Source organism: Acinetobacter sp. ANC 3781 (assembly GCF_004331285.1).
GTDB lineage: Bacteria > Pseudomonadota > Gammaproteobacteria > Pseudomonadales > Moraxellaceae > Acinetobacter.
This window is the reverse complement of the sequence record NZ_SJOH01000002.1, coordinates 57,672-115,342: the sequence shown is the minus strand read 5'-3', so window position 1 is coordinate 115,342 and position 57,671 is coordinate 57,672. Positions and strand designations below refer to the sequence as shown.

Here is a 57,671-nt window from a genome sequence, read left to right as displayed (position 1 = left end):
GCTTATGCCTTGATGCTTTGTATGTTCATTGGTTTCGCTGTAAAACTTCCAGTATTCCCATTGCATGGCTGGTTACCAGATGCGCACGCCCAAGCTCCGACAGCAGGTTCTGTCGATTTGGCGGGTATCTTGATTAAGACAGCTGCATACGGTCTACTTCGTTTCGTTATTCCATTCTTCCCGGCGGCTTCTGCACAGTTTGCAGACATCGCGATCATTTTTGGTTTAATTGGTGTGTTCTACGGCGCTTGGTGTGCTTTCCAGCAAACCGATATGAAACGTCTGCTTGCTTACACCTCTATTTCGCACATGGGCTTTGTGTTACTTGCACTTTACGCAGGTAATATCTTAACGTTCCAAGGCTTAATGATCATGATGCTGGCACATGGTATTTCATCTGCTGCATTGTTCATTATGTGTGGTCAGGTGTATGAGCGTTTACATACCCGTGACTTGCGTAAAATGGGCGGTATTCGTGGTCAGTTCCAATACCTGCCATTTTTCTTGATGTTCTTTGTTGCAGCCCTTGTGGGTATTCCAGGTTTAGGTAACTTCATTGGTGAATTCCTGATTTTGATGGGTTCATTCGAGAAATTCCCAACCTTTACCATTTTGGCAGCAATCAGCTTGGTACTGGCAGGTCTTTATGGCTTAATCCTTATCCACAAAGCAATGTTTGGTACACCAAACGAAGAGCAAAAACAACATTATACTAATCCGCTGAAAGACTTAAATGCGCGTGAGATTGTTATTCTGTTGATTTGTGCCGTTGCTCTACTATGGCTTGGTATCTACCCACAAAGCTTCCTTGATATTTCAAATTCAAGTATGGCGTGGTTAGCAAACAGCTATATTCCAGTTCAAGACGTTGTCGATGCGACTCAACAGGTCGTATCTCAACAAAATGTGGAGATCCAATAAGCCATGAACTTCACAATGTCATTTTCTGAGCTCATGCCATTAGCTCCTGTGATGATCGTGGCTTTAACTGCGATCGTTGTGATGCTTCTTGTTGCAATTAAACGTAACCATAATTTAATTGCAACAGCATCTGTAGTGGGCCTAAACCTTGCTGGGCTATATATTCTATTCGCTATGTTCGGTGGTGCTTTTGCACCTTCGAACGTGATGGGCATGTTTATGGTTGATCCATTTAGCATGCTTTATCAATTGGTGATTATTATTGCAGCTCTTGCTTGCTGTACCTTGTCTCACGCTTATATTGAAAACTACAAAGATAACCGTGAAGAACTGTATATCTTGATGTTGTGCTCGGTCGCGGGTGCAATGCTCATGGTGGCAAGCTCGCATTATGCATCTTTCTTCATCAGCCTTGAGTTGATGTCGATTCCTGTATACGGTCTGTTGGCATATACGCATCAACGTTCACGCTCTTTAGAAGCGGGTATTAAATATCTGGTTCTTTCAGCAACTGCGTCTGCAATGTTGTTGATGGGTATGGCTTATATCTACGCGTATACCGGTTCATTGTCGTTCTATGACAATGTGCAAGCATTAATGCAAGCAATCCAGCAACCGATGGTGATTTTAGGTCTAGGCCTAATTATCTGTGCCGTTGCATTTAAATTATCTCTTGCTCCGTTCCACAAATGGACACCAGACGTTTATGCAGGTGCGCCAGCGCCAATCGCAACCTTCCTTGCGACTGTTGCAAAAGTTGCAACCATTGGTTTGTTTGTACGTTATTTGCTGACTTCAGGTGCAATCCTGATTGACTCTATCGTAACCATCATCACGATTGTTGCGGTGCTTTCAATCTTGGTGGGTAACTTCCTTGCGGTACGTCAAGTCAACTTGAAACGTATCCTGGGTTACTCTTCAATTGCCCACTTTGGTTATTTGCTGATTGGTTTAATCAGCATGACTTATGCAAGCCTGGGTAACGTAACGGTTTACGTGATCACTTATGTGTTAACCACAATTGGTGCGTTCGGTGTAGTCGCGTTAATGTCGAGCCCGTACAACAACGACAATGAAGCAGAAAGTTTGGCGGATTACCGTGGTTTGTTCTGGCGTCGTCCAGTACTGACAGCAACTTTAACTGTAATGATGTTGTCTCTTGCCGGTATTCCGTTAACTGCAGGCTTCATTGGTAAGTTCTTGGTGGTGATGGCTGCGGTAACTACGCAACATTGGTTCCTTGCTGCAATGATTATCGTGGGTTCGGGTATCGGTTTGTATTACTACCTCCGTGTGATGGTGGTGATGTACATGACACCTCCAGATACCCCACGTATTGATGCTGATAAACATTGGGGTCAAAAAGTCGGTGGTCTTATGGTACTTGCTGCGGCATTAGCGGTATTGATGATTGGTGTCTATCCAGACCCGATCATTAAGATGGCGCTTCAAGCAGAGATTTTATCTCCACTGCATTTCATGCTTTCTCAGCAGTAATCTAAAAAAACGATTAGTTTTAAGCAAAAAGCCTCCTTACTTAGGGGGCTTTTTGGTTTATAAGAAGTATAAAAAACATTTATAATGGGAGTAATTTTATCTCATCTTTTAGGTGTTCTCCTGTGGCTATTCATGAAATCCGTCATCCACTCATTCGACATAAACTTGGTTTGCTACGCCGTGCGGACATTAGTACAAAAAACTTCCGTGAGTTAGCACAAGAAGTCACCATGCTGCTAACTTATGAAGCAACCAAAGATTTACCGGTATGTGATCACGAAATTGATGGCTGGAATGGCAAGGTGACTGTAGATCGCATTGTCGGTAAAAAAATTACCGTTGTGCCAATTTTACGTGCCGGCATTGGCATGTTGGATGGTTTCCTAAATCTTATTCCAAGTGCAAAGGTATCGGTTCTGGGTTTAGAGCGTGATGAAAAAACTTTAGAAGCACGTACTTACTATAAAAAATTAGTACCCGACGTTCAAAACCGTCTTGCGATGATTATCGATCCAATGTTAGCGACAGGTTCATCACTTGTTGCAGCGATTGATGTATTGAAAGCAAGTGGCTGTAAAGATATCCGTGTCATGGTTCTGGTTGCTGCCCCTGAAGGGATTAAACGTGTTGAAGCGGCTCATCCTGATGTGATTATTTTTACTGCTTCGATTGATGATGGTTTAAATGAAAATGGTTATATCGTTCCGGGTCTTGGCGATGCGGGTGATAAAATTTTTGGTTCAGTTCAAAAAGACTAATTTTTCAATTTGATCAGAAAGGAGGCTTTTAAAGCCTCTTTTTTATATACTGTGCTAATAGCGTTTACAGATTAGAGTAAAGTTCATGAAATTAGAATATAGATTCGGCAAAGTACTCAAATACAATCCTGAAAAAGGATTCGGTTTTATTTCAATGGCAGGCGAAGATATATTTTTCCATATCTCAGATTTTGCCACAGCCACAGAGGTTGAGCCAAAACGCAATGAAAAAGTAAAATTTGTGCTTGAAGAAAATGGCGAGAAGCTGAAAGCAACACGTATTGAGCGTGTTGATCCAAATCCAGCTAAAACCAAACAGAAAAAAATATTGGAACACAATGAAGCCATTTCAACAGTGTTGTTATCAAACTTCAAACGTTGATTGAATAAATTTTCGTCATCTAAGTATTTTATTTAGATGATTAAAATACTCATTAAAAAGCGCCATTAAGGTGCTTTTTTTATTACAATTCCCGGCATAAGATTTAAACAATAAGAGCGACTTATGTTTGTTGAGGGGAAAGTTAAAAGCTATATCGTAGAGCGTGGCTTTGGATTTATTAGCATGGACGGGGAGTCGAAAGATCTTTTTTTTCATATCAAGGATTTTCCCAATAAAAGTGTCGAACCTAAAATAGGGGAAAACTTGAAGTTTCGAATTGTCGAAGATAATGGCAAATTCAAAGCCGATCAGATTGTTCGCTTGGATTTAAAGCAGAACACAGCAGCTTTAGAGTCGCAGCCCCAACGAAACTCTTATACGAGTAACAATGTTTCCTCTCGATTTAATGAGCGTAGCGGTAAAGGGCGCATTTTCACAATTATTGGGCTGATTATTATCGCTGTGCTCGCAGTGTTGGTTTATAACAAATATCAAGATTATAAACAGGCCAAGCAATTGAAAACCCAACAGTTGATACAAGAACAGGCGCAGATTGTGGAACAGCAGCGTAAAGCTTTGGGTGATTTGCCAGATCAAGTTCTTTCAGAACAAGGAAAAAGACATCTAGATAACCCATCAAGCCAATCATTGAGAACCGAAGTAATAAATGTTGCAGCACCGACTCAAGCTCCTGTGACAACATCACAATTTAAATGTGATGGGCGTATACATTGTTCACAAATGGGCTCCTATGAAGAAGCAATCTTCTTTATTAAAAATTGCCCAAATACCAAAATGGATGGAGATCATGATGGTATTCCTTGTGAGGATCAATTTGGTCGACACTAATAATCTATAGCAATAAAAAAGCGCCATCTAGGCGCTTTTTTTATGATTTTAAATTATTTTTCGCAGAACTTCATAAAGGCTTTTAGTCCCGGACCTTGGTACTTCTGACGATGTACCAGCATGAACAATGGACGGGTAAGTTGCCAGAACGGAGTTTCTAAAATGACCAGCTTACCTTTTTCAAGCAAAGGCTCAATCGCGAGTTTAGAAATACAGGACATTCCAATACCGCCAGCTACAATTTTAAGAATCGCTTCATTATGGCCGAGGGTCAGACGGATATTGGCATCCGGTAAATCTTTGAGAATCGCATTATCAAAGACTTCACGCGTACCTGAACCTTCTTCACGTAAAATCCATTCTACGCCTGCCGCCTCAAAGTCAGTAGGAGTCAATGCACGGTCAAGCTGCGCCAGTGGATGATTTGGTGAACAACACACTGCAAGTTCGTCATCACGCCAATGAATACATTGCAACTGCGGTAGGTGACATGAGCCTTCAATTAAAGCTAAATCCAGCTGAAACTGGTTCACAGCTTCAATCATTTGGCGGGTATTGCCGACTTGAAGTTGTAAATGTGCTTGTGGCTGAATTTGAAGGAAATCTGCCATTAAATCGGGCATTAAGTAATCCGAAATCGTGAGCGTTGCACCTAAGCGTAGGTCAATACTTTGTAGCTCACCTTTGGCTGCCTGCTCGAATGCATCACAACGACCTAAAATTTCTAATGCTTGCGGCAATAGATAACGACCTAAATCATTGAGTTGTAGACGTTTACCTAAGCGATCGAACAGCGGAGCACCTAAGCCATCTTCCAAATCGGCTAAAGCCATACTTGCAGCACTTTGGGTGAGTTTTACGGCATCACTGGCTTTGGTTACTGTGCCTTCTTGGGCGACTGCTACAAAAACAGCCAACTGGCGTAAAGTCATGCGCATGAATAGAGCCTTAACATTTAAAAAATATTAATAAATTATGTGGTCATGCTACCATGAGCATAGTCTTTCATGCCACGTTGAAATCATGTCAATTGAAAAATTTAGCCTAGAAAAAGTCTTATCTGTACACCGTTGGACCAATAATTTATTCAGTTTTACCCTGACACGACCTGCACATTTCAAATTTACTGCAGGACAGTTTGCGCGTATTGGACTGAAATTGGGAGATGAGATCGTAGTTCGAGCTTATTCCGTGGTGTCATCACCTTTTGATGAAACTTTGGAATTCTTTTCAATTGTGGTGCCAGACGGGGCATTTACCTCTAATTTACAACATCTCAAAGTGGGCGATGAACTGTATTTGGAAAAAACACCTTATGGTTTCTTAACACTTGCCCGTTATCAGCTTCCTTTACCGCAAGATTTATGGCTGTTGGGAACAGGGACAGGCTTGGCGCCATTTTTATCCATGCTGCAAGACTTTGAAACCTGGACTAAATATAAAAATATTCATTTGGTCTATAGCGTAAGAACTGCCGCCGAACTGGCTTATGTAGAGCGTATTCAAGAAATTGCAGCAAGTTTTGGTGAAGGACATAGCGGATTTAAATTTGTGCCCATTATCACCCGTGATCCTAATGCAGTATTACATGACCGCTTACCGGTGCTGATTGAGAATGGTGAATTAGAAAAAGCAGTTGGTCTAAAATTAAATATTGAAACCAGTCACGTAATGTTGTGTGGTAATCCGCAAATGGTGGAAGACACCAAAGAAGCCTTAAAGGCACGTGGTTTGATCATGAACCGTCGTGGTGAAGGAAATATTGCAGTTGAGAATTATTGGTAAAAGCTACGAAAATTATTTTGCTCTCTCCCTGAGCAAGATTTAAAGCATTGCTTTTAAATCGAAGTATAAGAGAGGGCTGGGGTGAGAATCTATTGAAATAGTACCTCTCTGCCTTGCGTAATAGTACTGCTCAACTCCTAAAAGAAGAGGGAACTAGAAACTCTCTCTAAACTTTTCCTTCAAGCCATAAAATATCCCTCTTTAATGAGGGATTTTTAAATCAAATCATTCTAATTAATGTACAAACATATCAATATATTCGCGAATTTCTTGAATCGCGGTTTCAACGTCCGCGGTAAGCCAAGTCGGTTCAAACAGGCCTGAATAATGTTCAAGACGATCTTGTGGAACTACCAAACGAATTGGGCACTCTTCTTCAAGTAAACGCCAAGGAATAATCGGCACTTCATTGTCTAAAAAGGGTGCGATATTACGAATATCAATCACCATCGCATTGATACATTCAGGAAAAGGCATCACTGAAAACTCTTCGGTACGACGACGGAAATATTCCAGATCACCCCATTTAAGCACGTAACTGGGTTTATTAAATTCAATAATCCCAATGAGATGTTCATCACGAGTGTAATGCAAGCAACATTGATGAGTGACATCAGTGTCCAAATCAAGCGTTACAGATTTCTGTCGATACGCCATAAAGTTAAGCAGCATGAAAAACAAGGTGCACAATTATAGCTCATTTTAAGCCTTTCAGCACCTACACCCCAATTCATCTTTATTTAAGATTAAAGATAAAAATACTCGGTATTTATTTTACTATAACAGTTGATTAAACAGCTTTTTATCACATTTTAAAATTGGTATGGCGTATAGGTAAATCTTTTTATTTCAAAAAATAGAATAACAGTTAGGTATGTCAGACATTAGAACTGTAATAAAAAATACCTCTCCCGAATAAGTGGAAACATAACAGAAAAATATTTTGTCATAGATCAATTAAAGAAGCGCAATCAGATGGCTGCGGTGAACAAGATTATGTGCAATCAGGATTTAATTTAGTCGCCAAAAATGCAGGCTGATCACTTAATTTTTTAACACCAGTTTGTAACACCAGAGATTTGGAAGAGTGATTATCAACCCGATTACAACCGCAGATTTAATCTATATTTCCCTCCAGTATTTTAGATGGTTTGATGTATGGCAATGGTGATGCCAAACATTATTGTATTCAATGTACCTCCTGCCAATTGATCTGAAGGGGTGGTGACTCAGCGTTGAATGGTGTTAATGAAACATTCTCGCCAACTCCAACTTTCAGGTATGCATCTTAAAGATGAGCATGAAATGGTGGTTGAGACTACTACTTACTTTCAGCTAAAAATTTATTTTCTAATGTGACAGTATTTAAGCCAAGTTACATGTATTCACCATGTCACTATGCTTTTACACATAACTAAACTGTGGATATTGCTAGTATAAAAATATGAAAACAAGATAAAGCAGAGAAATATATGCCACATGATTTTAATAAACCGCCTCATGTAACCACCCCGGAAGAAAAGAATCAGAAAAAGCGTCTGCCTGTTTATATTTTAATTCTTGTGGGGGTGTTTTTTATTGCTTTACTGGCTTATATGTTTGCCGATAGCAAGCCGGATGCGCAAGATGCGCCTCCTGGACATCCTAATCCTTCAGCTGTACCAGCTACACCGAATAATACAACCCCAGATACTGCAACGGCGACTGCAACCGATGAGGCAGTAGCCACTGATGTCGATACGGCAACGGAAGCGGGTGAAAGTGATGCAATTAAGAATGCTGCTGATAATGTGGGGACTGGACGCAGCAATGGTAATTAAAACGAAAACTTTATTGTAATAATTTAAAGCCCTGATCTGCAAAGATTAGGGCTTTTTTGCAATGTAATGTGCGCTTTTGTTGTATTTATGCTGATTTGTATTGAATAAAAAACACGCTAAATCTAAGGTTATTTTCAACCTCATAATATTAGGTATAAGTCACTCAAATAACAGTGCAATTCCTACGCCTTCGACTTCAATAAGTAATAACAAGAGGAAATCACAATATGAATGAATATTTTTCTGGAGGCCCTAGAGGGGGAGAATTTGATGCCATGTATTATTGGAATCAATTTCATCCTATTCTAGCTGCTGTCGCTATTTTATTGATTGGTTGGATTCTTGCTCTTATTATTGCAGCAGGAATTAAAAAACTTTTAGAAAAACTAGGAACAAATCAAAGGCTTTCAAGTACCACTGGACATCGCGCAAATATTGAAAGTATTGTATCTCGCGTCGTGTTCTGGATCGTGATGATCATGGCCATCATCGGTGCATTAAATGTGCTCAATCTCACTAGTGTGAGTGGACCATTTAGCAATATGATTCAACAATTCCTGTTGTTTATTCCACAGCTTCTAGCTGCCGTGGCTGTTGGCTTTATTGGCTGGATTGTAGCCACCTTGGTTAGAGCTGGCATGCAAAAACTGTTGGATCGTACTCAGCTAGATGAAAAACTGAGTGCAGATGTCGGCGTGAGCCCAATCAGTAAAAATATTAGTGATATTGTCTATTGGCTAATTTTATTGTTATTCCTTCCAATTGTATTGTCTATTTTAGGTCTGAACGGTCTGTTATTCCCAATACAAAATATGGTCAGTGAAGTTGTTTCTTACTTGCCTAATATCTTTATTGCCGTTGTTATTGTGTTTGTCGGTTATGTTCTGGCAAAAATTGTACGCGGTATTATTGAAGGTTTGGTCGGTAGTTTAAACTTACAGCATGAAACACAAAAAATTGGGTTCTTAAAAAATTCCAATTTGCCAAGAGTATTAGGTTCTTTTGTTTTCGCTGTCATTATTATTACTTCACTCATTATTGCATTTGAAGCCTTAGGTATTACTGCAATTTCACAGCCCGCAACTGCGATGCTGTATGAAATTATGAATGCCATCCCGCATATTATTGCTGCCGGTCTAATTCTGATTTTGGCTTATGTAGTTTCGCGCTTCGTAGCTAATTTGGTGGTTGATGTATTGGCTGGAACAGGGGTTGATGAATTACCTGCCAAAATAGATGCACAACGTTTTTTAGGGACAACTAAAGTATCTACTATTGTCGGATACATGATTGTCTTCTTTACCATGCTATTTGCAGTATCGGAAGCCGCAAACCGACTTGGCTTTGAACAGGTGAGTGGATTGATTTCGATGTTTATCCAGTTCGGTGCCAATATTTTACTTGGTGCTGTCATCTTGATGATCGGTTTCTGGTTAGCCAACATTGTTGCAAAAGTAATCGGACGTGGTGAATACAACAGTTCACGCTGGTTAGCAAACTTGGTTCGTATTCTGATTATGGGCTTAGTGATTGCCATGGGTTTACGCGCAATGGGTATTGCCGATTCTATTGTCAACCTTGCCTTTGGTTTAACTTTGGGCGCAGTTGCAGTGGCATTTGCACTCGCCTTTGGTTTAGGCGGCCGTCAGCCAGCCGAACGCGTATTAACGGATTTAATTGACAAATGTAAGAAAGATGCGAAGGAACCTAATCCTTTACATCAAGATAATTCCGATCTCATGACTTCCACCTCAATCTCTGCCCATGCTGCGCAAGCATTTACTCAACATGGCGCCGTAGCTAAAGGAATTGATCCTTCAGTGGATAAATCTTCTGAATTTGGAATAAATGGAGGCACGTCTCCGGCAAGCTCTGATCTGACAAAACCTGCAACAGAGAGTCGATTCCCATTATCCAATCAGGAAGGGGATGGTTCTCAAGTGCAAAACAATTTGTCCAATCCGACCCCTGCGTCACTTACGACCGCACCTCAGGACGATATAACGAGTACAGATCAGGCAGTTCCAGATTCTGTACGCATTGACCCTCAACAGCCGCCAAAAAATAATCCATTTGGATCAACGGGTGAATCAGAGTCAAAAGTTGATATTCATACTGACAAAAAACCTAACCCGAACGATGACAATACGTAATCGGTTCAATTGACACAAAATCGGCTACAGTGATGTGGCCGATTTTAATTTAACCATTAAAAGGAAAGAAGAATGTCGAAAAAACGTCCGAATAACCTTATCGCACCAATTGTGATTGCAGGAATTACTGCAGGATTCTTTTTCAGTACCTATAGGTTCGTTTTTGCTAAACTAAAGCAAACAGGTGAACCGGTAAAACTTGCTTATTCAGTAGATCAGTCACAAGAAGAGGGTAATAAAAATAGCTAAAAAATAATCGTTTTTCTTGGCTTTTTATGCTATTTATAAATTAACTATTTTATATAATATAAGTATTTAAATAAATGTGTATGAAATGGTTAGCATCATATTAGGATATATGAATAGTAATAATAAAGGAGAGGAAACCATGCTAAAAAATAATCGTTTTTCTTGGCTTTTTATGCTATTTATAAATTAACTATTTTATATAATATAAGTATTTAAATAAATGTGTATGAAATGGTTAGCATCATATTAGGATATATGAATAGTAATAATAAAGGAGAGGAAACCATGCTATTAAATAATTTTTTTAAGTCATTTAAAACTATATTAAATAGTGCTGACACTTCATCTGAAGCACAAGCAATCGCGAACATGGATATCGCAATTGCTCGCTTACAGCAGGCTAAATCTGTTCGTTTACTATCTACAGATTATTTAGAATAATCGGCTGAGAATGTCTATCTAGTTAAACATATTGTGATGCGGCATGTGCAGACGCCCATGCCCATTGAAAATTGTAACCACCTAAATGACCGGATACATCCAGCACTTCACCGACAAAGTAAATGCCTTTTTGCTTTTTACTTTCCATGGTTTTGGAAGAAACTTCTGTAGTATCTACACCGCCCAAAGTCACTTCAGCTGTACGATAACCTTCGGTTCCTGAAGGTTTAACTTCAAAAGCATGCAAGCGCGTTGCAATCTGTTCCAGCTTTTCATCACTCAAATTGCCAATTGCGGTATCTGCCAATTCAGCCCAGATGAGTGTTTGTAATTCCAGTACCACACTTTTAGGCATATGCTCATTTAACAAAGTCCGCAGTAAGACTTTGGGTTGACTGGCTTTTTTCGATTTAAAGAAATCAACCAGGTCGACATAAGGCAGAAAGTTAATCTTGAAGCTTTGCCCGACATCCCAATAGTTAGAAAGTTGCAAAGAACTTGGCCCGCTTAAACCACGATGAGTAAACAGCAAGGCTTCGGTAAAACTGTTCAAATTATTGGAGAGGGTCGCATCTACCGCATTACCGCTTAAACGGGTCGTGACTTCTTTGAATTGATCAGAAAAGGTAAAGGGCACCAAGCCTGCACGGGTGGGATGGATATGATGCCCAAACTGTTTGGCTATCTCATACCCAATGCCTGAGCCGCCGAGGGTGGGAACGGATAAACCACCCGTTGCGACGACTACTGATTCAGCTTCAAAATAGCCAACAGAAGTTGCCACTTGAAAACCTTGATCATCAATATGTGTCACAGCTTTCACTTCACAGTTGGTTTTAATATCGACTAAAGCTGTTTTATCGCATTCAGCCAACAGCATAGCTAAAATTTCTTTAGCGCCGTTTAAGGTAAACAGTTGACCGTGTTTGCGCTCTTCGTATTCAATGCCGTGTTCGCAAACCAAGCCAATAAAGTCCCAATTGGTATAACGGGTCAAAGCTGAAATCACGAAGTGCGGATTATGTGAAATGAAGTTTTCAGGTTCGACATAGAGGTTGGTAAAGTTACATTTACCACCGCCTGACATCAGAATTTTTTTACCCACTTTGTTGGCTTTTTCCATCACCAAAACTTTACGACCACGTTGTGCCGCCATATATGCCAACATCAGACCTGATGCACCTGCACCTAAAACAATGACATCGTACTGATTTGTAGACATGGAACAACTCGCGGGAGATAAAAGCAGGGCATTATAGACAATTTTAGCCGCAATTTCAGGATTGATCTTAGCCCGTGTGACGACCTTGTAAGCCGCCACTATGAATCACCAAAATTCGTGTATCTTGGGAAAAGTAATTTTGTTCAATTAAATCAAATAAGCCCATCATCATTTTAGCGGTATAAATCTGCTCTAAAGGAATATGGTGCTCGACTTCAAAAGACTGCATAAATTGTAAAAGTTCAGGCGTGGTTTTGGCATAGCCTCCACAGCAATAAACATCAGTAATTTTCCAGTTTTTCTTGGTCGTCCATTGTTGTACATCAGATTGCAGAAAATCGCCTTTGAGTGCTGAAAAACCAAGAACACTTTGATGTTCTGAACTTGCTTCAATGATTCCTGAAATGGTTCCTCCTGTACCGACGGCACAGCAGATTACATCGTAATTTTGCAGTTCTTGGGCATTCAGAATTTCTTTGCAGCCTTGAATGGCAAGCGGATTGGTTCCACCCTCGGGAATAATAAAATGTTCAGGAAATTGCTGGTTCAATTTACCCAGATAGTCAGGCTGATCTTTTTGCCGATACTGTTCACGCGAAACAAAGTGCAGCTGCATACCAAACTTTTGCGCCGTGGCTAAAGTCGGATTCAATGGTTTAGTTGCCAGTTCTTCACCACGAATGATACCCACGCTTTTAAAACCGAATAAATAAGATGCGTACGCTGTTGCATCAATATGGTTGGAATATGCCCCGCCAAAGGTCAGAACCTTATTTAAGCCTTGTTGTTGCGCCTCAAGAAAATTGTATTTTAGTTTAAAAAACTTATTGCCCGAAATTTGCGGATGAATTTGATCTAAACGCTTAATGGTCACAGTTACAGGGGCTTTAATATTAAGCTTTTGGTAGGCTACTGCCTGCGCAATCTGATCAAACATTTCATCATGATCCCTGAATATTCAAATGTATTGTACGCAAAATATTTTTATCTATAGTCATATTATTTGCTTAAAAGGGTGGATCTACGGTGATTGCTACAGACATGTCAGGGTAAAGGCGTTCAATTTTATAAAGTAAGATGATTGAAATAAATTTTACGCTCTGTACTGATTTGTAAAAATATCTTAAATAATTGAATTAAAAACCCAAATAAGTGATCAAAAAATAATCATTGGTGCTAAGCTAGAAAATATAACAACTATGAAAAAGAGGATATGTAATGAAAAAGCTATCCGTGGGTTTATCTGTTTGCTTGCTGTTATTGCTGACAGCTTGTGATGCAAAAGATGATTATAACAAGCCAAAAACTGAAGTTCGTACCATGATTATTGGCGGTATGCCAGTTCATGAGCATGATTATCGTCTCTTACAGCTCAACGCCCGTGAAATCAAACCGGTGGTGCAACAGTAAAAGATTGGAAAGAAATTGAGGTGTCTAGGCCAGATTTAAGAAAATTTGAAGTAGATACCTGACTCCTTGCAAATTGTTTGTCTTATTTAAAGATGTAATCACTATGAAAAATGGTTTGTACTCATCTAATCTTCAAAATGAAATAGGAGGGGCCTAAAATTTTAAATTCAATTGAATGGTGAGTTAAAATATCAGAATCTACAATTTTTGCCGGTAATTAGCGATTGATATGGTCGGTTCATTTTGCAGCTCATCTTTAGTTTTTGGTTTTTACCTTTATTTAGCTGCATGTTGTTATCGATTTATTCGGGTTACAAGTCGGTTTTGTAGATCACTTTCAGCAGCAATGCTCTTAATTGGTTCATCTGCTTTTAAATAAATAAATGTTTTATTCGGCTTATAGAATACTTTAATTCTTGATTGAATAAAATTTTAGTGAATTATTCGGTGAAATTGCAAAAAGTCTGAGAAAAATAGCGAGATATTCAATTTTTTAAACTGTAGAATTAGCACGAAATTAATTTATAAAGGCATTTCAGGTGGAATCATTTTGGATTTTGGGCTCAATTGCCTTTGCTCTTATGTTAGGCGCGATGAGTCCTGGACCGACATCAATTTATGTCGCTAAAAATTCAATAGCCATTTCACGAAAACACGGCCTGTTTACCGCTTTAGGTACAGGGACTGGAGCGGCCATTTTTGGTTTGTTGGCGGTGCTTGGATTACAGGCATTTTTGTTGGCGGTGCCATCAGCCTATTTAGCTTTAAAAATATGTGGCGGTTTATATTTGCTGTGGTTGGCTGCCAAAATTATTAAACATGCCAAAGACCCCATCGAAAGCAATAATGATACAAACTCTCAAATGTCACTGCGCCGGGCTTTTAGTACTGGACTTATTACCCAGCTTTCAAATCCGAAAATTGCGATTGTGCTGGCCAGTATTTTTACTGCGCTATTGCCTAAAGAAATTCCTGCTTATTATTATTTTGTATTGCCAATTCTATGTTTCTTTATTGATGCCGGTTGGTGTTCATTGGTCGCGGTTGCCTTGTCAGCAGAGAAACCACGCCGTGTATATTTAAAATTTAAAGCTATTTTCGACCGTATTGCCGGTGGGGTGATGACATTGCTGGGTTTGAAATTAATCTTTGGAATGAAATAATTTTATTTAAATTATAAAAAATCCTCGATTAATGAGGGTTTTTTATAAAGACATATATATTTTTATTTTTTGCAATTTGGTTGTGACATATCAAGAATTTGAGTTCCTTCAACACGATAGCCAATTTGACCGAAAATAAATGCCTGATTCAGCTGAGTAATAACTACATCCGATAATGCAACTGAACAAGGATTTTTCTCGATAGCTCTGTCCACTGCTGTTTTAAAGTTAGGAATACCAAGTGGAAAGAGCACTACAGGTACTTTGTCCTCAGCTCGAACACGTTCACCTTTTACAAATTGATTTGAATTGATATTGTAGTTTTTAGTAGAAGCTACTGTCATATCTGCCATACGGATTGAACAGCCAGCGAAGGTAACTGCTGTAGTTGCTAAAGCAACTGCTAGTAATTTTTTCATAAGTACCCCGATAATTAATATAAAACTTAAAAACATTGGTATTCTAGTTATTTTTTCAATAATTTCAAAATAATAAATTTATTTTTATGGATAAATAAGTTCTAAGTTAGTTTAAAAATTAGATCCAGAATAATAGTTTTACTATTCTTGTGATTTTCACCTCATCGAAATTTTCTTACTCGATAAAAGAATCTAAGTATCGATTAGTGAGCTGATCTAACAAGAATAATTTTATAAAAAATTGATAGATAGTAAATAAATAATAATTTAAAAATGAATTTTTTTATTAGATAAAGATAAGGTAATTTTAAAATTGAAATCTAAGAAAAAATAGACTCTAGAAAATAAAAGACCGACGATTCGAGTGATGGTGAAATCGTCGGTCAAAAAATTTGTTGCAAGTTTTAGCTTGGGCTGCTGTTCCGTACTAAAATTTGAAACTAAGTTTATTGCTTTAGTAAAAGTTCACCGAAAATATTGTGGATGCCGGTACAAATTAACGGGTTTATGAACTTCTTACCCTATATAACGCAGGGGATTACAGATTGGTTGACAATAAAATGAAAAAAAATTCATTTTTTTTTATAATAGGCGTCCTTATCGTAAATTTGGTCGTCAAATTAATCTAATGAGTAAATATTTCTTAAGGTTTTTTATATATTTAATTTTATTTACTCTGCTTGCAGGGATTATTGCCGGTTTTTTACCAAATGTAGTGGGTCAAGTATTAACCGCATTTCCTTATTTAATTGCGATGATTTTGGTATTGTTTAAATTTATTCGTGACGAACAGCATGCACCGACCAAAATCGAACGTAACAGATTCAGTTTAATTTTTGTTTTGATTTTCTTTTTATATAACTATGTTTTTGCAATTTTTGGTCAGCTGATCTTCAATTTTAACCAGCCCAATATTTTTAAATTATGGTGGGATTTTGTCTCACAAAGTGAGTTTCAATTGCTGCTTATCTCGCGCTTACTCATTTTTATGATTCCATTTTATCTGATCAGCTTTTGGTTTTACGGTAAACAAGCCCAACGTATGGCAAAAAAAATGCTTGGCTAAGATAAATTGAGATACGTTTGAACTAAAAATAAGCCTATTTTATAGATAGGAATACAGTGAGGTAGTCGAATGCTAAAAGAAAACGTACTGGTAACGGGTGCAAGTGGTTTTATTGGTTCGCATCTATTGCCTTATTTATTGTCGCGTGATTACGCAGTGATTGGTCTGACACGTCAGAAAAACAAGATTTCCAATCATCCTGATCTGAGCTGGGTTCAAAGTCTGGAGGAACTTAAAACGGACCGGATTGATTATGTGATTAACCTAGCGGGTGAAAATATTGGCCAGTCACGCTGGACCGCAAAAAGAAAGCAGCAACTCATTCAGAGTCGGGTTGAAGTTACCCACCAGCTTTACAGATACTTAGAAAAAAGACAGATTTTTCCGAAACGTATTATCTCCGGTTCTGCAGTGGGCTATTACGGTATTGACCCGAGTGAACAATGGTCAACCATGTGTACCGAACAGTCTGCCCCACAATCTATTTTTATGTCGGAACTGTGTCAGTTATGGGAACAGGCGGCATTAAGTTTTCAGCAACAAAATACCAAAATTGTGCGCTTCGGAATTGTGTTTGCAAAGAAGGGGGGCATTCTTCCACGTATGCTGTTGCCGATTAAACTGAATATGGTGGGGCGTATCGGACATGGTCGGCAACCGGTGGTATGGGTGCATGTTCAAGATGTATTGCGCGTGATTGAGTTCCTCCTGACAAAAGAAACCAGCTCACAAATTTTTAATGTGGTCTGCCCAGAAAAAATGACCCAAACACAATTTGCTCAAACCGCTGCACAGCAGCTGCATCGTAAACCTTTATGCTGTTTACCGGCTTTTGTTTTGAAGGGGATGCTGGGCGAACAATCACAACTGGTTTTAAACGGTCAATATGTACAACCGAAAGCACTGCAGGAGCTAGGATTCGAGTTTAAATATCCTACGTTAAAACTGGCTCTGGCCGATATTCTAGCGAGCTGCTAAAGCTTCAGGTCTTAGTCTCTGCGTACTAAAAGCGGCAGGATCTACAAAGGTGGGCTGTTCAAGTATCAGCTGTCGTAATAAACGTGCCGAGGCAGGCCCCATACACAGACCATTACGGAAATGTCCGAAGTTGGCCCATAGATTATCAAACTCTGGCATTTTCCCAATATAGGGCACACCAGTAGGTGAACTTGGTCTGAGTCCTGCCCATTGTTTCGCAATTGGAAAACTCTCAAGTTCCGGCACCATTTCCAGACAGGCTTTGTAAATAGTCTGTTGGGTGTGAATATTCGGTCGATGTTCAAAACCCAGTTCATCCATACTGGAGCCACAGACTACATGCCCGTCCTGACGTGGAATCAGGTACATCACCTTATTCATGCAAATGGTCGGCAACCACTTTTCAGGGGTTTTAAACAGCAGCATTTGTCCCTGAACGGGGTTGACCGGAATGCTCATATTCAATTGCTGCGACCAGTGCGCGGACCATGCACCTGTGGCAATGACGATTTGGTCGGCCTGAATCTGTTGGCCAGATTGGGTCTGAATGGAAGTCACGCGCTGCTGTTGAATATGAAAATGATCCACCCAGGTATTTTCATAGAATTGTACCTGCGGGTGCTGTTTTAAATAACTGATTATGGATTTGAGCAGACGTGGATTACGGACATTAGACAGCTGCGAAAAATACAGCGCTTGGCTAAATTGCCCTGAAAGATGCGGATTGATCTGCTGAAGTCGCGGCTGTTGTAAAAGTTGGCATTGCTGCATCGGTTCATCAAACTGCTCGGCATAACGCTGTCCGATATCAAAATCGCTTTCATCTAGAATCAGCATACCGGTATTATGAATTTCAAAATCAATGCCCGTGATCGGTTCTAATTTCTTATTCCATTCTAAATATAGCGATTTACCGTGTTGCGCCAATTGATTTACCGCACGTGGATAGCGCCAAGGATACATAGGCGAGAGAATACCGCCACCGGCCCAAGAGGCTGCTTTTCCCGCTTGTTGCTGATCGAAAATAATCACGGAGCATCCCTGTTCCACAAGCTCTAAAGCAGACAATAGACCGCTAATGCCTGCTCCAATAATAGCAACTTTCATCGCTTAAACCACTATTCCTTATTTCATGTTTTTCAGTTTAAGCGCAGCTTCTTCAGCGAAGTAAGTCCAGATGCCATCGGCACCGGCACGGCGGCAACTCATCAGCGATTCAATAATCACATCTTCTGATAACCAGCCATTTTGAATGGCACCGGCCAGCATCGCGTATTCACCGCTGACTTGATAAACAAAAGTGGGTATACCAAAAGTATCTTTTGCTTCACGCACGATATCGAGATAAGGCATACCCGGTTTCACAATCACCATGTCTGCACCTTCCTGAATATCCAATGCAATTTCATGCAAGGCTTCAGCGCGGTTGCCGATATCCATCTGGTAATTGTATTTGTTGCCACCTTTCAGGTTGCTGGATGAACCCACCGCATCACGGAAAGGCCCATAGAAGCTAGACGCATATTTAGCCGAGTACGCCATGATACTGGTGTAGATATGACCATGCGCTTCAAGCGCATTACGAATCGAACCAATACGGCCATCCATCATATCACTGGGTGCAACCACATCTGCACCAGCTTCAGCATGACTTAAAGCCTGTTTAATCAGACAATCAACCGTTTCTTCATTTAAAACATAACCCGTGTCATCAATAATGCCGTCTTGACCGTGCGTGGTATAAGGGTCGAGTGCGCCGTCAGTGATCAGCACCATTTCAGGCAATTCTTTTTTCAGCAGGCGAATGGTGTTTTGAACCAAGCCATCTTCATGCCAGGCAGCTTCAGCAGTGAGGCTTTTATCTTCCTGCGGCGTTACCGGGAATAAAGCGAGTTTAGAAACTCCCAATTCCAGCAGGCGTTCTGATTTTTTTAACAGCAGGTCAGCAGAAAGTCGCTGAACCTTCGGCATACTTGGAATATCTTGGGTCTGGTTTTGGCCCGGAAGTACGAATACTGGGTAAATGAGATGATCGGTCGTCAACTGGGTTTCACTTACCATAGACCGTAATTTGTCATTTTTTCGAATTCGGCGCATACGGGTGGCAGGAAATGCAGGGCGATTGAACGTATAAGTCATAACAATCTCAATGATCAGTATTAAACTATGGCTATTGTAGCCCTAGAATCAAATTTTGGGGCAAAAGTTAATAGCTATTTCTCAAATTAAGGTATTCGGGCAGACTATGACACAAGTAGAGAAAAATTGGACCGGTAACATACATTTAGGCACGAAAGTGGATATTGATGTGGTCCTGAAACAGTTGTGTCATGCATTCAATAGTTCTCCTTACTTCAAACATAACGAGATGGTCATGCGTGTTGTGGATGGACAAATTGAAGCCTATATTGAAATGCAGCCTTTTATGATTGGCAATGTTGCCTTTCAAATTTTACACGGCGGTGTGGCTGCAACTATTCTGGATAGTATTGGCGGCATTGTTGCGATGGGCGAGTTATATAAAAAAGCAGAAGCGAATGACCTGCCGGATACCATTAAAAAAGTGACTCGTTTGGCAACTGTTGATATGCGGGTCGATTATTTAGCTCCAGGTCGTGGAAAATATTTTATTGCCCGTGCTGAAACCTTACGTTTAGGACGTAAGGGCTGCACTATGCGCATGACTTTGATCAATGATGAAGACAAGCCGATTGCCACTGCGATTGCTTCTTATGCTTATTAAGTTCAGTTTAAGCTTGGTCATTTAAACTCAAAAGAAGTGAATTAAATATTCGGCATTGAATGAAAATTCAGTGCCGAAATCATTTTTAAAAACTGGTGAGTTACATTTTTATTATCACATCATGATTTTTTGTCATTAAAATGTGTCGTCAATATTAAACAAGAAATGACTTTCTCATCGACACCATCTCATGACATTCATTTGTCTTGCATAGCTGTTCGTTTCAGATCAATCAGAACGACATATATGATGGGTAATGACCAAGTCTGCTGGATTTAGGAATAATCGATGACAGATGCTCAAAATACCCTGCCAGAAACACAGCCAGACAAAGAAATTTCGGACACTGCTGCAAAAGCAAAACGCAAGAAAGCCTTAAGTATTGTCGCGATGATCTTTATTATTGCAGTGATCTTATATGCAATCTGGGCATTATTTTTAAATCATTCAGTCACTACCGACAATGCCTATGTCGGTGCAGAAACCGCTTCGATCACCTCAATGGTGAATGGTCAGGTTGGGCAAGTTCTGGTCAGTGACACGCAACAGGTCAAACAGGGCGATGTCTTGGTCCGGGTCGACAATCGTGATGCAGAAATTGCGGTTGCACAGGCGCAAGCAGAATTGATGAAAGCAAAACGTCAATACAAGCAGACGCAAGCCAATAGCAGTGCATTAAATTCACAAGTGTTTGTCAGTGATGACGGTATTCATAGTGCAGAGGCGCAGGTGGCTAAAGCACAAGCTGAATTTAATAAGGCGCAGGATGATTTGGCGCGTCGTAGTAAATTAAGTGCATCAGGTGCGATTTCGAAAGAAGAACTCAGCACTGCACAAAGTGCCGTGAATAATGCTCAAGCCGGTCTGGATTTGGCTAAAGCCGGCTTGGCTCAGGCACAATCCAGTCAAAAAGCGGCACAAAGTACTTTAGCTGCAAATGAAGCGCTGATTCGCGGCAGTAATGAAACCTCAACTCCGGATGTGCTAATTGCTCAGGCAAAACTGAAACAGGCTTTGCTTGATTTGGAACGTACTGAAATTAAAGCACCGTTTGACGGCGTAATCACCCGCCGTAATATTCAGGTGGGGCAGCGTGTTGCCGCAGGTACCGTGTTAATGATGCTGGTACCGATTCATAAACTGTATGTCGATGCCAACTTTAAAGAAAGTCAGCTGACAAAAGTGCAACCCGGGCAGAAAGCCACTCTAACTTCTGATTTATATGGTGATGATGTTGAGTTTCATGGCACAGTGGTTGGCTTTTCAGGTGGTACAGGGTCAGCATTTGCCTTAATTCCTGCGCAAAATGCGACGGGTAACTGGATTAAAGTGGTTCAGCGTTTACCGGTACGTATTGCCCTTGATCCTAAAGAGCTGGCTGAACATCCATTACGTGTAGGCTTGTCGATGGAAGCGAAAATCAACCTCGCTTCGAAGTAGTCGCTTATGAATAATAATAACTACGTACCATTTGGCGACCTGAAAGGGGGGCGCCTGATCCTTGCTGCCTTTGTATTGGCTCTGGCCAATTTTATGGTGGTTCTGGACATGACCATTGCCAATGTCTCCGTGCCGCATATTACCGGCAGTCTGGCGGTTTCCAGTTCCCAGGGGACTTGGGTTATTACCTCCTATGCGGTTGCGGAAGCGATTTGTGTCCCGCTGACCGGATGGCTGGCCGGGCGTTTTGGTGCGGTGCGACTGTTTGTGATCAGTCTGATTGGCTTTACAGTTTTTTCCATTCTGTGTGGATTATCTACCAGTTTGGAAATGCTGGTCTTTTGCCGAATTGGACAAGGCCTGTTTGGTGGGCCCATCATGCCGCTCAGTCAGACCTTGTTAATGCGCATTTTCCCTCCGGAAAAGCAATCACAAGCCATGGGCATGTGGGCGATGACCACTGTGGTTGGACCGATTTTGGGTCCAATTTTGGGTGGTGCGATTAGTGATAATCTGTCTTGGCACTGGATTTTCTTTATTAATATTCCAGTCGGAATTTTCTGTGCGATTGCCGCATTGCGCTTGTTAAAACCTGCGGAAACGTTAATTTCAAAAATCAGAATTGATACCATTGGACTGTTTTTACTGATTTTGTGGATTGGTGCATTACAGTTGATGCTCGATCTTGGACATGAAAATGACTGGTTTAACAGTACCTTCATTTGTGTCTTGGCTGTGATAACCGTAGTCGGATTAGTTCTGTTTATCATCTGGGAAATGACTGAGCAGCATCCTGTCGTCAATATCCAGATTTTTAGATATCGTGGTTTTACCTTCTCAGTCTTGTCTTTAGCCTTTGCCTTTGGGGCATTCTTCTCCAGTATTGTATTGATTCCACAATGGGTACAGATTAACTTGGGCTATACCGCAACATGGGCAGGTTATCTCACTGCGACCATGGGCTTTGGTAGTTTGCTCATGTCCCCGATTGTGGCAAAAATGGCGACCAAGTACGACCAAAGGATTTTAGCCAGTTTTGGTTTAAGTCTTCTGGCGGTAGTGACCTTGATGCGTGCTTTCTGGACAACTGATGCTGATTTTATGGCATTGGCATGGCCACAAATTCTACAAGGTTTTGCGGTACCGTTTTTCTTTATTCCTTTATCCAATATGGCACTGGCTTCGGTACAGCCACATGAAATGGCATCTGCTGCCGGCTTAATGAATTTCTTGCGTACCATGGCCGGGGCAATCGGTGCTTCCATTGCCGTAACGCTTTGGGATGACCATGCCAAAGTTGCACGTAGTGAAATGGTTTCCAACTTACATGTGGATGAAGTACAAAATACCCTGACACAAGCTGGGGTGAGTTCACAAGGGGCATTGGGCTATATATCAAGTCTGGTCGATAAGGAAGCTCTAACTTTATCAGCCAACCATGTATTTTTGATTTTAGCGATGGTTTTTGTTTTTGCGGCTTTAATCGTCTGGCTCGCACCACGCCCCAAATTGGGTACGGGGGGCGGTAGTCACGTGCATTAATGCTCATCATTCATGACATAAAAAAAGCCGCTGAATTCAGCGGCTTTTAAGATAAAGAATATTGCCGTTAACCTTATATATCCGATCGTGACCGCTTTAAAGCCGTTTGCCACTGAGTTAAACGACTTTGACGCTGATCCGCATTCATATTTGGCTCAAATGCCCGGTCTAGCTGCCAAGATTTGGAAATCTCTGACAAATTAGAAAATACGCCTGCCTTTAAACCGGCCATTGCTGCCGCACCCCATGCAGTTGATTCCAGCATTTTTGGACGCAGTACCGGAACATTAAGAATATTTGCCTGAAATTGCATCAGCATATCATTGCGACTGGCACCCCCATCTACGCGTAATTCTTTTAAAGGATGGCTAATGTCTGCCTGCATGGCCATCAGCACATCGGACACCTGAAAAGCAATCGATTCTAAGGCTGCACGCGCGATATGGGCTTTGTTGGTTCCGCGAGACATCCCGCAAAGCAGGGCACGAGCATCACTGTCCCAATGTGGCGCGCCGAGTCCGGTAAAAGCAGGTACCAGAACTACGCCGTCAGTATCGTCCACTTGGCAAGCCAGTTTTTCAACCTCGCTGCTGTTTTGAATAATCCCTAAACCATCACGTAGCCATTGCACAATGGCTCCTGCCATAAACACGCTGCCTTCCAGTGCATAGCAGGTTTGATTTTGGCATTGCCATGCAAGTGTACTGAGTAATTTATTTTGGCTAAATTGAACTTGATGACCGGTATTAAATAGCATGAAGCAACCGGTACCGTAGGTATTTTTCGCCGTACCTACATCAAAACAGGATTGACCAAAAAGCGCAGATTGCTGATCGCCCAAAATACCGGTAATTGGGATGTTGGCACCCAGTAAACCGGTGGCAGTATCAGCAATATAGCTATCGGATGAAATAATTTTGGGTAAAACGGAATGAGGAATATTAAATAGCTCAAGCAGTTCTTCATCCCAAGTTTGAGTTTGCAGGTTCATCAGCATGGTGCGAGAAGCGTTACTGGCTTCAATGACATGTTCAGCACCTTGGGTTAAGTTCCACATCAGCCAGCTATCGACCGTGCCAAACGCGACATGCCCTTGTTCGGCAAGTTTGCGTAAGCCATTTATATTTTCCAATAACCATACCAGTTTGCCGGCACTGAAATAGGGGTCTATGCGTAAACCGGTTTTATGCTGAATTGTATCGAGTAAATTTTGTTGGGTGAGTTGGTTGCACCATTCGGTTGCGCGACGGTCTTGCCAGATAATGGCAGGAGCGAGTGGCTGACTATTACGCTTGTCCCATACTATGGTTGTTTCGCGTTGGTTGGTCAGCCCAATGGCTTTAATGTTTTTAGCAAGAATGTGAGCAGAGGCAAGTGCTTGTTGTACGACTGCGATCTGTGTAGTCCAGATTTCTTGGGCATCTTGCTCAACCCAACCTGAATGTGGTGTTTTGATATGGGTTTCACGTTGAGCGGTTGCCTGAACTTGTCCATGTTCGTTGAAAATAATCGCACGACTTGAGGTCGTCCCCTGATCGAGTGCAAGTAAATAGCTCATAATTTTTTCTGTTATTAGGCTTGAAAAGTAAAATATTAGCGCAATAATGTCATTAAGCGCATCTAGTTGTGTAAATGTTTAGAAAAGGGGTCGTAATTTTTGACATTTATGCTATGATTGCTTTGTACTTTGGGGGTGTTTCTGGCTTCGACGCTGGTGATGAAACTCATAGATGCATGCCGAGAGCGCATTTTCTCTCGTAAATCAAATTTGCATTTTTTAGTCGCAAACGACGAATCATACGCTCTAGCTGCCTAAGGGCAGCTTGTCCGCCTCTCCGAATACTTGTGGTTAGAGAGACCGACTGAAGCGCACGCACACAAGGCCGTATAAAGTCAAGCCTCGGGGCTTTATACTAAATTAAGAGGATCGCGATTTGTATCCTGTTCGTCGGGTCACAAAGAGTTAAAACAATAGACGATATCTAAGCATGTAGTATTCTCGAGCGTAATGCTGGCGGACGCGGGTTCAACTCCCGCCACCTCCACCAAAATTCTTTCTGAAGTAGTCCATCGGAATATAAAAAAGCCTTTAAACTCAATGTTTAAAGGCTTTTTTATTGGCTGTATTGTCCGATACTGTCCTAAGCGATTTGACCCTATTTTTGCTTTGTGTGGGTAAAAATTGGGAAAATTTACCCAGAAATTAACACAACAAATTCTGGTTAAAGATATGTCACTCACAGATGCAGAATGTAGAAAAGCTCAACCGCAAGATAAGCAATATCGTCTATCAGATTCACATGGTTTATCGCTGATTATTACGACTAAAGGTCAGAAGTATTGGAATGTCCGCTATACCGTTCATGGGCAGCGTCAATCTGAGTCACTAGGACCATACCCAGAACTTAGTTTGAAAAAAGCTAGAGAAATGGCTTATGAACTTAAGTATAAACATTCAAAATCAGTACTTCATGAGGACATAAAGCCTTTCTTTAAAGAAGTAGCTGAAGATTGGTTTGAGAATCAGAAAGAAACGTGGTCCCCGAAGCACATTAGCAATGTCAGAGCATCTCTAGATGAATTGTATCTTTCATTAGAAAATAAGCGTATTAATCAGATTCAAGCACCTGAAATTTTACAGATCATAAAAAAGATTGAGGCAAGAGGCTCACTTGAAGTAGCCAAACGTACCTTATCTCGCTGTGGCATGGTCATGAAGTACGCTATTGCACACGGCTATCGCTACGATAATCCTGCAGGTGATTTGGTTTATGCTCTCAAGAATAAAAGAGTCAAAAACCTTGCTTCCCTTACTGCCTCTGAAATGCCTGAATTTTTAAGAAAGGTAAGAGCATACCCAAGTGATGCTCAGACACATCATGCGATTATTCTGATTATGCTGACAGGCGTTCGGGTTAGTGAGTTGCTGCAAGCACGCTGGGAAGAATTTGATTTGGAAGGACGTAAGTGGGATATCCCTGAAGAACGAATGAAGAACCGTCTTCCGCATCGTGTACCGTTGACGGACATGATGATTGCTGAGCTAAAGGCTTTGAGGCTTACTCATAATCAGGAACTGTTATTTCCACATCGTTTGAATAACAAAGAATCAATGCGTAGTGAGTCTATTTTGGCTGTGATCAAACGTTCAGGCTATGCGGGGCGAATGACCACACATGGTTTTAGATCGCTATTCAGTACAGTTGTAAACGAATCGAATCTGTTTAATCCAGATGCCATTGAACGCCAGCTTGCTCATGTGCCACAGAATAGAATTCGCTCGGCCTATAACCGAGCACAGTACTGGGATGAGCGGGTGAAGATAATGGAGTGGTATGGGATGCAAGTAGAATCCTGGTTAGCAGGTTGAAAAGCATAAGAGGCTATACTTATGCATAGCCTTACATACTTAATTTAATAGTGGAACTTAGTATAGGGTATTTGGGACGTTATCTTTAAGTTTTAATAAACAAAATTTTTAAACGAATCAGTTAAATACTGATTTGCTGTCGCCTGACTTATTCGGGAAATTTTTTATTATTGCGATTCGCTAATGCCATGATCAAAGCCATTCCTTTCTCCCTATCAAGTAATTGATATTTAACGAGTTATGAGATTGCCAACTTTTGGCTGTTATCAAAAACTTCTTCTTTCTATATAAAATTAATTGGTTAAATATAATTCATTTTTGACTTGTAAAATAAGCTAAGTCATTATTCTGATTTGATTTTTCGAATAAAGTGAAATTATGTATTGTGATAGAAAATTCAATTTTTATCACGTGAAAATCTAGTCAGTTAAAGTTTTTGTTTAGCTTATGCTTGATGAAAAAATTTTTCTTTTATTGTTTGGTGGAAAATAGTAGATTTAGTCGGATTTTTTAAGGAGTTTAAAATGAATTTTGCAGTTCCATCATTAACAATAGTTAATCTTGACAATCTAGTAGATGCTAACGGTAATCATATAAATTACTTTGTTAATCCAGTAATAAATTTGAGCCAAGTAAGCAGTTTTTTTATAACAGCTGATTTTGGACAAAAATTTACAAATATTATTGGTGATAATACTATAAGATTTGGGATTCAATTCCTAATGATTAGTGGTCAAAAAATTGATTGGTATTTTAATAGTGAAAATGAACGTAATGAAAATTATTTTTCACTAACTAATAGTTTTAAAAAATAATAAAAGAATTTTTTATACAATTTAATTTTTAATAATATTTTTTTAATTATTTTGTGTACAGAAGAAATTATTTTTGGTACAAAAAAGCAGCTTTTAAAACCGTTTTTTTGTGGTTAAGGCTCTGAAAAATATAGGTTGACTGTGGTGAAATTAGCATTAGATCAGGTTGTTGAGGAGATTTATGTTTTAGAAGAGGAATTGCAGCATCATTTTAATTTTTATGATTCTAAAAGTACCTTATTGGGTCCAGCGCAAAGTGAGATAGATTTTTCTTTTATGTTTAAAATAGAAAAATTTATTTCTTATATTTTGAAATATAAAAGTGATCTCTTTAAAATGATACCTCAACCTACTGGTGGTTTTTTTTGTGCTCCCACGACTCTTTCTAGAGAGTTTAATCCTTATGATTTTTTATATTACCGATCACAATCGCCAGACCAGTTTGTATTTCGTCTTGAAAGATATAGTGTTCGTTTACAATCATTTGTAGAAACTTTAAGTAATGTTAATGAGAATCATCAGACGAAAACTATTCCTGAAATTTTATTAAATAATCCTGAGGTTTTGCAGAGTCATATACCATATTTAGATTCGGAATTAAGTCATCAACACAAAGCAAATCTGAATTATTTTGTAAATTGTTTAAGAGTTAATTTAGCTCAACCCGATATTGATCAAGTGATTAAAAGTCAGATTAAGAAAACGAATGCGAAATATCGAGACTATTGTGACTATGTTGATGGACTCTTTAATAAACATGGTGATTTGACTTTCATACCATTGGACTTGTGTTTGTATAGAGAAGCAAAATTGGTTGAATCTCTTGGCAGAACCCTTAATTTAGCTGAGTTAAAAACTAAATTGTTAAATCACGGGCGTAATGTAGATCCCTTGAGCCGTTCTGTTGGCTATATTGGCAAATGGGAATGGTCTGAAGTTAAACTAGGACTGTATTTCCGCATTATTTTTATTTTTCCATCTGATAAGATCTGCGATGTAAAGACTATCCAGAATGAGTTAAATTTTTACTGGTGTGAAACTATTACGGAAGGCACTGGATTATGTCATCATGCCTCTCTTGCTACAAAGCCTGCGAAATTTAAGAAGAGCTATTGTTCTATAACGGTAAATGATGAAAAAACAAAAAATATTTTTAAACAAAGGGTTATAGGGTATCTGACTAAAATTGAAAAGTATTATTGCCCTCCAGAAATCAGACAATCATTAAAAAATATGTTAAACCAAACTAATGATTATGTTACGGATCGAGAATTGAGTTTGACATTTAGAGGACACGGTAAAAAGGATTAAATTAACTTTAGCTTCTCTCTGCTAGGTTAAGTCATGTATTTTATACTCTGTCAGATTAACCAATTTACTGTCGAGTCGTAGATGGAGCTTAGCGGGTTATTAAAGTTATTATATCTAATGATAATTATATACTTATCAATGTCTTAATTCATTGTTGATTGACTCTTTACTCATATATATGGGTGAGCAAGTAAAAGATTACAGACATGCCTGTGATATGAATCCTAACATGATGAGTATCACAACATGAATTTGACTACACTAATTTGGAATGAGTCTAATCTTTGTACTGCAATTGAAGATTTTGTTTATAGCGTTTGCTTTGAACAAATGAGTGAGCAGCAATTCAAACAGTCACTCAGCACATTATATGAAGCCTTTCATTACTTCTATTCAGCACAGCTTCACTACGCTGAATCCATCCAATATTTTATTCAGTGTAAGTACTGGATTGATCATTTTCTGAATGGTCGATCAGCATCATACATCTTAAATTTTAGTACTCAGCAAGTTTCAATCCTATGCTGTGTATTGAGTCAATATCGAAATGAATACTGGAAAGAACAAGCCCGTTTTATCCAACAAGAACAGCAGAATCGAAATTCACTGTATCAGTATCTGACTAAACTCATTACCCACTATTCTGAGCTGTTATTTGTGCGTGTCGATTTGGGTTATCTCGAAGAACAACAGGTCTATATAGGTATTCAAGATGTTCAACAGCATATGAATATTTTAAGAAATCGCATAGCTAATCAAGATGGATGTTTCATGGGGTTACAGGGCTATGCATGGGCATTAGAGCCGGGTGCAAAAAAAGGCTATCATTGCCATTTATTGCTAATTTATGATCCATCTAAACGTTTGAGTGACTGGTATCTCGCTGATCAGGTTGGGAAATTATGGCAAAGTATTACAGGTAATCTGGGATGGTACTTTAATTGTAATACCACGGATCATAAGCAGCAGTTTAAGGAACTTAATCGATTAGGTGTAGGACATATCCAGTGCAATGTTGCAATGGAAGTCAGTAATGCATTGAATGCTGCTATGTATCTGGTCAATCCTGAAAAGTATGCACAGCATTTACGCGTAAAGATACCGTATATGCGCAGCTTTGGTACGGGCCAATTTGAAGTGCATTGGCGTAGAGGTGTTGCACAAACCTTACAGCAATGTGGATTCTAGGTTAGATCACCATTAAAAAGTTACGGCACTCCTAAGTATATGAAATAAATAACTTAGGAAGTGTTTTACAATGACTACTTACAATGAATCTCAAACATTTTGTGAAATTGAAAACTTTATTCAAGCAATCTTAACCAAGCAAATCAGTGTTGAGCAATTCAAACAGCAGATCATTCCCTTGATTAAGAAATCCAGACGATTTTTTGTAGATGGGAATAATTACATCGCTGCCATTATTGTGTTTAAGCATCTTGAGCAGATCATCTTTAAAGCCAATGCGTTTAAGTTCTACGATTCTATTCAAGACTTACCTGATCATGTGGTGGAAGGTTTTATCAAATATGTGCAAGATCAAGCCGGGTTGATTGAAGCGGATTATCAATATGATCAGAACGAGTATAAGAAGCAGGTGAAAAAGGCTGAACGCTTCTTATCAGAATGTATACAACAACAAGATCAATTAACCATCTTTCCAATTTATTTAAGTATTAAACCTGAAGTGCTATCAGTGATTCGCTTATATGATCTAGATCTTTACTTAAGTGCTTTTCTAAAGTTAATTCGATCCAGAGATACTGAGCTGTTTCGTTCCATTCATTCGGTGATTTGGCAGATTAAACATGATCCAGAGCAGGGCTATTATGTTCAGTTATTCTGTATTTATGCTGGACAGGCACAAGCTGTCACTTTAACGGACCATGCCCGCAGAATTGGTGAACAATGGTTAGATGTAACCAATGGTTATGGAGTCGTTTCATTTGAAGAGCACGATTTAAAGGGTATCTCGGTAAATTGTTTGGATGACAAGCAGATTCAACGTGCTTTGCAGGTTATAAAAGCCCGCATGAACAACCATGCTAGAAATCATTATTTAAGAGTGACAAGGCATCGTAGAAAAACCTTTGATTGTCAGCGGATAGGTCTAAGTTTGGTTTAAAGACGAAGGCACGCACATATTGCTAACATGTACTGATGGGCAGTCTATGGGAATGAAGGTTATTCCCATAGATACAGAAGCAAAAACAAAGCTGCCTTATTATTCATGACTAAAAATTATAGGTATAGGTTAATCCACTGTTGGTGGTGAGGGTCACTTCACGCACATTTTCAGCAGCACAACCGAGATACACCTGGGCCACTGAGCCATAACGCATATTTTGATAATCATAAAAACCTTTGGTTCTACAATTGCCACGATTGATTGATACGTTGGTCAGGGTGGTTGGATCATCATTCAGTAGATCTCTTGCGAAAGTCATTATCGAAAATTTATCCGGTTTACCAATGCAGCTATTAAGTTGACGCGTAAACCAAATCTTTTCCGTCTATTTCGATAGCGTTCACTTAATATTCTAAATGTTTTCAATTGACTATTGATGTGTTCGATCACAACTCGTATTTTTCCAATCATTTTATTGTACTTTTTCTCAACATCAAATAAGGGTAAATTCTTCTTTTTCTTTATTGGCATCAATAACTTAAAGCCATCTTGCTCTAATCCATAGTAACCTAAATCGGTCATAACATATTCACAATGTTTGAATTTCTTAACCGTTTTTCTTGCCAGTTTAATGTCATGCTGACTGCCATTCGATATATCTAGCCCTATGATTTGTTTGCTCTTTGGATGATAGATCACTTGTACTTTTAGCGTATGTTTCTTCTTTTTACCACTGTAGAACTTACTCTGATTTTTTTTTCGGGCGTTCTATTGAACATTCTGTGGCATCAATAATGACCCAGTTAAAGTGTTCGTCTGCTGTGGTAATGCTTCGTTTTGGCAGAGTAAAACGTCTTGATTTCATTAATGCATCTTCAACTTTTTTAATGGTTCGATTCACATTGCTTTCAGCGATATGGTAATTTGCCGCCAATTCCAGTTGAGTGCTGTAGTTCCGTAAGTAATTGAGCGTTAATAACAACTGATCCTCTAAATCTAAAGTATGAGGACGACCTGATTTCTTTTTGAGTGATTCTGCTTTTTCTAAAACATCTACCATTTCGGTAAAAACTGGTCGAGGTACGCCAACCAGGCGTTTAAATTCAGAATCTGAAAAACGGTTTAATTTCTGATATCTCATGAAATCTATATTGAGGTGGTTTTTACTTTCGCAAGAGGTCTAGTGACATGATATTGAGTTTATCCACATAGCCTGTCCCGGAATATTGCGATTGATCACGACGGACACGCACTTCAAACTGTTCTTGGATCGGTTGTTCCTGTGACAGTTCAGTCATTTGCTCAGCATCAGCGCCATTTTCTAAAAATGATTTATCAACGACAAAATCATCTTCGGACTGATTGGATGTCTCAGACTGATCAGATGTCTCAGACTGATCAGAAGTGCTATTTGCGGTAGCGGCTGTATTTTGATCTGTTGTTGCTTTGGGTTCTTCTGTGGCTTGAGATTCTTTGGCTGGACTACAAGCCGTTAAGTACAGTATTAATACACTGGATAAAAGAATCGGGTGAATCAGTTTCATGGCTGAATTCCTAAAAAATTGCTTATTTCATATATGAATAAAGTCGTTGTTCGTTCTTTATGTTTATTTACATTTACCTTTGTGAACTGATTGCACCAAACGTGGTTCAGTTTTATCTACATCTAGATGTAGGCAAATGGCTTTTTTGCTTTTAATTGAACTGGAAATCAGTTCTTCACCCTGAATTGGATTGCTACCACCTGCGTTATAAACTTGATAACGCTTACCTAAAGTGGTTTTAAAACTAAAGGTATCACCTGATTCACTAAAGCCTTCGATCTTTTTGACGATGACGGTTACTTTATTGAATTGTGCAAACAGTGAAGTGCAGATCAGACTGAGGCCACAGGTCAAGATGAGTTTTTTCATTTGGTTATGCCTCTGGCTTAGTTCTTAAAAATCGTCACAGGCCAAACCACGGCTTTACCGAGATTGTAGGCATAGCTGTAATGTGCCGTACTGCTGCAATTCTTGAAATATACTGAGCAAATTAGTGCGATCAGCACATAGCCGATAATTAAATAGTTTTTCATGTGTTTCCCCAGATGCTTGAATTTATGACTGACATTGCTGAACAGCGTGTGCCATCACCACGTTAAAATCTTCAGGAGGTTGCATCGTTTCCCTAACCGTGACATCCGCCATTTGTTGCATAAATTCAGGCGAGTAATGCGCTTCGACTTTGTCGTAAATACAGCCACAAGTGGAGCGGTCTAAACCACCCGCCTGACAGCCAGCTTTAAAGTCGCGTTTGACCTTGCTGTCACAGGCAGTCAGTAAGGTGCTACTGAGGAGAATGGTGATTACCCCAAACCAAGTTTGATATTTCATTTCTGTTCCAAATCATTGTTATCTATTGTTCTAAAGTCATACGGATGGATTTATTTATGCCAGCCTGCCAGATAAATCAGCAGCCATAGCCCGCCAAGCACAAAAACAAAGGGGCCAAGCATCGCCACCACGACGACAATTAAAATCAGCTGTGCGATCAATTTCATAAGGCTTTTCCAGCACAAAGCAGCCCTTGAATTAAAAACTCAGTGGATGATCAGTGCGGTGAAATGAATCAGTGCACAGAAGTTAAATAAAATGTTGGAATCGGAATGAAATGCCGAAGTCGAGAAGTAGGTATAAATGAAGTGAGTGTAGGGGAAGAAAGCACAGTAAATTGAATCATGATAGATGACTCCTTGGAATTATAAGAAGTTCTACCAAATTACTGCTAAATAATGGTGGCAGAACGAAAGGGGGTTAGCAGACTGGGATCCAAGGAACCAGCACGCACAAGGCGTCCCCCTCCCGTCCTACCGCAACAACAGGGGGACACGAGGGTTCCACGACATACAAAATTACTTTCATATACCGTGCTGGATCTGCGGTCTGCTAAAACCGACTGGCAATGTAGGCCAGCCCTTGCATCATAATCGCTGATAAAAATCAGGTCAATTGATCCCTGTATCAAGACATTAAAATTGATTTAAAAAAGCATCGATTAAAATCACATTCTAAAAAAATACAGATACATATCATTTAAATGAGAAGCATGAGGCTCCTTCAAAACAGCCCTATGCAATAACCCAATTCACGTTTTGCCTGCTTTCCCCCAAAGCAGGCTTTTTTTATTTCACTCATTTTTTATTACAGGAATTAGTCAGATGAGTTTGCCTTGTCCTTATTGTCAGTCCCGAGACACGGTACTGCTGGAATCTCCACAACACTTCGTCAGCAACAGCAACAGCAATTCACCTTCAGCGCAAAACAATGTGATGTCACCTCTAGCACTGGCGACGTTGGGTATCAGTGTTTCTAAAAGTTTAAACATCCCCCCGATTGCAGGTGCCCTCGTCGGGGTGCTGATCGGTGGCATTTGGATGCTGATAGCGGAAGATGAAGTTCAAAGTAACTCCCATCCTGTTTATAGCCGACATTATTACTGCAATGACTGTGACCGCGATTTTAGTCCGAGTATCCGCAACTAATTTTTAAATGAATTCATTCAATTACCTTTTACAGCAATTCAACTTTTTATAGGAATTAAAATCATGGCACATCAAATTGAACAAATGGCCTATGTCGGAGAAACCCCTTGGCATGGCTTAGGTAATCAACTTACGCAAAATCAACCGATTGAAGTCTGGGCACAGCAGGCAGGCATGGATTGGTGTATTGAATCTTCAGATGTCAGTTACATGGCACAGAATGAACGGGGGCAAAGTATCATCATGCCCTATGAAGAACAGCGGGTGTTGTATCGCTCTGATACCCATGCACCGTTATCTGTGGTCAGTCAGCGTTATCAGGAAGTGCAACCTAAACAGATCTTGGAGTTTTATCGTGATCTGACTGAACAATCGGGCTTTGAGTTAGAAACCGCTGGGGTGCTGAAAGGCGGGAAGAAGTTCTGGGCTTTAGCCAAAACTGGACAGACTTCAGCCTTAAAGGGTAAAGATGTCAGCAATGGCTACATTCTCTTAGCCACTGCTTGTGATGGCACCTTAGCCACCACAGCACAATTCACTTCAATCCGTGTGGTGTGTAACAACACACTGGCGATTGCCTTAAAAGGACAAAGCTCAAGCGCAGGAGTGGTCAAAGTGCCACACAGTACCAAGTTCGATGCAGAAAAAATTAAGCAGCAACTCGGTATATCCGTCCGTGCATGGGATGAACATATGTATGAAATGAAACAACTCAGTCAGCGTAAAGTCACCCAGACAGAAGCAGCCGCGTATTTCGATGCCGTGTTTAACAATACCAGCTTAAGTCCAACCGAGCAGGAGGATGGCATTATTCAGTTCTATCGTAATGTCGCCACCCAAGCCAATTCAGCCACTAAAGCTGACAACAAGACTGAACCGAATGGTCGCGCGATGTCAAAAGTCATGACCATGTTTAATGGACAAGGACGAGGTGCAGAACTGAGTTCAGCCAAAGACACCGCTTATGGTTTGCTATGCAGTATCACAGAATTTGCCGATCACGAACGTCGTGCCATGAGTCAGGATCACCGTTTGGATTCTGCATGGTTCGGTGCTGGAGCAGGGCTTAAGCAACGTGGACTGGAACAAGCTTTACGCATGTTGGCCTAATTTCAAAGTATTAATTGATTAGCCTAAGTAGACTAATCGCAATACTGAAATGCTCAACCTTACAAATACTTAACTCATTCCTTCAAAAGCTGTGTCTACGGACATGGCTTTTTTTATGTCCAAAATTTAACAATGACAGGAAATCGCTATGAATTTAGCCGTAATTCATCCAAACAACGCAACACTGAATATACATGCCAACCGTCCGAAACTGTTTACCGCAAAACGTTTCGTAGAGACTAAAAATATGACGCAAGCCGAATGGCTAGAAGTACGACGCAAGGGCATTGGTAGCAGTGACTGTGCTGCTGCCTGTGGACTTAATCCGTATATGTCGATGCTAGAACTGTGGATGATCAAGACAGGACGCATTCAACAGAATATCGAAGATGAAAGCGAAGGACATGCACCCTTGTACTGGGGTAAACGCCTTGAACCACTCGTTGCAGAATTCTACAGCATGCATACCAACTATAAAGTCCGTCGTGTCAATGCAGTACTACAACACCCTGATCCAGACAAGCACTTCATGTTAGCTAATCTGGATTACTCAGTTGTTGGAGATGCCGATGTACAAATACTGGAGTGTAAAACCGCAGGGGAATATGGTGCCAAGCTGTGGCGAGATGGTGTGCCTTTATATGTACTTTGCCAAGTGCAACATCAATTGGCAGTGACAGGTAAAAAGGCAGCCCATATTTGCGTATTGATCTGTGGACATGAAACCCGAATCTTTAAAGTCACCCGTTCAGAATCGGTGATCCAGCACATCATCAATGCAGAGCGTTACTTCTGGGACTGTGTAGAAAAGGATACCCCACCAGAAGCGGATGCCAGTGAATCGGCAGCCAAAGCTTTACAACTGCTTTATCCAGAACATATACCACTCAGTACGACTGACCTGTCTGAAGACGAGCAAGCCAATCAACAGTTTGAACAACTGATCCGAGTACGCAATCAAGTTGAAAAGCATCAGGAGCAATTTGATTTACTCAAACATCAGCTTCAAGCCAAGATGCAACAGGCTGAACGTGCCACCTTTAAAGCGGGTTCAGTGACGTGGAAGAAATCTAAAGACTCGATTGCTTTGGATAGTAAAGCTTTACTTCAATCACACCCTGAATACCTCAATCAGTTTCCACAAGCCAAGCAAGGGACACGGCGTTTTCAGATTTATGCCAATGGTGCATAAGTCCATTTTTATCCATACAAGCATCAAGTGAAATACTAACAAGCAAGCTCATATCAGCCCATGCCCACAGCATGGGCTTTTTGATGCTTATTCAATTTACATAAAGAGGATATCAAGATGATCAAAGGTTTAGCAATTACACCTCCGATACTCGGCAGAATTAGTATTGGTAAGATGGTAGAAAAGAATGGTAAACGTGTCCCTGAAAAGGATGACCAGTTTACCTTGACCTCTCAAATCCAAAATAAAGAGGGCTGGGTGAAACATCCCTTAGATGAACAACTCCGAGCCAAAGCACCCAATCAAAAACTGCGAAGTATCCCAGTCCGTATGATCTTCAATGATCCTGAACTGAATCTTCGAGCAGAGTACAGCTTATTTGACCGTCAAACAGGCCGTCCTGTTTGTGTAGGCAATGGTGAAACTTGTCGGCGACTGACCAATCAAGGGGTAGAACAGCATCCATGTGCATCGCCTGATTTATGCACATTGGCACAAGGCGGGTTATGTAAACCCTGTGGTCGACTCTATATGAATTTAGATGAATCGGATGAATTTGGCACCTTCATCTTTAGAACTACAGGCTTTAACAGTATTCGAACTTTGGCTGCTCGGCTGAGTTACTACCACGCAGCATCCAATGGCTTACTTTCATGCCTACCTCTGCAACTCACTTTAAGAGGCAAGAGCACTACGCAAAGCTATCGAATGCCTGTGTATTACGTGGATTTAACTTTACGGGAGGGTGTTCATTTACAAGAAGCGATTCAAGTAGCCAAACAGATTGATGAACAAAGTAAGGCAGCAGGATTTTATCAGGAGGCACTGGATTTCATTGCAGGGCAAGGTTTTGCTAATGCACAGTTTGAGGTGAATGCGGAGGAGGGTGGTGAAATTGTTGAGGAGTTTTACGTGGATAAATCTTCTGAAATTCAGCAACAGCCTATTGATTCGAGATCCAAGACTAAACCTAAGCTCAATCAAGATGATGGATTTGTACAGGATATGCAGAAAGAGTTACAGGGGAGTGTGAGGGCAGTGAATTAGTTAATTTTTTACAGACGTCCTGATTATTTGAGCAGTAACGCTCGCATTATTGATTTGGAGTAAATTTCATGAATGCGTTTGTTGGACAAACTTTTCAAATGAATCAACTGATTAGTATTAAAGAAGTCATTAAATTTGTTGGTGTTGGTAGATCAACGCTCTATGAAATGATGGATGAATACTCACCTTATTATGACCCGACTTTTCCCAAAAAAGTAAAAATAACTCAGAATCGTATCGGCTGGTCGGCTTATGAGATTAATCAATGGATTGAAAGTAAGTTGGCGAGCCGTGAATAGAAAGGGAGCTTTTGCTCCCTGATTTTTTTTGTTTTTTAGTAGACTAAATTTAGTTTTTAGCCTAAGCATCAATAATGGAGACAATAGACTATTATAATCAATATGCAGATGAATTTGCTCAAGCTACGGTTCACGTAGATATGGGCACGCTATATCAACCATTTCTAATTACCTATTCAAGAGGTAATTTCTCTATATCAAATTATAATCATTATTACTCAAAATTCTTGTTAATTCCTTAATTTTCTCATAATCTACTATTAGTCCGAATTGGGTAAGATTATGACTAATGAAATATTGACCTTAAAAGAGGTCGCTGATTATCTCAAGTTAACTGAAAAGACCGCTTATCGTCTTGCTGCTGAAGGAAAGCTACCCGGTTTTAAAGTAGGTGGTAGTTGGCGCTTCAAAAGAGAGGATGTAGAGAAGTGGATAGAAGAACAGAAGGTTAAAAAATAATCGACAGGTGGTTTTTTATGAGATTTAGAAAGTAGTGAGTAGCGCAAAATATACTCTCAGTTTCACAACTGGAGCAGCTTTGATTTATGAATCTGTCATAGTTGCAGATTTATATGCAGAGCTTCAAAATTGGCCGAAGGTTCGGTCTAAATTGATGGCTGAAAACAGTTTCCAGTCACGTACTGAGAGCACTTTGAAAAAACTGTATGGTGAAATTTCTAGAAGATTAAAACACCTAACTGATGATCAGTTGAATTTGCTTGCTATGGGAACTGATGAACAGAAACAGGCATTGGTCTGGTTGGCTATTTGCCGCCAATATCAATTTATTTATGACTTCACCATTGAGGTCATTATTCCTCAATATGAAGCAGCACATTTTTTGTTGACCCATGCAGACTACGATGCATTTTTTAATACGAAGGCAGAGTGGCACGATAATTTGGATTCTGCTTCACGACAAACTAAATCTAAAGCACGCCAAGTGATTTTCAAAATGCTGAAGGAGTGTGGTCTCATTAGTGATGAAAATGAATTAATTTATCAAAAACTTGATGAACATTTGTGTCAAGTGATTGGCAAAGCATCCGATGACTTAAGGCTCTACCCTGGAAATAGTTAACAGAATAGACAATTGAGATGCTGATTTGAGTACAGAACGAGTGATGAAGAAATTAAAGTATAAAACGATAGATACTAGGAATCTTCAGGAATGCCAAGAGCACCTTATGAAGGTGATCTCTAGTACCTCATTTTTGAATAATGAAGGCCTGAACAATGAAGTGCCTTTTCATATCTGCCCGTACGAGACCTCTATTCAGAAAGATATTACACAATTAACAAAACAACTCCGTAATGATCTAGAAGGTCAAAATATAAAGACTTTGGAAATTAACTTGTATGACTTAGTTGTTGAATTGCTGAAATGCGAAGGCGACTGGGACTGGTTACTAGAACATGAGCAGGATATGTCTAGAGAAGAGTTAAAAGATGAGTTGCAAGGCATTCTAGATGTTGAAACTGTTATAACGCCAGAAATAGCGAAAAGGATGAAAGAAGAAGAGCATGACTTAATGCTGCTAACAGGTATAGGGGAAGTATTTCCCTATATCAGGTCACATAACATTTTAAATAATTTGCAAAAAACAGCGAAAGATAAACCTACTCTAATGTTTTTTCCTGGTGAATATCAACACTCATTGGAAAGTGGGGCATCTTTGATTTTATTTGGGCTTCTACAAGATGACAAATACTATAGAGCATTCAATATATTAGACCGTGCAGTATAAGCAGTAGCATGAGTTAAGGGGTAAATATGCAATTAGAAAACCTATTCGTAAAAGCTGTAGACCGCCCTATCGAGGGAGTTATCAAAGCTGATGATGATGTATCACTCTATATCGAGCTTGATGAGTATGTCATAACCAACGAAGTCGCTAAGCGACTTGATTTATTTCTGGATGCTTACCTTAATTACCAAGGTGCTAACGGGGTTTGGGTATCAGGATTCTTTGGTTCTGGTAAATCTCACTTGTTGAAAATGCTCGCATTGCTTTTGGAAAATAAACCTATCGAAGATATTACGCCTTTGGATATCTTTCTAGAGAAGCAACCGCTTAATGAAGGCGGAATATTTGCGAACGATCTGAAGAGAGCAGTCTCAATTCCTTCTGAAAGTATTCTTTTTAATATCGACCAAAAAGCTGATGTCATTAGTAAAACTGAAATCGATGCCCTAATTGCTGTATTCGTGAAAGTATTTGATGAGCACTGTGGCTATTATGGTAAGCAAGCTTATATCGCTCAGTTCGAACGTGAGTTAGATGCAGACGGCCACTTTGATCTATTTAAAAAAGCATTTCTGAATATCAGTGGTATGGATTGGGATAAAGGTCGAGCTCGTGCTAAGCGCATGGCAGATTCTGTGGACAAAGCCTATTCAGAGGTTTCAGGTCAGTCGGTCACAGGGATACTGGATAAGTATCGTCAGGATTATCGACTATCCATCGAAGATTTTGCCGACCAAGTAAAAGCTTATATCGATAGTAAAGAGTCAGGTTTTAGGTTGAACTTCTTTGTTGATGAGGTTGGGCAGTACATTGCGGATAATGTTAAGCTCATGACCAACTTGCAAACGGTTGCTGAAAGTTTAGCTACAAAATGTAATGGTCAGGCATGGATCATTGTAACTGCACAAGAAGATATGTCGTCGGTGGTTGGTGAAACGAGTAAGCAGCAGAGTAATGATTTCACCAAAATCCAAGCCCGTTTTAAAAATAGAATGAAGTTAACTAGCCAAGACGTAGCGGAAGTAATTCAGCTACGTTTGCTTGAGAAACGTGAAGAGTATATTGAGCAGCTAAGTGACTTGTTCCACCAACAAGAAAATAATTTTAAAACTTTATTTGATTTTGCAGATGGATCAGCAACATACCGAAATTACCGTGACCGTGAACACTTTATTCAGTGTTACCCTTTTGTGCCGTATCAGTTCACCTTGTTCCAGTCAGCTATACAAAACTTGTCTACCCATAGCGCATTTGAAGGAAAGCATAGTTCGGTGGGTGAGCGCTCTATGCTTGGTGTATTCCAGCAAGTTGCCATCGCGATTAAAGATCACAATCTTGGCGAGCTGGCGACTTTTGATTTAATGTTTGAAGGTATTCGAACGGCATTAAAAACGGCAATCCAGCAGTCAATTCTGAAAGCAGAGCAGAATCTTGATAACCAATTCGCTGTTCGACTGTTGAAAGCATTATTCCTTGTAAAATACGTCAAGGAATTTAAACCAACTATTCGAAATCTATGTGTATTAATGCATGATAGTTTTGAGCGTGATATACCGACTCTAAGGCTGCAAGTAGAAGAAGCTTTAAACATTCTTGAGAAAGAGACTTATATTCAGCGTAATGGTGATTACTTTGAATACTTGACAGACGAGGAACAAGACGTAGAGCAGGAAATTAAGAATACTGAAGTAGATAATACAGCTGTAGCATCTGAGCTTGAAAAGCTTATTTACGATGGTGTTTTAAAAACACGAAAAATTCGTTGGGATGTAAATAGCCAAGACTATCCCTTTACCAAACGTCTTGATGACAATCTAAGTGGCCGTGAATACGAATTAGCCATAAATGTTATTACGTCATTTCACGATCACCGTGATGCCTTTGAAAAACATAGATCAGATACTGTTTTTAATGATGAATTACGTATTGTCTTGCCAGAAAGTGAAAGACTGGTTCGAGACCTGATTTTATATAAGCAAACTGAGAAGTATGTTGCTCATGAGACCAGAGCAACACAACAAGATAGCATAAAGCGTATTCTTACGGAAAAAGGCTTACAAAATACAGAGAGACTTAATCAGTTAAAGCAGTTGAGTTCAAATCTGGTGGGTGAGGCAAAGTATTTTGTTGCTGGGCAAGAGCTAGAACTAAGTGGTGTAGATGGCCAAAGCAAAATGATAAGAGCTTTTGGTGAGCTGATTAAGCATACCTATCCAAATTTAAAAATGCTTCGTGATATGCAATACAGTGAAGCTCAAATACCAGAAATTCTTACTCAAGCTGGACAAGGCTTGTTTGGCGAAGAGGCACAATTACCTGAGCCACAACAAGAGATGCTATCGCATATTCAAAGCAATAGTCGTGGTGGTGTGCGTACTACGGTAAAAAGTCTGCTTCAAAAGTTTGAGTCTAAACCTTATGGATGGTCTTTTGCTGCAGTGTTATGCACTCTCGCATATTTATGCGGGAAAGCAAAAGTTGAGGTTCGAGAATCCACCAATTTGCTGGATGAGGCAGAGTTATCACGAGCACTTAGAAATACTGCCTCGCATGGCAATCTGATTCTTGACCCACAGGTTGAATTTAGTCAGTCTCAGATTCGTAAAGTAAAAGAATTCTATAGTGATTATTTTGAAAAAGTTGCTCATGCGACTGAGGCTAAAGCTCTAGCTAAGGAGGTTCAGGAAGGTTTCGCTGAGCAGACAATTGAATTAGATAAATTATTAGCACAAGCAGCACATTATCCATTTTTACGTGCTTTGAGTCCTATTGTATCTGAACTTCAAGAACTGAAATCAAAACCCTATACGTGGTTCCTATCTGAGCTTACAATAAGGGAAGATCAATGGTTTGATTATAAAGAAAAAACTATTGATCCAATTGGGAAATTTATGAAAGGGCCCAATAAAGATAGTTTTGATGAGGCAAGAAAGCTACTTGAGAGTCAAAAGCCTAATTTGGAATACGTCGAAGGGAGCGAACCGCAAAGTTTAAGAGAAGCATTAGCTGCCCCTTCTATTTATAAGGGAAGTGCAGTTCAGCAACTTAAAGCAGATTGTGCCTCGTTACAGCAAAAAATTAAAGGTCAAATTGAAACAGAGAGAAATCAAGCTCTAGGTGTGGTCGAGTCATTAAAAGACAAATTATTGGGTTTTGATGAATTTCAAAAGCTAGATATAGATAAGCAGGAAAGCTTAAGAAAAGCTTTTGATGAGATTGTAGTAAAAATTACTCAACAATCTTTAATCGCAATGATTCGTGATGAGGTTCGTCGCTTCGAGGATCAGCAGTATGTTTTGCTTGTACAAAAACTTATGGAGTGGAATCAGCTTCCTCAAGATAAACAAGTAGAAGTAACTAAAAAAGATCAAGGCCAACCTCAAGATAATGACCAAGTTACAGATACTACTAGGTGTGGGGAAAACTCAAAAACTGTAGTAGAAAACCAACAAAGACCAGCAACAATATCTGCAAAAAATATTAAGGTTAACTTTCGCAAGCCTTGGCTAGCTGATGAAGCTGATATCGATGAATATTTGGCTCAGTACCGAGATGCTTTGCTAAATGAAATTAAACAAGGTAAGAAGGTTCAATTATGATTAGTGAGTTACAACTTTATAATTTTGCTGCCTTCAAAGAACTTAAGTTAAACTTCTCGCCAAAAATTAATGTAATTATTGGTGAAAATAGTTGTGGAAAAACGCAAATACTAAAGAGTATTTATGCGCTATCACGAAATGATATGTTGAAAAGTGAGAACTTATTTGACTTATTTAAACCTCACAAAGAATCACTTGGCTCATTGCATCACCGTTCCAGTTCCGAGGATGCCTTATTATCAGTTAAAGATGCAAGTGATAGACAATCAAAGATAGTTTTTTCAGCAAAATCAAAAAGCCAATTTAGTGAGGTATTATCTGACGCCAGTGTTCCGTGTTTGCTTATACCAACTAAAGAAATACTTTCATTACTTCCAGCGATCAACAGTGGAAAGACGAGCAAAGAAAGCTTAAGTGCATTATTTGATAAATCAGTGATTGACTTGTGCGAATTAGTTTTAAAAGCTCCCTCAGAAGAAGCCGAAAAGATTTTAAATAGTGACCCACGAGCTTCTACACTTGCTCCTAAGTTATCAAAGGCATTGGGCGGGAGATATATCATAGATGGATCTGAGCAATATTTTGTGGCTGGAAGCTATCGGGAGAAGAAACTTCCAGGCGGTTCTAAAGCTCAGCAGGCACAGATTTATAACGACTATACCGAGCTTAAATTTGAAAAAACCGAGGGTACAGAAACTTCAGTCATGATGACGGCAGAGGGCTATAGAAAAATTGGATTGCTTCAGCGCTTACTCGAAAATGGGACACTCACTCAGTCAGGCGTTAGTACCATATTGTGGGACGAACCAGAATCAAATATGAATCCAAGCCTAATGCGGATGTTGGTTGAGTGTTTATTGGTGCTTTCTCGCAATGGGCAACAAATAATTGTAGCGACTCACAATTACGTTCTTTTGAAGTGGTTTGACTTGTTAGTTGATTCTAGTAAAAGCGATCATATTATGTATCACGCACTTTATCGTGATGAAAATAAAGTGATTAGAAGTGAATCAGAAAATGATTACAACATGTTGTCTAAGAATGCGATTGCAGAAACGTATGGTGAGCTATACGACGAAGAAATAACAAAAGCTTTGGGTTGAAATTTATGACAAAGTTTGTAGAGGATGACTTAGAGTTTGATTTTTCTTGGGCTGATCTTGGTGAAAACTTTGATTGTGATACGAGACATGCTGGTCATCAAATGAAGAGAGTTGATTTCATAGCAGAAAAAGGAAATCAGTGTTTTTTCATTGAAATAAAAGATCCAGATCATCCTAAAGCTAGTCAAAATCTCGCAGAGAACAGAGACAAATTTCTGAATGGAAATTTGGTTCATGATTTAGCGGGAAAATATCGAGATAGCTTGTTGTTTAAAACGCTTTGTAATTCGGCTCAAAAAGAATTGCATTACATTGTGTTATTTTCAATGAAAAGTATGGATCCAGCATTATTGATGGCTAGAAATGATGCTTTGAAAAAGGCGATTCCTATATCTCACAAAGAGTGGGGTGCGGTAATGGCAAAAAGTTGTCTGATTTTAAATATTGAACAGTTTAAGAAAATATTTGGCGAACAATCAGTGCGTCGAATTAGTGAAGGTGTGGCTTAATGGAAACTGCAAAACTCAAAAAATTCGCCCAATACGCACGCCGTAGCTTGATTGAACAGGTGGGTAGTAAGCTTGCACAAGTACTTAAAGATGAAAGTTCGGAGCGTCGTGAACTACCAAATGTAGTCACTAAGCTTGAGAGTGAATTAAAACAAAAGGGCAAAGAACAACTTATTGAGCAAGCTGCGTATACTTGGTTTAATCGCTTCTGTGCTCTACGTTTTATGGATGTGAACCAATACAATCGTATTATGGTGCTTTCACCATTAGATGGACAGTTCCAGCCAGAAATTCTTGCAGAAGCCAAAGCAGGTCATATCGATGATAGTGTTGTAAATGATAAGATCAGAGAAAAAATATTTGGTTTGTTGAACGGCTCAATCAAAAGTCGAGATGGCCAGTCAGAAGCTTATCGTTTGCTCATAGTGGCAGTGTGTAACGAATACTATCGTATCATGCCATACCTTTTTGAGCGTATTGAAGATTATATGGAATTATTGATGCCTGATGATTTGTTATCAGGTAACTCGATTCTTGCTTATACTCGTGAAGCAATGACACCCGAAGCTTGTGATTCTGTAGAATGTATTGGTTGGCTTTACCAGTTTTATATTTCAGAGAAGAAAGATCAAGTTTTTGAAGGCTTAAAGAAAAACAAAAAGATTACACCTGAGAATATCCCAGCTGCTACACAGCTGTTCACACCACATTGGATTGTGCGTTACTTAGTGGAAAATTCATTGGGTCGTTTATGGATGCTAAATAATCCAAGTTCAAAAGTGATTGAACAAATGTATTATTACATCAAACCTGTTGAACAAGAGACTGACTTTCTGAGGATCCGTAGTCCAGAAGAGATTAAAATCTGTGATCCAGCGTGTGGCTCAGGGCACATGCTAACTTATGCTTACGACTTGCTTTATGCTATCTATCTAGATGCTGAATATGATCCTGTTGATATTCCAGAATTAATCCTTACTAAAAATCTATATGGCATTGAGATTGATGAACGTGCCGCTGAATTAGCAGCATTTGCGCTTTCAATGAAAGCGATTAAAGGCGATCCAAATACTGAGGGCAATAATCGTCGTCGTTTTTTCCGAAATCCTATTAAGCCAAATATTTGTCGATTAGAAAACATTGCATTTAACGATAATGAACTTAATGAATATTTTGATTTTGTAGGTCGAGATTTATTTACTCAAGACTTACGAGCTACATTAAAAGAATTTGGAGAGGCTGATAATTTTGGTTCCTTGATTCAGCCTACATTAAAAAATGCAGCAGATGTGCTGTCGGTCTTGGAAGCTAAGGATGTTTCTGGGCAGTTATTTTTGGCTGAAACTCACCAGCGAGTATTGCAAGTTATAGATCAAGCTAATTACCTTGAACAAAAATATCATGTGGTTGTTGCAAATCCTCCATATATGGGAGGAATGGGAATGAATGAATTGCTTAGTACTTGGGTTAAAAAAAACTATCCAAATGCTAAAGCTGATTTGTATGCAGCATTCATGGATCGAGCTTACCAGTTTGTCCCAAAATTTGGTTATATTTCCATGGTCACGATGGAAAGTTGGATGTTTCTTTCATCTTTCGTTAAATTAAGGGAAAAAGTTGTAAGCGAAAGTAATATAAAATGCATGACCCATATGCCATATTTAGGAAAAGGTGGCACTAGCATGGGTATCAATTTCGGTACTACAGCATTTGTTTTGGAAAATGCTTCTAAGTCAGATGCATTGGGAGACTATTGCTGTGTAAGGTATTTTGAAACTGATGAACAAGGTACTCCAATTGAATTTCCTCCACAAAATGAGAGGCTGTGTCGGAAGGAATCAAAAGATTTTAAATACATACCAGGTTCTCCAATCGCATATTGGCTTTCTGAAAGAATTATTAAAAACTTTCGTACATTTAAATCATTATCTTCTGAGGTTGATACGAGAATTGGCCTAATAACTGGAGATAATGAGAAGTATATTAGAAATTGGTCAGAGATTTCATGGTCAAGAATGGGGGTAGGCTTGGAACGTACTGAGGCCAAAAAATCTGGTCTAAAATGGTTCCCTCAGTCTAAAGGTGGAGAATACCGAAAGTGGTACGGAAATAATGAAACAGTTCTAGACTGGAGTAAAGATGGTTATGAATTACAAACACGGATGCATTCTTCTGGAACAAGATTGCTCGCCCATAATTTTAATTTAGATAAGATCTTTAAGCCTGCTGTGACTTGGACGAAACTATCATCTGGAAAGTTTTCTGCACGTCTGCAACCTCATGGTTTTTTATTCAATGATGCCTCAGCAAATGCTTTTATGAAAAAGGATGAATTTTCTGATGTTTGTATAGGATTCTTAAATTCATGTGTGCCTACCGGCATGATGGCAGCAATTAATCCAACGTTAAACTTTCTTCCAGGAACAATTTCAAGTTTGCCTTTGTCGGACAGTATTATTTTAAATGATAAAGTGAGGGTCAATAGTCAAAAATTAGTTCAGCTTTCTAAATCTGATTGGGATGCTTTTGAAACCTCTTGGGACTTCACTATAAACCCGATACTTTTACCTGTTCATCACAGTAAAAAATTACAAGACAGTTATATAAAACTACGCGCTTACTGGAAAGGTATGTCTGATGATATGCAAAGGCTAGAAGAAGAAAATAACCGTATTTTCATTGATGCTTATAGTCTAGGGAGTGAGTTGATACCCAATGTTTCAATCGAAGATATTACGCTTACCTGCAATCCAGCCTATCGATATGGAGTAAAAGGTAACGAGGAAGATAGAGAAAACCGTCTTCGTGCAGATACTGTAGCCGAGTATATCAGTTATGCAGTAGGATGCATGTTTGGACGATATTCTGTTGATAAAGGAGGCTTAATTTTAGCTAGCCAAGGTGATACTCTTGGTGAGTACCTTTCAAAAATATCACAGCCCTCTTTTATGCCAGAAGATGATAACGTTATACCTATTATTGATTTTGAAGGTGACTGGTTCGAAGATGATATTAGTGAACGTTTTAAAGATTTTCTTAAAGTCACTTTTGGTGAGGATCATTTTACTGAGAACTTAGCTTTTGTAGAAGAAGCTCTTGGCAAAGATATCAAAAAATACTTTGTTAAAGATTTCTACGCTGAACATGTAAAACGCTATCAAAAGCGCCCAATCTACTGGTTGTTCTCAAGCCCTAAGGGTACATTCAATGCTTTAATCTATATGCACCGCTACCGCTCAGATACTGTAAGTATTGTATTGAATGATTATCTACGCGAATTCCGTACCAAGTTACAAGCACGTAAAGAGAGCTATGAACAGATAGAGATAAGTGCTTCGGCTAGCCAGAAAGATAAAACTGATGCACTTAAGAAAATCGCTAAGATAAATAAAGCTTTGGATGAAGTGAATGACTATGAGCGAGATATTCTTTACCCATTAGCAGGTCAGAAAATAGAGATTGATTTGGATAATGGGGTAAAAGCTAACTATCCGGAATTTGGTAAAGCGCTTAAAAATATCACAGGATTAAGTTAATCACATGACTGTAAACCGTATTCAGCAGGCGCTTAGCCGACTCTTTCAAAAACATCGTATCGTATTCTGGTACGACGATAAGCAAGAATTGCGTGATGCTTTTGAGGGTCTGTCTATCGAAGGTGTAGAAAAGCTAGAAATTCAAAATAACGAATTTGGCATTAAGCATAAATTGTTACGTGAGGCTCCAAAACAGTCATTCTTACTTTATAAGGCAGACAAACAGCCAGAATCTTTGCAAAACTGGCTGTTAGATATTGAATTAGCGAATACTACATTCAGAACTGATCAGGTAGCGATTTGGTTAAGCGAATTAGAGTTACCTAATGAATTCACTGAAATTATCGAAAAGCATACAGCTTTCTTCGATACCTCTAAAGCTAAGGTGCAAGCGGAAAAACGCAAAACTACGCTTAAGAAACTGCTAAGTAATGAAGATACCTTGAGCAAAGTACGGTTAAAAATGCTAGCTGTTTGTGTTGGGGCTACTCAATTAGCTGATGCACGCATTGATGTGATATTAGAGGCTTTATTAGCTGAATTAGTGAATCCAAAGCAGGAACAGTTTAAGTTGATTCAACGTTGTAAGCTGGATGATTTTTTTTGGCAACAGGTTGAACGATTTTATGGATATAACAGCGAACAACCTACGATAAAAGACTTTGCGATTGAGTTGTTTAAGTCATGTTATTCCATGGGGGTAAATTCTCCACTTAATGGTGATGGTATTCATCTATCAAGTGATGCATTAGTCTTTTTTAAACGATGGAAAGACAGTCGTACACATCAGGAAGTTTTCGAGAAACTATCGGATGAATATGCTGAATTACTCTCGATTGAAGAAGATCTAAATAAGCGTAATTTGAAGGAAGTAATCGAGCTCGATTACTTCCGCCTGATTGATAAGAAAGTCATCTATGAACTGGTGAAAGCAGTTGAGCATCGTACCTTATCCGAGGGTGAGGTTACTTTATGGTGTCGGGATAGACGTCAAAGCCACTGGTTTAGCGATTTTAAATATCTTTATGAGGCAGTGGATATTGCTAGCCAATTCCTTACGTTATTGGATGTTATTCAGCTCAATATGGCAACATCGAGTGAAGCTGTTCAGGGCTATGTGAGCCACTGGTATAAATTAGATCAGCTTTATCGTCAGTATATCTACTGCTTGAAAGAGTCTTCACAAAATACCTTGCTTAATTCACTTAGTGAAAAGATTGAAAACCTTTATACCAATCGCTACTTGCTGCCGCTAAATAATGCTTGGCAATCCCATGTTGATGCTATGTCGAAGTGGCAAGTGCCAGATGTAACACCTCAAAACCAATTCTTTTATAAGTGGGTGAAACCTTACTTGGATAAGAACAACAAAATTTGTGTGATTATCTCAGATGCCTTCCGCTATGAGGCGGGTGAAGAGATGGTGGGTAGAATACGTCAGGAAGATCGTTACCAAGCCAAGTTAGACCATGCGCTTTCCTCATTACCAAGCTATACGCAACTTGGTATGGCCTCGCTTTTACCACAAAGTGATACCTTACTGAATATCGTTGATAACAAGACGGGGACAGTGAACATAGGTATTCATTCTACACAGGGCACAGAAAATCGAGATAAGGTGCTTAAATCGGCGTTAGGTGAGCGTGCTTGTACGATTCAGGCTAAACAGGTGCTGGAGATGACGATTTCTGAAAATCGTGAATTAATTAAAGCGCACGATGTGGTTTATATCTATCACAATCGCATCGATCATACTGGTGACAAAATGCAGTCTGAAGGTGAGGCATTTGAGGCTGTAGAAAAGACGTTTGACGATTTAATGAAGTTGATCAAAAAGCTTGCAAATGCCAACGTCAATAACCTGCTGATAACTGCAGACCATGGCTTTATTTATCAAAACAAACCATTAGAGGAAAGTGACTTTTTGGCAAATGATGTCAAAGGTGAAGTACTTTATAACGACAGACGTTTTGTATTGGGTAAAAGATTGAGCTGTGGACAATCCTTAAAGGCATTTACTGTTGAACAACTAGGGTTGTCCGGTGATGTACACGCGGTCATACCGAAAGGGGCTCAACGACTGCGTTTAAGTGGTTCAGGTAGCCGATTTGTACACGGAGGGGCTTCACTACAAGAGGTGATAATTCCTATCATATCTATTAACAAAAAGCGTCAGAGTGATCTGACTTATGTTGACGTGGATATATTACGTGGTGGTACAAATATCATTACCTCTGGCCAACTTTCAGTCACTTTATATCAAGCTGAGCCTGTTACAGATAAAATTCGCCCTAGACAGTTAAGAGTAGGTATTTATACACAGAACGGTACGCTTATATCTGAAAGGCATGATGTATTACTTGATTTAACTTCGGAGAATCCTCGTGAGCGTGAATTGAAACTGAGGTTCCTACTTACGCAAGAAGCTGATGCTGCAAATAATCAAGAAGTGTTATTAAAGCTTGAAGAGCCCGAGGATGGTTCAAATCAATATCGAAAATACAAAGAGCTTCGTTACACCATTCGGCGTTCATTTACGAGTGACTTTGATTTTTAAATAGCAATCGCATAGCTACACAAACAAAAGCCGGAACTTTTGAGGAAAGACAATGACAGACCTAAACCAAAAAATATGTGATGTGTTTGCTGGCTTGGTGGTACGTAAAGATTTGGTTAAAACCGTAAAAGGTAATGCCATTGTTCCTTCCTATGTTCTCGAATACCTGCTGGGGCAATATTGCGCCACAAACGACGAAGACAGTATTGAAAGCGGCATTCAAACAGTGAAAGAAATTTTGGCCAAGCACTATGTGCATAGAAGTGAAGCTGGTTTGATTCGCTCAACAATTCGAGAAAAAGGCCGTCATAAGATCATCGACAAAGTAAGTGTAGAGTTGAATGATAAAAAAGATTGCTACGAAGCTCAGTTTGCTAATCTTGGTATTAAAAAAGTATTAATTGATTCAGGAACGGTTAAGCAGCATCCCAAACTCTTAGTGGGAGGTGTATGGGTTATCGCTGATATTGAATATGAGCATACGGAGGATAAAGATTCCAGTCCTTGGATACTCAGCACATTAAAACCTATCCAAATGTCTCATTTCGACTATGATAGTTATATTAAGGCACGTGGTCAGTTCACATTAGACGAATGGATTGATGTACTTATTCAGAGTGTAGGTTTTAATCCTGAATATTTTGGCAAGCGTAGCAAGCTCACTCAATTAGTCAGACTTATTCCATTTTGTGAGCGGAATTACAATCTTATTGAGTTGGGACCTAAAGGTACAGGTAAGTCACATATATACTCGGAGTTTTCACCCCACGGTATTCTGCTTTCTGGAGGTGAGGTAAGCGTTCCTAAGTTATTCGTCAATAACTCTTCGGGGAAAATTGGCTTGGTAGGTTATTGGGACGCTGTTGCTTTCGATGAATTTGCTGGGAAACAGAAGAAGGTCGATAAAGCACTTGTCGATATCATGAAGAACTACATGGCGAACAAGTCATTTTCTCGAGGTGTTGAAACTTTGGGTGCAGATGCCTCCATGGCATTTGTAGGTAACACCGAACACAGTCTGCCTTATATGCTCAAACATTCAGATTTGTTTGATGCATTGCCAGAGAAGTTTTACGACTCGGCATTTCTTGATCGTCTACACTTTTATATTCCTGGCTGGGAAGTGGATATTATCCGTGGCGAAATGTTTTCAAATGGATACGGCTTTGTGGTGGATTACTTGGCTGAAATTTTACGTCACCTTCGTAACCAAGATTATTCAGATCAATATAAAAAGTATTTTACCCTTTCTTCAAATATATCAACTCGTGATCGGGATGCTATCAACAAAACGTTCTCTGGGTTGATGAAGATATTGTTCCCTCAAGGAGGGGCAACGGAAGTTGAAATCGAAGAAATTTTGAAATTCGCAATGGAAGGCAGGAAGCGCGTTAAAGACCAGCTATTCAGAATTGATACCACCTATACGGATGTAAATTTCGCTTATTTTGACAAAGTAGGCAAAGAAAAGCCAGTTGCTACACTTGAAGAGCTTGAATACCCAAATTACTTTCATAAAACAGTTTCAAGTGATGATGCTGATCTGCCTGATTTGCAGGTTGAAACGACACTAGCTTCCGCTCCTTTAACATCTGAAACTAATGTTACAGATGAGAAACTACCTCAGGAAGGGCATCTAACCATTGTTGAAAATCAACGAGGGGTTTCCTATGAGGAACTGTTCGGACCTTACTTGAAAGGTGTGAAACACATTACTATTACAGATCCTTATATCCGTCTATTTTTTCAAGCTCGTAATTTGATGGAATTACTAGAAACTATTGTCAAATTAAAAGCTGAAGAAGATGAAATCGTTGTTAGCCTTGTAACGGTTGAGGATGAGTTAAAGGGTGATCAACAGCGTGAATTTTTTGACAAGATACAGAATGAAATGTTCACAGTAGGAATTAAATTTGCGTATTCATTTGATAATTCAGGTTCTCAGCATGCTAGATATATAGTTACTAATACTGGCTGGAAAATATCCTTAGATCGAGGACTTGATATTTTTCAGCAGTACGATATGGGGGATGCATTTCAGCTTGCTAACCGCAACCAAAAGTATCGTGCATGCAAGGCATTTGAAGTGACTTACATAAAATTATCTTCATAAAGGCTCACAAGGTATGAAGACTCTACAATATTAATAAAAGAATATACGAGTATGAGTAGTAATGAATATCAAATGCTAAAGGTACAGATACTGTGGCACACTTGTATCAAGAATTGTTCATTCGAGTATGGATTGCAGAAATAATAGGCAATCTTATAAATGAAAAAAAGACTGTGGCCAACACTAAATCCTCTTTTTTTATAGGTGGGTAAATTGGGGTAAATGAAATCTAAAATAAGCATAGGAATTTAAGTAGTTATAAGCTCTGTTAAACAGCCACCATCTCAACCAAAACTAGAAAGCTAACCACTTATTTTTATGAGATTAATATGATGAGCTCAAAATGAGAAATAGATTAGTCTAAATCAGTAGAAGCAGTGATCAACTAGTTTGAACTAGTAATCCAAAAAATTTGTGGTTATTTTGATTGAATACATTATTTCAAACTTCTATATCTATTAAAAGTATCGTTTATTATAACCTTTGAAGTGGTATAAGCCACTTCAAAGGTTATTAACTTATGCCTTATTTTTGGTATAAACATCAATAAGAACGGCTCCTAAAAGCACCAATCCTTTAATCACTTGTTGATAATCAACGCCAATCCCCATAATCGACATACCGTTATTCATGACACCCATAATAAAAGCACCAATGACAACAGCAAAAACTTTTCCAACGCCACCAGATGCAGATGCGCCACCAATGAAACAGGCAGCTATCACATCTAATTCAAAACCGTAGCCACCAGATGGAGTCGCACTGTTTAAACGAGCTGCAAAAATTAGGCCTGCGAATGCAGCTAGAATCCCCATATTTACAAATGCAAAGAAAATTACACGTTCAGTTTTGATACCAGATAGCTTAGCTGCTTTTGCATTCCCACCAACCGCATAAATGCGACGTCCAATAGTAGTTCGGTTCATAATGAAAGTATAAAATGCAACCAATATTCCCATAATAATCAATACAATAGGCATGCCTTGATACAAAGCCAATAAGTAAGAAAATGCGATGATAGCTACACTTAATGCTAAGTTCTTCAGCACAAAAAGAACTTTTGACGTACTCTCAATACCATGTAATGCTGCTTGTTTACGTTGACGGAATTCAATCACAAAAAAAGTTATACTAACTACAATTCCGAGTAAAAGTGATGTGACATGAAAACCTTCAATACCAAAAAAGTCAGGAATAAAACCAGAACTAAAAGCATTAAATCCATCTTCAAATGGACCAACTGATTGACCATCTAGAGCAATTAATGTCAAACCGCGAAAAACCAACATCCCTGCTAAAGTGACGATAAATGAAGGTACTTTCCAATATGCAACCCAATAGCCTTGAATGGCACCGATCACCGCACCAGCCAGAAGACAAATAAACATTGCTGGTACAAAAGGCATTTCATGTGTAACCATTAGGCTAGCTGCCAAAGCCCCCGTCAACCCGACTACAGATCCAACTGAGAGATCAATTTGTCCACTTACAATGACCATGAGCATGCCAAGAGCCATAATGACGATATAACTATTCTGCAAGATTAAATTTGTTAGATTTAATGGTTGTAACAAAACATTATTGGTCGCAAATTGGAAAAATATCACAATAATAATCAATGCACATAGCAAGCCATATTCTTTTAAGCCATTTGCTATGAAATTTGTATTTAGTCCTTTATTATTTTTTCCATTCATTTTGTTGGTAATTGCTGCGCTATTGATATTGTTCATTTTCTTTCTCTCCATTCTTCATAATAGATCGCATAATGGCTTCTTGATTTGCATCTTTTGCCAGAAACTCACCAACAATCTTTCCTTCATTCATGACATAAATCCGATCACACATACCCAATAGCTCAGGCATCTCAGAGGAAATCATGACAATACATTTACCCTCTTGGGCTACTTGATCAATAATTGTATAAATTTCATACTTTGCCCCTACATCAACTCCTCGTGTAGGCTCATCGAGAATTAGGACATCTGGTGCTGTGAATAACCATTTACTAATCACGACCTTTTGCTGATTTCCGCCTGACAAGTTACCCGTATGTTGTTCTACATCAGCACTTCTAATTCGCAGCTTGCTTCGAAATTCATTTGCAGTATTTGTTTCTCGATGGTCATTTACTACTAGATGCTTTGAAATACCTGAAAGGTTGGCTAAAGAAGTATTTTTTTTAATACTTTCTTCGAGTAATAGCCCGTACCCTTTTCTGTCTTCCGTTACATAGGCCAAGCCGTTGTCAATAGCTTTTCTGACATTAGATACATCAATTACTTTGTCATGAATTGAAACTGTGCCACGAATATTCTTACCGTAAGATTTGCCAAAGATACTCATTGCAAGCTCTGTACGTCCAGAACCCATAAGGCCAGCAATTCCGACAATTTCACCTTTACGTGCGTTGATACTGATTCCTTTAATGACTTCACGTGAAGCATGGTTGGGGTGATCAACACGCCAATCTTTGACTTCAAATAGAACGTTGCCAATATTTGGTGATCGTTTCGGATAACGATCTTCCATGTCACGACCGACCATTGCTTTAATGATACGGTCTTCGCTTACATCTTCTTCTCGACAATTTAGATAATCTACAGAGGAGCCGTCACGTATGATCGTAATGCTATCCGCTACTCTAGAAATTTCATTTAGCTTATGTGAAATAATGATCGATGTAACACCTTGGGCCTTCAGTTCTAATAAAAGGTTTAATAATCGATCACTATCATTGTCATTTAAACTGGCTGTGGGTTCGTCCAAAATTAGCAGCTTAACTTCTTTCGATAATGCTTTTGCAATTTCAACTAATTGTTGTTTTCCAATTCCGAGGTCACTAATTAAAGTATCAGGAGAATCAGATAAACCTACTTTAGCAAGTACTTGTTTGGTTTTCTTATAAGAGGTATTCCAGTTAATAATGCCTATTTTGGATTGCTCATTACCTAAAAAAATATTCTCAGTGATAGATAACATAGGGACAAGAGCAAGCTCTTGATGAATAATGATAATTCCTTTTTCTTCACTGTCGCCAATATCAGAAAATTTCTGTTCTTCACCCTGATATAAGATCTGACCATCATAAGAACCATGAGGGTAAACCCCACTCAACACTTTCATTAATGTAGATTTACCAGCACCATTTTCACCACAAATAGCGTGAATTTCTCCTGTTTTGACAACCAGGTCGACATGACTCAATGCCTGAACATGTCCAAAACACTTCTTGATGCCACGCATTTCAAGTATTGTTTTCATACAGCAGTCCTCTGTTGATCAGTGATTACTGACCAACACTTATCTGTTTTAATCGCCTTAACCTGTGTAAATTTTTATTTAAGTTGTTGAAAAATAAATTATTTAAATTGATTGGCTTTATAGTAACCAGATTTCACGAGAACTACATTCCAGTTATTTTTATCTACTAATTGAGGCTTAACTAAGTAGGTGGGTACAACTTTAGAACCATTGTTATAGGATTTTGTATTGTTTACAGGAACAGTCTGACCTTTAATAATTGCATCAACCATATTTGCGGCAGCTTTAGACAGTAAACGAGTATCTTTAAATACGGTTGAGGTTTGATCACCTTTCATTATTGCTTTTATATTTGCTGGTTGAGCATCCTGACCAGTAATGACAGGCATTGGTTGATTAGGGCGCCCATACCCAACACCTTTAAGAGAAGAGATAATACCTGTTGCTAGATTATCATTGGGTGCCAAAACAGCATGTAGACGGGAACCACCATAAAAGGCACTTAATAAATTATCCATGCGGGCTTGTGCTGTTGCACCTTCCCAACGTAAGGTCGCAACTTTAGCAAGATTAGTTTGTTTGCTACGAACAATAAGTTTGCCTTTTGAGATATAAGGATTCAAAACAGACATTGCGCCTGCATTAAACATGTGGGCATTATTGTCATCTAAAGAGCCTGCAAAAAGTTCAATATTAAATGGACCTTTACCTGCATTTAGTCCAAGTTTGTTAACAATAGAAGTTCCTTGTAGTACACCCACCTGGTAATTATCAAATGTGGCATAGTAATCCACATCTTTTGTTTTCATAATTAATTTGTCATATGAAATTACTTTAATACCTTTCTTTTTTGCTTTGCTTAATACATTTGAAACAGTCGCGCCATCAACAGGGGCAACAACAAGAACTTTTGCACCAGCAGTAATCATGTTCTCAATTTGAGAAATTTGCGTTGGTACATCAAGGGTTGAGTATTGCAAATCAGTCTTATAACCTTTGGCTTTCAAATTGCTGACAATATTTTTTCCATCCATAATCCAGCGTGCTTCTGTTTTATTGGGTAAGGCAATTCCAATTAATTCACCAGCAGCATAAGTAGAATTTGCAAATGCTGCTAAGGCAATCGTGGCTACAGAAGTGGTAATAGTTTTATACATTTTCATTGTAAGTTTCCTTTTGCTTTAAGCATAATTAACATCCGCAGATAGTTTTGAAGTCCATTCAAAAACCTGCATGACTGCTTCGAAAATTGATCGTCACAAGAGCCTAATAGGATCTTATAAGGAGTTTGATATTCATAAATTGAATGCCATAGCTCACCTAGACAAAACTCTATGTACATTTAGTCCAATACAGTGATTGACCATTTATTTAATGAGCTAGTCGACCTAGCACTTTCTTATTTAGAGCTTTTAAAAAAGCTCTTATACAATTTCTCCCTAAATTTTTTACGACGCTCCTGTCGTATTTGTCTATTAATCAATATCATTTCCAATGATCATTGAGTGAAGTCGTTATTAATTGTCTTGGAGTATAGAAGCGTCAAAATGGGAAAAAAATGTCAAAAATTGAAAATGTCTTTTGCAATATAAGGAAAAATAAAGGGGTT

The 57,671-nt window shown here is 39.2% G+C and carries 51 protein-coding genes, 1 other RNA gene and 1 pseudogene (1 of these 53 only partly in view); 37 read left to right on the top strand and 16 right to left on the bottom strand.

Annotated features, from left to right (window positions below; all coding sequences use genetic code 11):
* The 5 genes from nuoM to E0H89_RS02180 all read left to right on the top strand — a co-directional run.
* Positions 1-921, top strand: partial view of an NADH-quinone oxidoreductase subunit M gene (gene nuoM / locus E0H89_RS02200; RefSeq protein WP_171459117.1) — the 3' portion only. It extends 684 nt beyond the left edge of the window; only the last 921 of its 1,605 coding nucleotides appear in the window; the start codon falls outside the window, past its left edge; the stop codon is at positions 919-921.
* Between the two features lie 3 nt (positions 922-924).
* Positions 925-2,418 (top strand): NADH-quinone oxidoreductase subunit NuoN, encoded by a 1,494-nt coding sequence (gene nuoN, locus E0H89_RS02195; RefSeq protein WP_131214217.1) that lies wholly within the window; start codon positions 925-927, stop codon positions 2,416-2,418.
* Between the two features lie 122 nt (positions 2,419-2,540).
* A complete protein-coding gene (gene upp, locus E0H89_RS02190; RefSeq protein WP_067726419.1) occupies positions 2,541-3,176 on the top strand; it encodes a uracil phosphoribosyltransferase in 636 nt (211 codons plus the stop codon).
* An 85-nt stretch (positions 3,177-3,261) separates the two neighbouring features.
* Entirely contained in the window at positions 3,262-3,558 is a 297-nt protein-coding gene (locus E0H89_RS02185; protein ID WP_131214215.1) for a cold shock domain-containing protein, read from the top strand.
* Positions 3,559-3,681: 123 nt separating this feature from the next.
* Entirely contained in the window at positions 3,682-4,407 is a 726-nt protein-coding gene (locus E0H89_RS02180; protein ID WP_131214213.1) for a cold shock domain-containing protein, read from the top strand.
* A 53-nt stretch (positions 4,408-4,460) separates the two neighbouring features.
* Here E0H89_RS02180 and gigC read toward each other — a convergent pair whose 3' ends face one another.
* Complete coding sequence (gene gigC / locus E0H89_RS02175; RefSeq protein WP_131214211.1) at positions 4,461-5,345, bottom strand: LysR family transcriptional regulator GigC; 885 nt, start codon at positions 5,343-5,345, stop codon at positions 4,461-4,463.
* 85 nt (positions 5,346-5,430) lie between these two features.
* Here gigC and E0H89_RS02170 point away from each other — a divergent pair, with 85 nt between their 5' ends.
* Positions 5,431-6,192 carry a ferredoxin--NADP reductase gene (locus E0H89_RS02170; RefSeq protein WP_131214209.1) on the top strand — a complete coding sequence of 254 codons (762 nt, stop codon included), beginning with the start codon at positions 5,431-5,433 and terminating at the stop codon, positions 6,190-6,192.
* Between the two features lie 234 nt (positions 6,193-6,426).
* Here E0H89_RS02170 and E0H89_RS02165 read toward each other — a convergent pair whose 3' ends face one another.
* Positions 6,427-6,849, bottom strand: coding sequence for a hypothetical protein (locus tag E0H89_RS02165; protein WP_131214207.1), 423 nt, complete (start codon positions 6,847-6,849; stop codon positions 6,427-6,429).
* Between the two features lie 815 nt (positions 6,850-7,664).
* Here E0H89_RS02165 and E0H89_RS02160 point away from each other — a divergent pair.
* The 4 genes from E0H89_RS02160 (at position 7,665) to E0H89_RS02150 (ending at position 10,855) form a co-directional block, all read left to right on the top strand.
* Positions 7,665-8,012: a hypothetical protein gene (locus E0H89_RS02160; protein ID WP_131214205.1), complete on the top strand. Its 348-nt coding sequence runs from the start codon at positions 7,665-7,667 to the stop codon at positions 8,010-8,012.
* 227 nt (positions 8,013-8,239) lie between these two features.
* On the top strand, positions 8,240-10,165 hold the full coding sequence (locus tag E0H89_RS02155) for a mechanosensitive ion channel (RefSeq protein WP_131214203.1): 1,926 nt from the start codon (positions 8,240-8,242) through the stop codon (positions 10,163-10,165).
* 72 nt (positions 10,166-10,237) lie between these two features.
* Positions 10,238-10,414, top strand: coding sequence for a hypothetical protein (locus tag E0H89_RS16395; RefSeq protein WP_165494002.1), 177 nt, complete (start codon positions 10,238-10,240; stop codon positions 10,412-10,414).
* A 255-nt stretch (positions 10,415-10,669) separates the two neighbouring features.
* Positions 10,670-10,855 carry a hypothetical protein gene (locus tag E0H89_RS02150; RefSeq protein WP_131214201.1) on the top strand — a complete coding sequence of 62 codons (186 nt, stop codon included), beginning with the start codon at positions 10,670-10,672 and terminating at the stop codon, positions 10,853-10,855.
* A gap of 22 nt (positions 10,856-10,877) precedes the next feature.
* Here E0H89_RS02150 and E0H89_RS02145 read toward each other — a convergent pair whose 3' ends face one another.
* Both E0H89_RS02145 and E0H89_RS02140 read right to left on the bottom strand, forming a co-directional pair.
* Positions 10,878-12,077, bottom strand: coding sequence for a BaiN/RdsA family NAD(P)/FAD-dependent oxidoreductase (locus tag E0H89_RS02145; RefSeq protein ID WP_131214327.1), 1,200 nt, complete (start codon positions 12,075-12,077; stop codon positions 10,878-10,880).
* 67 nt (positions 12,078-12,144) lie between these two features.
* Positions 12,145-13,014, bottom strand: coding sequence for a 1-aminocyclopropane-1-carboxylate deaminase/D-cysteine desulfhydrase (locus E0H89_RS02140; protein ID WP_131214199.1), 870 nt, complete (start codon positions 13,012-13,014; stop codon positions 12,145-12,147).
* A 281-nt stretch (positions 13,015-13,295) separates the two neighbouring features.
* Between E0H89_RS02140 and E0H89_RS02135 the strand changes: the two genes are divergently transcribed.
* Together E0H89_RS02135 and E0H89_RS02130 are read left to right on the top strand one after the other, a co-directional pair.
* Positions 13,296-13,487, top strand: a complete 192-nt coding sequence (locus tag E0H89_RS02135) for an NF038215 family lipoprotein (RefSeq protein WP_131214197.1) — start codon at positions 13,296-13,298, stop codon at positions 13,485-13,487.
* Positions 13,488-14,026: 539 nt separating this feature from the next.
* Positions 14,027-14,650, top strand: coding sequence for a LysE family translocator (locus E0H89_RS02130; protein WP_131214195.1), 624 nt, complete (start codon positions 14,027-14,029; stop codon positions 14,648-14,650).
* A gap of 62 nt (positions 14,651-14,712) precedes the next feature.
* Here E0H89_RS02130 and E0H89_RS02125 read toward each other — a convergent pair whose 3' ends face one another.
* Positions 14,713-15,069 carry a hypothetical protein gene (locus E0H89_RS02125; RefSeq protein WP_131214193.1) on the bottom strand — a complete coding sequence of 119 codons (357 nt, stop codon included), beginning with the start codon at positions 15,067-15,069 and terminating at the stop codon, positions 14,713-14,715.
* A gap of 628 nt (positions 15,070-15,697) precedes the next feature.
* Between E0H89_RS02125 and E0H89_RS02120 the strand changes: the two genes are divergently transcribed.
* Entirely contained in the window at positions 15,698-16,135 is a 438-nt protein-coding gene (locus E0H89_RS02120) for an ABZJ_00895 family protein (RefSeq protein ID WP_205755848.1), read from the top strand.
* A 69-nt stretch (positions 16,136-16,204) separates the two neighbouring features.
* Entirely contained in the window at positions 16,205-17,113 is a 909-nt protein-coding gene (locus E0H89_RS02115; RefSeq protein ID WP_131214191.1) for a TIGR01777 family oxidoreductase, read from the top strand.
* On the opposite strand, the gene thiO is transcribed toward E0H89_RS02115, so the two are convergent.
* A complete protein-coding gene (gene thiO, locus E0H89_RS02110; protein WP_131214189.1) occupies positions 17,099-18,220 on the bottom strand; it encodes a glycine oxidase ThiO in 1,122 nt (373 codons plus the stop codon). The two genes, E0H89_RS02115 and thiO, sit on opposite strands and share 15 nt — an antisense overlap.
* Before the next feature lie 18 nt (positions 18,221-18,238).
* Complete coding sequence (gene hemB / locus E0H89_RS02105) at positions 18,239-19,252, bottom strand: porphobilinogen synthase (RefSeq protein WP_131214187.1); 1,014 nt, start codon at positions 19,250-19,252, stop codon at positions 18,239-18,241.
* A 106-nt stretch (positions 19,253-19,358) separates the two neighbouring features.
* On the opposite strand from hemB, the gene E0H89_RS02100 reads away from it, so the two are divergent.
* The 3 genes from E0H89_RS02100 (at position 19,359) to E0H89_RS02090 (ending at position 22,838) form a co-directional block, all read left to right on the top strand.
* Positions 19,359-19,856 carry a thioesterase family protein gene (locus tag E0H89_RS02100; protein WP_131214184.1) on the top strand — a complete coding sequence of 166 codons (498 nt, stop codon included), beginning with the start codon at positions 19,359-19,361 and terminating at the stop codon, positions 19,854-19,856.
* A gap of 288 nt (positions 19,857-20,144) precedes the next feature.
* Positions 20,145-21,296, top strand: a complete 1,152-nt coding sequence (locus E0H89_RS02095) for an HlyD family secretion protein (protein WP_131214182.1) — start codon at positions 20,145-20,147, stop codon at positions 21,294-21,296.
* Between the two features lie 6 nt (positions 21,297-21,302).
* Positions 21,303-22,838: a DHA2 family efflux MFS transporter permease subunit gene (locus E0H89_RS02090; RefSeq protein ID WP_131214180.1), complete on the top strand. Its 1,536-nt coding sequence runs from the start codon at positions 21,303-21,305 to the stop codon at positions 22,836-22,838.
* Positions 22,839-22,911: 73 nt separating this feature from the next.
* On the opposite strand, the gene glpK is transcribed toward E0H89_RS02090, so the two are convergent.
* Positions 22,912-24,396, bottom strand: coding sequence for a glycerol kinase GlpK (gene glpK / locus E0H89_RS02085; RefSeq protein ID WP_131214177.1), 1,485 nt, complete (start codon positions 24,394-24,396; stop codon positions 22,912-22,914).
* Between the two features lie 131 nt (positions 24,397-24,527).
* Between glpK and ssrA the strand changes: the two genes are divergently transcribed.
* The 6 genes from ssrA to E0H89_RS02055 all read left to right on the top strand — a co-directional run bounded on the left by ssrA (position 24,528) and on the right by E0H89_RS02055 (position 30,459).
* Positions 24,528-24,886: a transfer-messenger RNA gene (gene ssrA / locus E0H89_RS02080) on the top strand.
* A 182-nt stretch (positions 24,887-25,068) separates the two neighbouring features.
* On the top strand, positions 25,069-26,208 hold the full coding sequence (locus E0H89_RS02075) for a tyrosine-type recombinase/integrase (RefSeq protein ID WP_131214175.1): 1,140 nt from the start codon (positions 25,069-25,071) through the stop codon (positions 26,206-26,208).
* A gap of 524 nt (positions 26,209-26,732) precedes the next feature.
* Complete coding sequence (locus E0H89_RS02070; RefSeq protein ID WP_131214173.1) at positions 26,733-27,023, top strand: hypothetical protein; 291 nt, start codon at positions 26,733-26,735, stop codon at positions 27,021-27,023.
* 144 nt (positions 27,024-27,167) lie between these two features.
* Positions 27,168-28,334: a hypothetical protein gene (locus tag E0H89_RS02065; RefSeq protein ID WP_131214171.1), complete on the top strand. Its 1,167-nt coding sequence runs from the start codon at positions 27,168-27,170 to the stop codon at positions 28,332-28,334.
* Positions 28,335-28,580: 246 nt separating this feature from the next.
* Complete coding sequence (locus tag E0H89_RS02060) at positions 28,581-29,522, top strand: YagK/YfjJ domain-containing protein (RefSeq protein ID WP_131214169.1); 942 nt, start codon at positions 28,581-28,583, stop codon at positions 29,520-29,522.
* A 70-nt stretch (positions 29,523-29,592) separates the two neighbouring features.
* Entirely contained in the window at positions 29,593-30,459 is an 867-nt protein-coding gene (locus tag E0H89_RS02055; RefSeq protein WP_131214167.1) for a hypothetical protein, read from the top strand.
* 109 nt (positions 30,460-30,568) lie between these two features.
* On the opposite strand, the pseudogene E0H89_RS02050 reads toward E0H89_RS02055, so the two are convergent.
* The 5 genes and pseudogenes from E0H89_RS02050 to E0H89_RS02030 form a co-directional block, all read right to left on the bottom strand.
* Positions 30,569-30,760: pseudogene (locus E0H89_RS02050) on the bottom strand (hypothetical protein); the annotation flags it as partial.
* 20 nt (positions 30,761-30,780) lie between these two features.
* A protein-coding gene (locus tag E0H89_RS02045; RefSeq protein WP_131214165.1) for an IS5 family transposase occupies positions 30,781-31,603 on the bottom strand; the annotation gives its coding sequence in 2 pieces (ribosomal slippage) (positions 30,781-31,221 and positions 31,223-31,603; 822 coding nt in all).
* Between the two features lie 22 nt (positions 31,604-31,625).
* On the bottom strand, positions 31,626-32,006 hold the full coding sequence (locus tag E0H89_RS02040) for a hypothetical protein (protein ID WP_250697815.1): 381 nt from the start codon (positions 32,004-32,006) through the stop codon (positions 31,626-31,628).
* A 63-nt stretch (positions 32,007-32,069) separates the two neighbouring features.
* Positions 32,070-32,375 carry a hypothetical protein gene (locus E0H89_RS02035; protein WP_131214162.1) on the bottom strand — a complete coding sequence of 102 codons (306 nt, stop codon included), beginning with the start codon at positions 32,373-32,375 and terminating at the stop codon, positions 32,070-32,072.
* A gap of 186 nt (positions 32,376-32,561) precedes the next feature.
* On the bottom strand, positions 32,562-32,837 hold the full coding sequence (locus tag E0H89_RS02030) for a hypothetical protein (RefSeq protein ID WP_131214160.1): 276 nt from the start codon (positions 32,835-32,837) through the stop codon (positions 32,562-32,564).
* A gap of 824 nt (positions 32,838-33,661) precedes the next feature.
* Here E0H89_RS02030 and E0H89_RS02025 point away from each other — a divergent pair.
* From E0H89_RS02025 to brxL, 14 genes are all read left to right on the top strand, one after another.
* Complete coding sequence (locus E0H89_RS02025; RefSeq protein ID WP_131214158.1) at positions 33,662-33,985, top strand: hypothetical protein; 324 nt, start codon at positions 33,662-33,664, stop codon at positions 33,983-33,985.
* Between the two features lie 63 nt (positions 33,986-34,048).
* Entirely contained in the window at positions 34,049-35,095 is a 1,047-nt protein-coding gene (locus tag E0H89_RS02020; RefSeq protein WP_131214155.1) for a DUF932 domain-containing protein, read from the top strand.
* 148 nt (positions 35,096-35,243) lie between these two features.
* A complete protein-coding gene (locus E0H89_RS02015; RefSeq protein WP_131214153.1) occupies positions 35,244-36,287 on the top strand; it encodes a YqaJ viral recombinase family nuclease in 1,044 nt (347 codons plus the stop codon).
* Positions 36,288-36,404: 117 nt separating this feature from the next.
* Entirely contained in the window at positions 36,405-37,334 is a 930-nt protein-coding gene (locus E0H89_RS02010; RefSeq protein WP_131214150.1) for a recombination directionality factor, read from the top strand.
* Positions 37,335-37,402: 68 nt separating this feature from the next.
* Positions 37,403-37,633 (top strand): helix-turn-helix transcriptional regulator, encoded by a 231-nt coding sequence (locus tag E0H89_RS02005; RefSeq protein WP_131214147.1) that lies wholly within the window; start codon positions 37,403-37,405, stop codon positions 37,631-37,633.
* 282 nt (positions 37,634-37,915) lie between these two features.
* Positions 37,916-38,092: a methylation-associated defense system helix-turn-helix domain-containing protein MAD1 gene (mads1, locus tag E0H89_RS01995; RefSeq protein ID WP_004984461.1), complete on the top strand. Its 177-nt coding sequence runs from the start codon at positions 37,916-37,918 to the stop codon at positions 38,090-38,092.
* A 34-nt stretch (positions 38,093-38,126) separates the two neighbouring features.
* The gene (locus tag E0H89_RS01990; protein WP_131214145.1) at positions 38,127-38,714 is read left to right on the top strand and encodes a DUF1819 family protein; all 588 of its coding nucleotides are present in this window, start codon (positions 38,127-38,129) and stop codon (positions 38,712-38,714) included.
* Positions 38,715-38,820: 106 nt separating this feature from the next.
* A complete protein-coding gene (locus E0H89_RS01985; protein ID WP_131214143.1) occupies positions 38,821-39,381 on the top strand; it encodes a DUF1788 domain-containing protein in 561 nt (186 codons plus the stop codon).
* 26 nt (positions 39,382-39,407) lie between these two features.
* Positions 39,408-42,980, top strand: a complete 3,573-nt coding sequence (brxC, locus tag E0H89_RS01980; protein ID WP_131214141.1) for a BREX system P-loop protein BrxC — start codon at positions 39,408-39,410, stop codon at positions 42,978-42,980.
* The gene (locus E0H89_RS01975) at positions 42,977-44,083 is read left to right on the top strand and encodes an AAA family ATPase (RefSeq protein WP_131214139.1); all 1,107 of its coding nucleotides are present in this window, start codon (positions 42,977-42,979) and stop codon (positions 44,081-44,083) included. The genes brxC and E0H89_RS01975 overlap by 4 nt, the downstream gene beginning before the upstream one ends.
* A gap of 5 nt (positions 44,084-44,088) precedes the next feature.
* Positions 44,089-44,592: a hypothetical protein gene (locus E0H89_RS01970; protein ID WP_004984468.1), complete on the top strand. Its 504-nt coding sequence runs from the start codon at positions 44,089-44,091 to the stop codon at positions 44,590-44,592.
* Entirely contained in the window at positions 44,592-48,128 is a 3,537-nt protein-coding gene (pglX, locus tag E0H89_RS01965; protein ID WP_131214137.1) for a BREX-1 system adenine-specific DNA-methyltransferase PglX, read from the top strand. The genes E0H89_RS01970 and pglX overlap by 1 nt, the downstream gene beginning before the upstream one ends.
* Before the next feature lie 4 nt (positions 48,129-48,132).
* The gene (gene pglZ, locus E0H89_RS01960) at positions 48,133-50,685 is read left to right on the top strand and encodes a BREX-1 system phosphatase PglZ type A (RefSeq protein WP_131214134.1); all 2,553 of its coding nucleotides are present in this window, start codon (positions 48,133-48,135) and stop codon (positions 50,683-50,685) included.
* A gap of 52 nt (positions 50,686-50,737) precedes the next feature.
* Entirely contained in the window at positions 50,738-52,798 is a 2,061-nt protein-coding gene (gene brxL / locus E0H89_RS01955; RefSeq protein ID WP_131214132.1) for a BREX system Lon protease-like protein BrxL, read from the top strand.
* A 518-nt stretch (positions 52,799-53,316) separates the two neighbouring features.
* Here the strand turns inward: brxL and mmsB are convergent.
* From mmsB to chvE, 3 genes are all read right to left on the bottom strand, one after another.
* Entirely contained in the window at positions 53,317-54,531 is a 1,215-nt protein-coding gene (gene mmsB, locus E0H89_RS01950) for a multiple monosaccharide ABC transporter permease (protein ID WP_171459115.1), read from the bottom strand.
* Positions 54,515-56,062 carry a multiple monosaccharide ABC transporter ATP-binding protein gene (gene mmsA, locus E0H89_RS01945; protein WP_131214128.1) on the bottom strand — a complete coding sequence of 516 codons (1,548 nt, stop codon included), beginning with the start codon at positions 56,060-56,062 and terminating at the stop codon, positions 54,515-54,517. Before mmsA ends, mmsB begins: the two co-directional genes overlap by 17 nt.
* A gap of 98 nt (positions 56,063-56,160) precedes the next feature.
* Positions 56,161-57,225: a multiple monosaccharide ABC transporter substrate-binding protein gene (gene chvE / locus E0H89_RS01940; RefSeq protein WP_131214126.1), complete on the bottom strand. Its 1,065-nt coding sequence runs from the start codon at positions 57,223-57,225 to the stop codon at positions 56,161-56,163.
* Positions 57,226-57,671 lie beyond the last annotated feature (446 nt).

What these genes read in the sequence shown, in the direction of transcription:
- nuoN (WP_131214217.1), top strand. Translation starts at nt 925, where the DNA reads ATGAACTTCACAATGTCATTTTCTGAGCTCATGCCATTAGCTCCTGTG.
- E0H89_RS02185 (WP_131214215.1), top strand. Translation starts at nt 3,262, where the DNA reads ATGAAATTAGAATATAGATTCGGCAAAGTACTCAAATACAATCCTGAA.
- E0H89_RS02180 (WP_131214213.1), top strand. Translation starts at nt 3,682, where the DNA reads ATGTTTGTTGAGGGGAAAGTTAAAAGCTATATCGTAGAGCGTGGCTTT.
- gigC (WP_131214211.1), bottom strand. Translation starts at nt 5,345, where the DNA reads ATGCGCATGACTTTACGCCAGTTGGCTGTTTTTGTAGCAGTCGCCCAA.
- E0H89_RS02170 (WP_131214209.1), top strand. Translation starts at nt 5,431, where the DNA reads ATGTCAATTGAAAAATTTAGCCTAGAAAAAGTCTTATCTGTACACCGT.
- E0H89_RS02165 (WP_131214207.1), bottom strand. Translation starts at nt 6,849, where the DNA reads ATGGCGTATCGACAGAAATCTGTAACGCTTGATTTGGACACTGATGTC.
- E0H89_RS02160 (WP_131214205.1), top strand. Translation starts at nt 7,665, where the DNA reads ATGCCACATGATTTTAATAAACCGCCTCATGTAACCACCCCGGAAGAA.
- E0H89_RS02155 (WP_131214203.1), top strand. Translation starts at nt 8,240, where the DNA reads ATGAATGAATATTTTTCTGGAGGCCCTAGAGGGGGAGAATTTGATGCC.
- E0H89_RS16395 (WP_165494002.1), top strand. Translation starts at nt 10,238, where the DNA reads ATGTCGAAAAAACGTCCGAATAACCTTATCGCACCAATTGTGATTGCA.
- E0H89_RS02150 (WP_131214201.1), top strand. Translation starts at nt 10,670, where the DNA reads ATGAATAGTAATAATAAAGGAGAGGAAACCATGCTATTAAATAATTTT.
- E0H89_RS02145 (WP_131214327.1), bottom strand. Translation starts at nt 12,077, where the DNA reads ATGTCTACAAATCAGTACGATGTCATTGTTTTAGGTGCAGGTGCATCA.
- E0H89_RS02140 (WP_131214199.1), bottom strand. Translation starts at nt 13,014, where the DNA reads ATGTTTGATCAGATTGCGCAGGCAGTAGCCTACCAAAAGCTTAATATT.
- E0H89_RS02135 (WP_131214197.1), top strand. Translation starts at nt 13,296, where the DNA reads ATGAAAAAGCTATCCGTGGGTTTATCTGTTTGCTTGCTGTTATTGCTG.
- E0H89_RS02125 (WP_131214193.1), bottom strand. Translation starts at nt 15,069, where the DNA reads ATGAAAAAATTACTAGCAGTTGCTTTAGCAACTACAGCAGTTACCTTC.
- E0H89_RS02120 (WP_205755848.1), top strand. Translation starts at nt 15,698, where the DNA reads ATGAGTAAATATTTCTTAAGGTTTTTTATATATTTAATTTTATTTACT.
- E0H89_RS02115 (WP_131214191.1), top strand. Translation starts at nt 16,205, where the DNA reads ATGCTAAAAGAAAACGTACTGGTAACGGGTGCAAGTGGTTTTATTGGT.
- thiO (WP_131214189.1), bottom strand. Translation starts at nt 18,220, where the DNA reads ATGAAAGTTGCTATTATTGGAGCAGGCATTAGCGGTCTATTGTCTGCT.
- hemB (WP_131214187.1), bottom strand. Translation starts at nt 19,252, where the DNA reads ATGACTTATACGTTCAATCGCCCTGCATTTCCTGCCACCCGTATGCGC.
- E0H89_RS02100 (WP_131214184.1), top strand. Translation starts at nt 19,359, where the DNA reads ATGACACAAGTAGAGAAAAATTGGACCGGTAACATACATTTAGGCACG.
- E0H89_RS02095 (WP_131214182.1), top strand. Translation starts at nt 20,145, where the DNA reads ATGACAGATGCTCAAAATACCCTGCCAGAAACACAGCCAGACAAAGAA.
- E0H89_RS02090 (WP_131214180.1), top strand. Translation starts at nt 21,303, where the DNA reads ATGAATAATAATAACTACGTACCATTTGGCGACCTGAAAGGGGGGCGC.
- glpK (WP_131214177.1), bottom strand. Translation starts at nt 24,396, where the DNA reads ATGAGCTATTTACTTGCACTCGATCAGGGGACGACCTCAAGTCGTGCG.
- E0H89_RS02075 (WP_131214175.1), top strand. Translation starts at nt 25,069, where the DNA reads ATGTCACTCACAGATGCAGAATGTAGAAAAGCTCAACCGCAAGATAAG.
- E0H89_RS02070 (WP_131214173.1), top strand. Translation starts at nt 26,733, where the DNA reads ATGAATTTTGCAGTTCCATCATTAACAATAGTTAATCTTGACAATCTA.
- E0H89_RS02060 (WP_131214169.1), top strand. Translation starts at nt 28,581, where the DNA reads ATGAATTTGACTACACTAATTTGGAATGAGTCTAATCTTTGTACTGCA.
- E0H89_RS02055 (WP_131214167.1), top strand. Translation starts at nt 29,593, where the DNA reads ATGACTACTTACAATGAATCTCAAACATTTTGTGAAATTGAAAACTTT.
- E0H89_RS02040 (WP_250697815.1), bottom strand. Translation starts at nt 32,006, where the DNA reads ATGAAACTGATTCACCCGATTCTTTTATCCAGTGTATTAATACTGTAC.
- E0H89_RS02035 (WP_131214162.1), bottom strand. Translation starts at nt 32,375, where the DNA reads ATGAAAAAACTCATCTTGACCTGTGGCCTCAGTCTGATCTGCACTTCA.
- E0H89_RS02030 (WP_131214160.1), bottom strand. Translation starts at nt 32,837, where the DNA reads ATGAAATATCAAACTTGGTTTGGGGTAATCACCATTCTCCTCAGTAGC.
- E0H89_RS02025 (WP_131214158.1), top strand. Translation starts at nt 33,662, where the DNA reads ATGAGTTTGCCTTGTCCTTATTGTCAGTCCCGAGACACGGTACTGCTG.
- E0H89_RS02020 (WP_131214155.1), top strand. Translation starts at nt 34,049, where the DNA reads ATGGCACATCAAATTGAACAAATGGCCTATGTCGGAGAAACCCCTTGG.
- E0H89_RS02015 (WP_131214153.1), top strand. Translation starts at nt 35,244, where the DNA reads ATGAATTTAGCCGTAATTCATCCAAACAACGCAACACTGAATATACAT.
- E0H89_RS02010 (WP_131214150.1), top strand. Translation starts at nt 36,405, where the DNA reads ATGATCAAAGGTTTAGCAATTACACCTCCGATACTCGGCAGAATTAGT.
- E0H89_RS02005 (WP_131214147.1), top strand. Translation starts at nt 37,403, where the DNA reads ATGAATGCGTTTGTTGGACAAACTTTTCAAATGAATCAACTGATTAGT.
- mads1 (WP_004984461.1), top strand. Translation starts at nt 37,916, where the DNA reads ATGACTAATGAAATATTGACCTTAAAAGAGGTCGCTGATTATCTCAAG.
- E0H89_RS01985 (WP_131214143.1), top strand. Translation starts at nt 38,821, where the DNA reads ATGAAGGTGATCTCTAGTACCTCATTTTTGAATAATGAAGGCCTGAAC.
- brxC (WP_131214141.1), top strand. Translation starts at nt 39,408, where the DNA reads ATGCAATTAGAAAACCTATTCGTAAAAGCTGTAGACCGCCCTATCGAG.
- E0H89_RS01975 (WP_131214139.1), top strand. Translation starts at nt 42,977, where the DNA reads ATGATTAGTGAGTTACAACTTTATAATTTTGCTGCCTTCAAAGAACTT.
- E0H89_RS01970 (WP_004984468.1), top strand. Translation starts at nt 44,089, where the DNA reads ATGACAAAGTTTGTAGAGGATGACTTAGAGTTTGATTTTTCTTGGGCT.
- pglX (WP_131214137.1), top strand. Translation starts at nt 44,592, where the DNA reads ATGGAAACTGCAAAACTCAAAAAATTCGCCCAATACGCACGCCGTAGC.
- pglZ (WP_131214134.1), top strand. Translation starts at nt 48,133, where the DNA reads ATGACTGTAAACCGTATTCAGCAGGCGCTTAGCCGACTCTTTCAAAAA.
- brxL (WP_131214132.1), top strand. Translation starts at nt 50,738, where the DNA reads ATGACAGACCTAAACCAAAAAATATGTGATGTGTTTGCTGGCTTGGTG.
- mmsB (WP_171459115.1), bottom strand. Translation starts at nt 54,531, where the DNA reads ATGAACAATATCAATAGCGCAGCAATTACCAACAAAATGAATGGAAAA.
- mmsA (WP_131214128.1), bottom strand. Translation starts at nt 56,062, where the DNA reads ATGAAAACAATACTTGAAATGCGTGGCATCAAGAAGTGTTTTGGACAT.
- chvE (WP_131214126.1), bottom strand. Translation starts at nt 57,225, where the DNA reads ATGAAAATGTATAAAACTATTACCACTTCTGTAGCCACGATTGCCTTA.